At 53.7% G+C, this 57,671-nt stretch carries 51 protein-coding genes, 2 tRNA genes and 1 pseudogene (2 of these 54 only partly in view); 30 read left to right on the forward strand and 24 right to left on the reverse strand.

Annotated features, from left to right (window positions below):
* Both H6G13_RS07070 and H6G13_RS07075 read right to left on the reverse strand, forming a co-directional pair.
* Nucleotides 1-480, reverse strand: partial view of an EAL domain-containing protein gene (locus H6G13_RS07070; RefSeq protein ID WP_190482443.1) — the start only. The gene continues 2,400 nt to the left of window position 1, outside the view; 480 of the gene's 2,880 nt are visible here — the first part of the coding sequence; its start codon is at nt 478-480; its stop codon lies off the left edge, out of view.
* A gap of 157 nt (nt 481-637) precedes the next feature.
* Nucleotides 638-3,286: a HAMP domain-containing sensor histidine kinase gene (locus H6G13_RS07075; RefSeq protein WP_190482444.1), complete on the reverse strand. Its 2,649-nt coding sequence runs from the start codon at nt 3,284-3,286 to the stop codon at nt 638-640.
* A gap of 359 nt (nt 3,287-3,645) precedes the next feature.
* On the opposite strand from H6G13_RS07075, the gene H6G13_RS07080 reads away from it, so the two are divergent.
* The 3 genes from H6G13_RS07080 (at nt 3,646) to kaiC (ending at nt 6,630) form a co-directional block, all read left to right on the forward strand.
* On the forward strand, nt 3,646-4,542 hold the full coding sequence (locus H6G13_RS07080) for a circadian clock protein KaiA (protein ID WP_190482445.1): 897 nt from the start codon (nt 3,646-3,648) through the stop codon (nt 4,540-4,542).
* A 59-nt stretch (nt 4,543-4,601) separates the two neighbouring features.
* Nucleotides 4,602-4,916 carry a circadian clock protein KaiB gene (gene kaiB, locus H6G13_RS07085; RefSeq protein ID WP_190482446.1) on the forward strand — a complete coding sequence of 105 codons (315 nt, stop codon included), beginning with the start codon at nt 4,602-4,604 and terminating at the stop codon, nt 4,914-4,916.
* Nucleotides 4,917-5,073: 157 nt separating this feature from the next.
* Nucleotides 5,074-6,630 carry a circadian clock protein KaiC gene (gene kaiC, locus H6G13_RS07090; RefSeq protein WP_190482447.1) on the forward strand — a complete coding sequence of 519 codons (1,557 nt, stop codon included), beginning with the start codon at nt 5,074-5,076 and terminating at the stop codon, nt 6,628-6,630.
* A 30-nt stretch (nt 6,631-6,660) separates the two neighbouring features.
* On the opposite strand, the gene H6G13_RS07095 is transcribed toward kaiC, so the two are convergent.
* Nucleotides 6,661-6,861, reverse strand: a complete 201-nt coding sequence (locus H6G13_RS07095) for a hypothetical protein (protein ID WP_190482919.1) — start codon at nt 6,859-6,861, stop codon at nt 6,661-6,663.
* A 97-nt stretch (nt 6,862-6,958) separates the two neighbouring features.
* Here H6G13_RS07095 and H6G13_RS07100 point away from each other — a divergent pair, with 97 nt between their 5' ends.
* Entirely contained in the window at nt 6,959-7,348 is a 390-nt protein-coding gene (locus H6G13_RS07100) for an MAPEG family protein (protein WP_190482448.1), read from the forward strand.
* Between the two features lie 84 nt (nt 7,349-7,432).
* Here H6G13_RS07100 and H6G13_RS07105 read toward each other — a convergent pair whose 3' ends face one another.
* From H6G13_RS07105 to H6G13_RS07125, 5 genes are all read right to left on the reverse strand, one after another.
* Entirely contained in the window at nt 7,433-9,355 is a 1,923-nt protein-coding gene (locus tag H6G13_RS07105) for an ABC transporter ATP-binding protein (protein ID WP_190482449.1), read from the reverse strand.
* 206 nt (nt 9,356-9,561) lie between these two features.
* Nucleotides 9,562-10,695, reverse strand: a complete 1,134-nt coding sequence (locus tag H6G13_RS07110; RefSeq protein WP_190482450.1) for a class I SAM-dependent methyltransferase — start codon at nt 10,693-10,695, stop codon at nt 9,562-9,564.
* Nucleotides 10,696-11,105: 410 nt separating this feature from the next.
* A complete protein-coding gene (locus tag H6G13_RS07115; protein ID WP_190482451.1) occupies nt 11,106-11,897 on the reverse strand; it encodes an acyl-CoA desaturase in 792 nt (263 codons plus the stop codon).
* 394 nt (nt 11,898-12,291) lie between these two features.
* Nucleotides 12,292-12,936, reverse strand: a complete 645-nt coding sequence (hisG, locus tag H6G13_RS07120) for an ATP phosphoribosyltransferase (RefSeq protein WP_190482452.1) — start codon at nt 12,934-12,936, stop codon at nt 12,292-12,294.
* A gap of 59 nt (nt 12,937-12,995) precedes the next feature.
* Nucleotides 12,996-14,219 carry an aminotransferase class I/II-fold pyridoxal phosphate-dependent enzyme gene (locus H6G13_RS07125; RefSeq protein ID WP_190482453.1) on the reverse strand — a complete coding sequence of 408 codons (1,224 nt, stop codon included), beginning with the start codon at nt 14,217-14,219 and terminating at the stop codon, nt 12,996-12,998.
* Nucleotides 14,220-14,311: 92 nt separating this feature from the next.
* Between H6G13_RS07125 and H6G13_RS07130 the strand changes: the two genes are divergently transcribed.
* Entirely contained in the window at nt 14,312-15,139 is an 828-nt protein-coding gene (locus tag H6G13_RS07130) for a fatty acid desaturase (protein WP_190482454.1), read from the forward strand.
* A 180-nt stretch (nt 15,140-15,319) separates the two neighbouring features.
* Here H6G13_RS07130 and H6G13_RS07135 read toward each other — a convergent pair whose 3' ends face one another.
* The 3 genes from H6G13_RS07135 to H6G13_RS07145 form a co-directional block, all read right to left on the reverse strand.
* The gene (locus H6G13_RS07135) at nt 15,320-16,573 is read right to left on the reverse strand and encodes a glutamate-5-semialdehyde dehydrogenase (RefSeq protein ID WP_190482455.1); all 1,254 of its coding nucleotides are present in this window, start codon (nt 16,571-16,573) and stop codon (nt 15,320-15,322) included.
* A 4-nt stretch (nt 16,574-16,577) separates the two neighbouring features.
* Complete coding sequence (locus H6G13_RS07140; RefSeq protein WP_190482456.1) at nt 16,578-16,988, reverse strand: hypothetical protein; 411 nt, start codon at nt 16,986-16,988, stop codon at nt 16,578-16,580.
* Nucleotides 16,989-17,207: 219 nt separating this feature from the next.
* A tRNA-Gly gene (locus H6G13_RS07145) sits at nt 17,208-17,279 on the reverse strand.
* Nucleotides 17,280-17,588: 309 nt separating this feature from the next.
* Here H6G13_RS07145 and H6G13_RS07150 point away from each other — a divergent pair.
* Nucleotides 17,589-18,176 carry a hypothetical protein gene (locus tag H6G13_RS07150; RefSeq protein WP_190482457.1) on the forward strand — a complete coding sequence of 196 codons (588 nt, stop codon included), beginning with the start codon at nt 17,589-17,591 and terminating at the stop codon, nt 18,174-18,176.
* Nucleotides 18,177-18,341: 165 nt separating this feature from the next.
* Here the strand turns inward: H6G13_RS07150 and H6G13_RS07155 are convergent.
* From H6G13_RS07155 to psbZ, 3 genes are all read right to left on the reverse strand, one after another.
* Nucleotides 18,342-18,413, reverse strand: a tRNA-Gly gene (locus tag H6G13_RS07155).
* 86 nt (nt 18,414-18,499) lie between these two features.
* Complete coding sequence (gene ribH, locus H6G13_RS07160) at nt 18,500-19,105, reverse strand: 6,7-dimethyl-8-ribityllumazine synthase (RefSeq protein WP_190482458.1); 606 nt, start codon at nt 19,103-19,105, stop codon at nt 18,500-18,502.
* Nucleotides 19,106-19,118: 13 nt separating this feature from the next.
* Nucleotides 19,119-19,307 carry a photosystem II reaction center protein PsbZ gene (gene psbZ / locus H6G13_RS07165; protein WP_190482459.1) on the reverse strand — a complete coding sequence of 63 codons (189 nt, stop codon included), beginning with the start codon at nt 19,305-19,307 and terminating at the stop codon, nt 19,119-19,121.
* 287 nt (nt 19,308-19,594) lie between these two features.
* Here psbZ and H6G13_RS07170 point away from each other — a divergent pair, with 287 nt between their 5' ends.
* From H6G13_RS07170 to H6G13_RS07200, 7 genes are all read left to right on the forward strand, one after another.
* Complete coding sequence (locus H6G13_RS07170; protein ID WP_190482460.1) at nt 19,595-22,369, forward strand: CBS domain-containing protein; 2,775 nt, start codon at nt 19,595-19,597, stop codon at nt 22,367-22,369.
* Between the two features lie 116 nt (nt 22,370-22,485).
* Entirely contained in the window at nt 22,486-24,174 is a 1,689-nt protein-coding gene (locus H6G13_RS07175) for a hypothetical protein (protein WP_190482461.1), read from the forward strand.
* An 83-nt stretch (nt 24,175-24,257) separates the two neighbouring features.
* Complete coding sequence (locus H6G13_RS07180) at nt 24,258-24,584, forward strand: DUF6825 family protein (protein WP_190482462.1); 327 nt, start codon at nt 24,258-24,260, stop codon at nt 24,582-24,584.
* Nucleotides 24,585-24,780: 196 nt separating this feature from the next.
* Nucleotides 24,781-26,502 carry an AarF/ABC1/UbiB kinase family protein gene (locus H6G13_RS07185; RefSeq protein WP_199305804.1) on the forward strand — a complete coding sequence of 574 codons (1,722 nt, stop codon included), beginning with the start codon at nt 24,781-24,783 and terminating at the stop codon, nt 26,500-26,502.
* Between the two features lie 24 nt (nt 26,503-26,526).
* Complete coding sequence (locus H6G13_RS07190) at nt 26,527-27,285, forward strand: protein phosphatase 2C domain-containing protein (protein WP_190482921.1); 759 nt, start codon at nt 26,527-26,529, stop codon at nt 27,283-27,285.
* 530 nt (nt 27,286-27,815) lie between these two features.
* Nucleotides 27,816-28,010 carry an NblA/ycf18 family protein gene (locus H6G13_RS07195; RefSeq protein WP_190482463.1) on the forward strand — a complete coding sequence of 65 codons (195 nt, stop codon included), beginning with the start codon at nt 27,816-27,818 and terminating at the stop codon, nt 28,008-28,010.
* Nucleotides 28,011-28,625: 615 nt separating this feature from the next.
* Nucleotides 28,626-29,504: a universal stress protein gene (locus H6G13_RS07200; RefSeq protein WP_190482464.1), complete on the forward strand. Its 879-nt coding sequence runs from the start codon at nt 28,626-28,628 to the stop codon at nt 29,502-29,504.
* Nucleotides 29,505-29,554: 50 nt separating this feature from the next.
* Here the strand turns inward: H6G13_RS07200 and H6G13_RS07205 are convergent.
* The 4 genes and pseudogenes from H6G13_RS07205 to H6G13_RS07220 all read right to left on the reverse strand — a co-directional run bounded on the left by H6G13_RS07205 (nt 29,555) and on the right by H6G13_RS07220 (nt 33,922).
* Nucleotides 29,555-31,073 (reverse strand): annotated as a pseudogene (locus tag H6G13_RS07205) (serine/threonine-protein kinase).
* 343 nt (nt 31,074-31,416) lie between these two features.
* Nucleotides 31,417-31,869, reverse strand: coding sequence for a hypothetical protein (locus H6G13_RS07210; protein ID WP_190482465.1), 453 nt, complete (start codon nt 31,867-31,869; stop codon nt 31,417-31,419).
* Between the two features lie 154 nt (nt 31,870-32,023).
* Entirely contained in the window at nt 32,024-33,196 is a 1,173-nt protein-coding gene (locus H6G13_RS07215; protein ID WP_190482466.1) for an anhydro-N-acetylmuramic acid kinase, read from the reverse strand.
* Between the two features lie 21 nt (nt 33,197-33,217).
* Nucleotides 33,218-33,922, reverse strand: a complete 705-nt coding sequence (locus H6G13_RS07220; protein ID WP_190482467.1) for an NAD-binding protein — start codon at nt 33,920-33,922, stop codon at nt 33,218-33,220.
* A 139-nt stretch (nt 33,923-34,061) separates the two neighbouring features.
* On the opposite strand from H6G13_RS07220, the gene H6G13_RS07225 reads away from it, so the two are divergent.
* From H6G13_RS07225 to H6G13_RS07235, 3 genes are all read left to right on the forward strand, one after another.
* Complete coding sequence (locus tag H6G13_RS07225) at nt 34,062-35,225, forward strand: GuaB3 family IMP dehydrogenase-related protein (RefSeq protein WP_190482468.1); 1,164 nt, start codon at nt 34,062-34,064, stop codon at nt 35,223-35,225.
* Between the two features lie 511 nt (nt 35,226-35,736).
* The gene (trxA, locus tag H6G13_RS07230) at nt 35,737-36,057 is read left to right on the forward strand and encodes a thioredoxin (protein ID WP_190482469.1); all 321 of its coding nucleotides are present in this window, start codon (nt 35,737-35,739) and stop codon (nt 36,055-36,057) included.
* Between the two features lie 190 nt (nt 36,058-36,247).
* Nucleotides 36,248-37,312, forward strand: coding sequence for an LOG family protein (locus H6G13_RS07235; RefSeq protein ID WP_190482470.1), 1,065 nt, complete (start codon nt 36,248-36,250; stop codon nt 37,310-37,312).
* 128 nt (nt 37,313-37,440) lie between these two features.
* Here H6G13_RS07235 and pheS read toward each other — a convergent pair whose 3' ends face one another.
* Nucleotides 37,441-38,442, reverse strand: coding sequence for a phenylalanine--tRNA ligase subunit alpha (gene pheS, locus H6G13_RS07240; RefSeq protein WP_190482471.1), 1,002 nt, complete (start codon nt 38,440-38,442; stop codon nt 37,441-37,443).
* Between the two features lie 327 nt (nt 38,443-38,769).
* Here pheS and surE point away from each other — a divergent pair, with 327 nt between their 5' ends.
* From surE to H6G13_RS07255, 3 genes are all read left to right on the forward strand, one after another.
* Nucleotides 38,770-39,621 carry a 5'/3'-nucleotidase SurE gene (gene surE / locus H6G13_RS07245; protein WP_190482472.1) on the forward strand — a complete coding sequence of 284 codons (852 nt, stop codon included), beginning with the start codon at nt 38,770-38,772 and terminating at the stop codon, nt 39,619-39,621.
* A gap of 153 nt (nt 39,622-39,774) precedes the next feature.
* Nucleotides 39,775-40,659 (forward strand): MBL fold metallo-hydrolase, encoded by an 885-nt coding sequence (locus H6G13_RS07250; protein WP_190482473.1) that lies wholly within the window; start codon nt 39,775-39,777, stop codon nt 40,657-40,659.
* A gap of 385 nt (nt 40,660-41,044) precedes the next feature.
* Complete coding sequence (locus H6G13_RS07255) at nt 41,045-43,312, forward strand: glycosyltransferase (RefSeq protein ID WP_190482474.1); 2,268 nt, start codon at nt 41,045-41,047, stop codon at nt 43,310-43,312.
* Nucleotides 43,313-43,387: 75 nt separating this feature from the next.
* Here the strand turns inward: H6G13_RS07255 and H6G13_RS07260 are convergent, their stop codons facing one another.
* Nucleotides 43,388-44,368 carry an ABC transporter ATP-binding protein gene (locus H6G13_RS07260; RefSeq protein ID WP_190482475.1) on the reverse strand — a complete coding sequence of 327 codons (981 nt, stop codon included), beginning with the start codon at nt 44,366-44,368 and terminating at the stop codon, nt 43,388-43,390.
* A 67-nt stretch (nt 44,369-44,435) separates the two neighbouring features.
* Between H6G13_RS07260 and H6G13_RS07265 the strand changes: the two genes are divergently transcribed.
* Nucleotides 44,436-44,588: a hypothetical protein gene (locus H6G13_RS07265; protein ID WP_190482476.1), complete on the forward strand. Its 153-nt coding sequence runs from the start codon at nt 44,436-44,438 to the stop codon at nt 44,586-44,588.
* Between the two features lie 83 nt (nt 44,589-44,671).
* Here the strand turns inward: H6G13_RS07265 and purB are convergent, their stop codons facing one another.
* Nucleotides 44,672-45,967 (reverse strand): adenylosuccinate lyase, encoded by a 1,296-nt coding sequence (purB, locus tag H6G13_RS07270; protein WP_190482922.1) that lies wholly within the window; start codon nt 45,965-45,967, stop codon nt 44,672-44,674.
* 245 nt (nt 45,968-46,212) lie between these two features.
* Here purB and H6G13_RS07275 point away from each other — a divergent pair, with 245 nt between their 5' ends.
* Nucleotides 46,213-46,830, forward strand: coding sequence for a DUF1361 domain-containing protein (locus H6G13_RS07275; protein WP_190482477.1), 618 nt, complete (start codon nt 46,213-46,215; stop codon nt 46,828-46,830).
* Nucleotides 46,831-46,873: 43 nt separating this feature from the next.
* On the opposite strand, the gene H6G13_RS07280 is transcribed toward H6G13_RS07275, so the two are convergent.
* The 3 genes from H6G13_RS07280 to H6G13_RS07290 are packed head-to-tail and all read right to left on the reverse strand — an operon-like array spanning nt 46,874 to nt 48,415.
* Nucleotides 46,874-47,227: a zinc ribbon domain-containing protein gene (locus H6G13_RS07280; RefSeq protein WP_190482478.1), complete on the reverse strand. Its 354-nt coding sequence runs from the start codon at nt 47,225-47,227 to the stop codon at nt 46,874-46,876.
* 36 nt (nt 47,228-47,263) lie between these two features.
* Entirely contained in the window at nt 47,264-47,575 is a 312-nt protein-coding gene (locus tag H6G13_RS07285; RefSeq protein ID WP_190482479.1) for a TIGR03792 family protein, read from the reverse strand.
* Between the two features lie 48 nt (nt 47,576-47,623).
* On the reverse strand, nt 47,624-48,415 hold the full coding sequence (locus tag H6G13_RS07290) for a DUF2993 domain-containing protein (RefSeq protein ID WP_190482480.1): 792 nt from the start codon (nt 48,413-48,415) through the stop codon (nt 47,624-47,626).
* A 343-nt stretch (nt 48,416-48,758) separates the two neighbouring features.
* On the opposite strand from H6G13_RS07290, the gene H6G13_RS07295 reads away from it, so the two are divergent.
* From H6G13_RS07295 to H6G13_RS07335, 9 genes are all read left to right on the forward strand, one after another.
* Entirely contained in the window at nt 48,759-50,039 is a 1,281-nt protein-coding gene (locus H6G13_RS07295; RefSeq protein WP_199305754.1) for a DUF4912 domain-containing protein, read from the forward strand.
* A 222-nt stretch (nt 50,040-50,261) separates the two neighbouring features.
* On the forward strand, nt 50,262-51,821 hold the full coding sequence (locus tag H6G13_RS07300; RefSeq protein WP_190482481.1) for a metallophosphoesterase: 1,560 nt from the start codon (nt 50,262-50,264) through the stop codon (nt 51,819-51,821).
* 334 nt (nt 51,822-52,155) lie between these two features.
* On the forward strand, nt 52,156-53,241 hold the full coding sequence (locus H6G13_RS07305; RefSeq protein ID WP_190482482.1) for a Fe(3+) ABC transporter substrate-binding protein: 1,086 nt from the start codon (nt 52,156-52,158) through the stop codon (nt 53,239-53,241).
* A gap of 269 nt (nt 53,242-53,510) precedes the next feature.
* Entirely contained in the window at nt 53,511-54,638 is a 1,128-nt protein-coding gene (locus tag H6G13_RS07310) for an ABC transporter ATP-binding protein (protein WP_190482483.1), read from the forward strand.
* Between the two features lie 101 nt (nt 54,639-54,739).
* On the forward strand, nt 54,740-55,036 hold the full coding sequence (locus H6G13_RS07315; RefSeq protein WP_190482484.1) for a putative quinol monooxygenase: 297 nt from the start codon (nt 54,740-54,742) through the stop codon (nt 55,034-55,036).
* 207 nt (nt 55,037-55,243) lie between these two features.
* Nucleotides 55,244-55,717: a hypothetical protein gene (locus tag H6G13_RS07320; protein ID WP_190482485.1), complete on the forward strand. Its 474-nt coding sequence runs from the start codon at nt 55,244-55,246 to the stop codon at nt 55,715-55,717.
* An 84-nt stretch (nt 55,718-55,801) separates the two neighbouring features.
* Nucleotides 55,802-56,104 carry an isochorismate lyase gene (locus H6G13_RS07325; protein WP_190482486.1) on the forward strand — a complete coding sequence of 101 codons (303 nt, stop codon included), beginning with the start codon at nt 55,802-55,804 and terminating at the stop codon, nt 56,102-56,104.
* Nucleotides 56,105-56,240: 136 nt separating this feature from the next.
* Entirely contained in the window at nt 56,241-56,633 is a 393-nt protein-coding gene (locus H6G13_RS07330; RefSeq protein WP_190482487.1) for a cupin domain-containing protein, read from the forward strand.
* Nucleotides 56,634-56,830: 197 nt separating this feature from the next.
* Nucleotides 56,831-57,671 carry the 5' end (the start) of a Tex family protein gene (locus H6G13_RS07335; RefSeq protein WP_190482488.1) on the forward strand. 1,517 nt of this gene lie beyond the right edge of the window, so 841 of the gene's 2,358 nt are visible here — the first part of the coding sequence; it begins with the start codon at nt 56,831-56,833; the stop codon falls past the right edge of the window.

The following is a 57,671-nucleotide window of genomic DNA, read 5'->3' on the forward strand; positions in this document are numbered from 1 at the left end:
CAGCAGCGACTGGGTATTGATAGGAGGCATGCAGAGTAACTGGCGCTGCTCGCTGGTGAACTGATCCCAAGTCAAATTGACCAGTCCTGTTTGCTCGATTGACTCCAGCCAGTCTGGAAACACCGCATTAACCGGGATGTTTTGAAAGATCGGCTCCTGTAGGGTTGGCGCAATGCCTTTGGCAGTCCACTCGGCCAGTTGTCGGGCCTTAAACTGATCTGATCCTGGCTGCGACGCAACCACCTTCATTTCGTAGTAGTAGACCCGGCTGGCACCCGAAACGCGGCCCAGCAGCTCCAAAATTGGGTCGATCCAGTCCTGAACCCTAGGGCTGCTGATCGAGAGGAGCTGGGCCTGAATATCCACGAGGGTTGTCAAATATTGCTCTCGTTGAGCCGGAGTCGATTCTCCTAGGGGAGTGGGCAACTCAGCCGGAACAATCGTCTGAGGAGAAAGGGCCGAAGACTCAGCATGGGTCATAGTCAATGAGACGATTCAACAACCAACGGTGACGAAGTCAGGCCTATTAAGCCTAGGGTGAACTTCCTTAACGTTTGTATTCCCCTCCAGGCGATTAATCTATGCAGTGGGCTGAGCGACTTACTGAGTCCCCTGACAAACTGCGCCCATCGTTAGCTCATTGGGCGGTAGCAGCAGCAGAGATAGTCTTCATTAGCAAAGCCGCTGCCTTATCAGAGCCTAGGGACAACGCCTCTAGGCAGGGAAAGACTGAGAGCTGAGTCCATTGGCAGGCAGCCTGGGTTAAAGCTGGGGTTAGAGTGACTAGAGGGCGGTTTCTCAAGCTAGGCAGTTGGGCCAAACGGGTCAAATAGAGATCGGCATCTGTGATTGAAGGATCGAGCAGCACCACATGAGGCTTCCAAACCCGACAAAGGACTTCCGCCTGAACTAGATCGTCCACCTCCAGCACCCGGCAGGGGAAGTCATGGAGCCAGCCGCTCAGAGACCAAGGGGGATGGGTTGTGGGTTTGGCAGAGGGCATTTCACTCAGGTGTAGGATCGTGAGCCTAGGCGGTGTCGTCCAGACCGGGGAGGCTGGAGCGGAAGACAACAGGGCCTGCAGGTACGGCAGCAGCTGATCTGGCAGATGCTGCAGGCTGAGGTGGCGGCGGCTGGTCACCCCAGATCCGGCTGAAGCGGCCATCGAGCTTAGAAACACGGGAGGACCGTGGCCCAACGGCGGCACCTTCTCCCAATCTTGCGCCGGGAACGATTCTGAATGAATTAGAACCAGAGCAGGGGTTAGGCGGCGAGCTTTGTCTAGCAGTTCGGGGTAGGAACGTGCGATCGCAAGTCGATAGGGGGTTTCTTGCAGCAGGTCAGCAACCGTTTCAATGATATTGACCTCGGTGCAGACCAGCAGCAGCAGCTCAGTAGTCGGAGTTGTCTGTTGGGATATTGGAGATACTGGCTGCAGTTCCTCTGAGGCCTGGGAGCTGGGCTGCTCCTGCTCACCAGGGGGCAGCAGCAGGGTAAAGCGACTGTCTTGGTTAGGAGAAGATATAAAAGTGATATCGCCCCCGTGGAGGCGCACCAAATGCCAGGTCAAAATCAGGCTCAGCTCGGTACGTCCGGCAGGGGGTGAACTGTCCTCGGCAGGTTCATAGCGATCTCGAAATAGCTGCCCCTGCAGAGCCGGTGGTAGGCCCTCTCCCCTGCCCCAAACGGTCAGAGCTACCCAGTTACCCCAACTTTCTACCTGCAGGCCCCAGTCTGTTTGATCGTCGATATGGCTCAGCGTGTAGTTGGCTAGGTGCTGCAGCATCTGCCGCAGCCGCAATGGGTCTGCCACGATGATCGCCAGGCCAGGTTCAACGCTCCAGCTAAAGTGTTTCTCCCGGTCAATGACAGGGGCTGCCGCTGCGGGTACCGGGGTCTGAATTGAGCGTAGGATTTGGGGACCCAGTTCTTGTAGAGAAATAGCGGTTGGAAACAGCGTTAGCTGACCACAGTCGAGGCGAAACCAGTCCAGCAGCTGATTAACTGTAGAGACGAGCTGCCGCGTTGTTTGATTTAGCAGCCGAGCGTAGCGAGTCTGGCGGGGATTGAGGGTGCCTAGGCGGGGGTCTTGCAGCAGCGTAGACAGGCCCAGAAGAGAGGTTAGGGGAGACTTAAGCTCATGGTTGAGTTCAAGCAGCCAGGTGTCTTTGGGTTTGGGTAAGGGCAGCTCTGGCAAAGGCTGGGGGGAGGGGGAAGGTTGATCAGAGGACTGCGGCTGAAGCGCGGGACCCGCACGGGCGGGTAGGGCCAGCACTAGCCAGAGATCGGGCACACCTGGCTCTGTGAGGAGAGTGGTCTGGGTGACGGTTTGCTCCTCAGTGGCCGCTTTCTGAAGCAGGGTGTCGATCCACTGGGAAACCGGCAGAGTATTGGATGACGGCTCTTTGGAACCGCTACGCAGAGGAACTCGGATCAGCTGCCAGGCCAAGGTTCCTGGACGAGGCTCTAAATTTGAGGGGGCTGCTATGTCAGCTATTTGGGGCACCTGCCCAATCTCTGCTCGATCTCCCATCTGACTGGCGCTAGCCAGGGTCAACAGCGGCTGCAAAGAGTGAATGGAGCTTTCAAAGGCGCTTTTTAGGGGCTGCCAGTGGGCTACGCTCAGATCGGTAAAGACCTGTTCAGTCCAGATTCGGTTACAGAATACAGTCTCACCCTCGGCTGCCTGCAGCATGAGGGGTAAGGGAATTTGTTCGATCAGGGTATACAGAGGCGTTTGAAACTGCAGGCTGTTTCTGAGCGCGTCAGAAATAGGGCTTTTGGGGACGGTCTGAGGCGAGTCTTGGAGACCTGCTGGCAGATTGGGTTGGGTTGCATAGAGCCCAGGAAGAGATCGCTCAGAGGTCAGGAGTGGCAGCAGCCGATTCCAGTCGAGCATGCCTAGGTAAACTCGCTGGCTGCCGATCACGGCCCAAGGCAGGTTTGCAGAGCCTACTATTTCTGATAGTTCTTGCTCCAGAGGCTGCTCGGCCAAAATCAGACGAACCGGCTCTATCCACTCAAGCCGATGGCTCAAGCACAAGATCTGAGCATCGTCTCCAGCAGGGTCACCAGAGCCCACTCCATTAAGAGGCTCTGAGACGGCCATGAGGTACCCCAGCAACTGACTAGCCCTAACGATGCCCAGAGGCTGGTGGTCTGGGGTCAAAACCATAGCGTAACTGTGGCCACCTCTCCCCAAGGCTTCGGCTACGGCCCTTAAAGGGTCGCTAGGGCTGCAGAGCGGCACCTGAAGCAAAAATTGGGACGGGAAGGGCAAAGCCATAGGCTAAGTAAGATCAGGTCGCAGAATTTAGGTAAGCACAGTCTGAATTGTATGCATGAACCTCTATCAAAGGGCCGCCCCACTTGGCCTATAGGGACTCAGTGTGATTTTTTGTGGTGAGGCTGGTGCGATCGCAACCCACCTTCCAAAATAGCTTTCAAAATAGAGACAGCCGTTCGGAGATACCCCTACAGTCAAAAATCTGTTTCAGAACGCTCGCTGCCGCCCGTAGGCTCTTACAATTGGTTAGTTTATTAAAACTTCTTTAAATTATATCTTCAGACCAGTAGACAGCACTTCTTCATATAGAAGCGGCTCTTGTTCTTTCTGTCCACCTGCATTGTGACTCGTTCAACGCTTTGCTCTCAAATCTGCTGATCAACCTCTACATCACCTCAGACAAGGTCCGCCATCTCCTAGAGCCCACCTTGGAGAAGAGTGCATACACCGCCCAATGGCATACCACCGAGCGAGACTTCTTCGCCTGGACCCGCGCTAACCACCAATGCACTGACTGTTTGATCTTGCAGAGCACCGATCAGCTTACCTTGATTTTGAGCCAGCTCAAGCGTCAAGACATTCTGCTGCCGACAATTGTAGTTGCGTCAGAACTCGATCCTCAAATCCTGAGAGAGAATGAAAAAGGTCGACCTGCCGTTCCCTTGCAGGAGCAGTGTAGCCAGGCTGCTGCTGACTACCATTCCGCCATAACCTGCCTTACCTGGAAAGACCTAGGAGAGTTAGAGCGGCATATCCATCAGTCAATTGACCAATTCCTGAAGCTGCCTTCAACCTTGCCAGTCAGTGAGTTGCTGGCCTCAGATGAGAGCGCTCAAACCCTGAGTCTACGGGCTCAACAGCAGCGACTAACCCAGAAACTAAAGGAGCGGCTGGGCTATTTAGGGGTCTATTACAAGCGCAATCCCGATCATTTTCTACGCAGTATGAGTCAGGCCGAACGAGAAGCATTTCTCAACCAACTTCGAACTGGCTACCGGGGTATCATCCTTAACTACTTCTCAAACGACGCAGGCCTTAACCAAGAAATCGACGACTTCGTTAATATTGCTTTTCTAGCCGATGTATCGGTGTCTCAGATTGTCGAAATTCACATGGAACTGATGGATCAATTTTCCAATCAGCTCAAGCTAGAAGGGCGCAGCGAGGAAATTCTGCTGGACTACCGCCTAACTTTAATTGACGTGATTGCTCATCTGTGTGAAATGTATCGTCGTTCTATCCCCAGAGAACCGTAAAGGGCTCAACTCAGACTTACAATCAACCTTGTTCTGCCCAAAAAGATTCCCCTATTGCCATGAGCTCAGTCAAAAAAACTTACATCCTCAAGCTCTATGTGGCGGGTAACACCCCCAACTCCATTCGCGCGCTAAAAACCCTCAACAACATCCTTGAGCAAGAGTTTCAAGGCGTCTACGCCCTCAAAGTGATTGACGTCCTAAAAAATCCTCAGCTTGCTGAAGAAGACAAAATCCTAGCGACGCCAACCCTCTCCAAGATTCTGCCGCCGCCTGTACGCAAGATTATCGGTGATCTGTCAGATCGAGAAAGGGTGCTGATTGGTCTAGATCTTCTCTACGATGAATTGCGAGAAGACGAAGTCTTCAGCTAACGCTCAAAACGAGGTCACAGCCGAAAGATCGGCGCGATTACAGGGTATGCTTAATGCTCGGTGCCGCTTTTCAGGTCAACTCCCGATACTCTTCAGGCTGGCACTCTTCTTCAGGATAAAAAACGGCGCTTTATAAGATAAATCCTGTTTTAGAAATATGGCTCAATCCGCTCTTAGCGAAAATCAAAGTCCCCTAAAGCCTCTAGGGGTACAAAAAATCTGCACCATGATCGAAGGCTTTGACGACATCAGTCATGGCGGTTTGCCGATTGGTCGAGCGACTCTGGTCAGCGGCACGTCTGGAACCGGCAAGACTCTGTTTGCGGTGCAGTTTCTCTACAACGGCATTACCCGCTTTGATGAGGCTGGGGTCTTCGTTACCTTTGAAGAGTCTCCCGAAGACATCGTTAAAAACGCTTTTAGCTTTGGCTGGGATCTGCAGAGCCTGATCGACGAAGGTAAGCTTTTCATTCTAGATGCCTCCCCCGATCCTGAAGGTCAAGACGTAGTCGGCAACTTTGATCTCTCAGCCCTAATCGAGCGAATTCAGTACGCTATTCGCAAGTACAAAGCCCAGCGAGTTTCGATTGACTCGGTAACGGCGGTCTTCCAGCAGTACGATGCCGCGTCTGTGGTGCGCCGAGAAATCTTCCGCCTGGTCGCTCGGCTAAAGCAGATGGGCGTGACCACCGTTATGACCACTGAGCGAGTAGATGAATACGGCCCAGTAGCCCGCTACGGTGTCGAGGAATTTGTCTCTGACAACGTGGTAATTAACCGCAACGTGCTCGACGGGGAACGCCGCCGCCGCACGATGGAAATTCTCAAGCTGCGCGGCACCACCCACATGAAAGGGGAATATCCCTTCACCATCACTAACGAGGGAATCAACATCTTCCCCCTGGGGGCTATGCGCCTCACTCAACGATCTTCCAATGCCCGTGTGTCTTCGGGGGTAACAACGCTGGACGAGATGTGCGGCGGCGGCTTCTTCAAAGACTCCATTATTTTGGCCACTGGCGCGACCGGTACCGGCAAGACGCTGCTGGTCAGCAAATTTCTAGAGGATGGCTGCAGGACTGGTGAGCGGGCGATTCTCTTTGCCTACGAAGAATCTCGCGCTCAGCTCTCGCGCAACGCCTATTCTTGGGGCATCGATTTTGAGGAGATGGAGCGGGAGGGGCTGCTCAAGATTATCTGTGCTTACCCAGAATCTGCTGGCCTAGAAGATCACCTGCAGATTATCAAAAATGAGATCTCCCAGTTCAAGCCCTCGCGCATGGCGATTGACTCGCTGTCGGCCCTAGATCGGGGAGTGAGCAATACCTCTTTCCGTCAGTTTGTGATTGGCGTGACGGGCTTTGCCAAGCAGGAGGAGATCACCGGATTTTTTACCAACACGACTGAGCAGTTTATGGGGCTGCACTCGATCACCGAGTCGCATATCTCCACGATTACCGACACCATTTTGATGCTCCAGTACGTAGAGGTGCGGGGCCAGATGTCGCGGGCCATTAACGTCTTTAAGATGCGGGGTTCTTGGCACGACAAGGGCATCCGTGAGTACACCATCAGCAGCCACGGCCCCGAGATCAAAGATTCCTTCCGCAACCTGGAACGCATTATCAGCGGCTCACCCACCCGGATTGCAGTAGACGAGAAGAGCGAACTGTCCCGGATTGTCAAAGGGGTACAGGGAGACGAGATAACGTAAGAGAGAAGCCTTGTTAGGGGGCCTCGTGGATTAGCCGTCGGGAAACTGCCAGCAGGCAATGTATTCGACCTGGGTACTGCCGCACTCGCAGGGGACGCCTTCGCTTGAGTCGACCCACTCGCGATCGCACTTGCGACAGTGGCAAAAGATGTTGTTGAGGTTAGCCTGGGCTAGCCCAAACTGCCAGCGCTGCAGTTCCTCTGGGGAGAACTGTGAGGGAGAGTCAGACATCATCAGGAGTACGTTTTGGGACTGACTTGTGTTGGGTCAGAAGCTTCTTTATCGTAGAACTGATCCCCAATACTAAATCCCCGATTAGGAGCACTTTATGACGGTTGATCTCGTCTGCCTGCTGATTTTAGCGCTCTGGTCAATTCCGCTGAATCACATTCCGGCCATTGCTCGGGTCACGCAATCTAATGTGGCTTGGGGCATGGGCAACCGAGAAACCTCTCCTAAGGTACCTGCCTGGGTAGAGCGAGCCGATCGGGCCCAGCGCAATCACCATGACAATTTGGCGATGATTGCAGCGGTTATTTTAACGGCTGCGGTGGCGGGGCAGGCAGATAGGGTCACTGCGATCGCATCGATTGTCGTGGTGGTCATGCGCCTGCTGCATAGCCTGACCTATATGCTGGGGGTTATTGGGTTGCGATCGCTAGTTTACTTTGCAGCCTTAGGGGCACTTCTGGTAATCGTTTGGCGGACTTTGACATAGAAGCCGTTCCCGATTCCCGAAGATAGAACCTCTGCTGGGAGCGCAGGGGCTTACGCTCAAACCCACACTGACACAGCAAATCCCCTACTGTCCCAACATTTGCAGCCGATAAAGGCTGGCATAAAGCCCTTGCTGGTCGAGCAGTTCTTCATGGCTGCCCTGCTCGACCAACTCCCCGTGCTTCAGCACCAGAATGCGGTCTACGTTTCGGATGGTCGAGAGTCGGTGGGCAATGATAATGGCAGTGCGGCCTACCAGCAGGCGCTCCAGAGCTTCCTGAATCAGGGCTTCGGTGCCGACATCAAGGTTAGCGGTGGCTTCGTCGAGCACTAAAATGCCGGGATCGCGGATAGCGGCGCGGGCAAAGGCAAGGAGCTGTTTCTGGCCACCCGAAAGGTTAGTGCCGCGCTCACGCAGTTCGGTGTCGTAGCCCTGGGGCAGCTGGTCGATAAACCGAGCAATGTTGGTGCGCTCTGCAGCTTCGACCACCGCCTCAATCGGGTAGTTTTCGCCCAGGGTGATGTTGCTTTTGACGTCGCCCGCAAAGAGAAATCCATCCTGCAAAATTACGGCCATGCGCCGTCTTAGCTCTGACTGGGGCAGGTCGCGAATATCTACACCATCGAGCAAAATGCTGCCCTGATTGATGTCGTAGAGACGGCACAGTAGTCGAATGATGGAGCTTTTGCCAGCCCCCGTGGGGCCAACCAGCGCCACCTTTTCGCCTGGACGAATGGTGAAGTGCAGGTCTTTGAGAACGTACTCGTCAGTTTTGTAGCCAAACCAGACATGGTCAAAACGAATTTCAGAGGCTTTGACTGGCGACGCTTCTAGCGTTTCGACTTGATGGGCTACAGCTGGGTTGACCGCATGACTAGCAGCCATGGCTTCAGCAATGGCGTTCAGCCGCGCTGGATTTTGCACGTCTAGCTCAGAGATGGGAACTGGCCGTTCCGGATCTCGAATCTCAATGGGCACATTGAATAGGTCAGTAATTCGCTCAACAGCGGTAAAACCGGCCTGAATCGCAGTGAACTTATCAGCAAACTGGCGCAGCGGATCGAAAAGACGCTGGGCAAAGAGAATAAAGGTAGCTAGCGTGCCAAAGGTCAGGGCCTCCTGCATCACTAGGTAGCCGCCTAACCAGAGCACACCTGCGATCGCAACTAGAGAAATCCACTCCAGCGTTGACGACACCGCCGAATCGTGAAAAATTGTCTTGTCAACCGCCTCAATGTAATTTTGGTTAGTCGCCCGAAACAGTTCGCCGTTAAAGCGTTCCCGCCGAAATAGCTGCACCACGTTGAGGCCAGAAATGTTTTCCTGCAGCATGGCATTGAGCTCGGAGAGCTGCTCCCGCGCCTTATAGTTGGCCTTACGGTACTGCTGCTGGAAGTAAATAATCAGCCAAGTCACCGGCAGCAGCAGTCCCAGCAGCATCAAAGCGAGCTGCCACTGCATACTAAACATAACGACCAGCAGCACCAAGATCGAAAACAGGTCGCTGAGAATGCCAACAGCTCCGGTAGAAAAAACGTCGCCCAAAGCATCCACATCACTGGTGAGGCGAGTGATTAGCTTGCCTACCGGAGTGCGGTCAAAAAAGCGTACTGCCAGCGAGGCGACGTGACCAAACAGATCATTGCGAATATCTGCCGTAATGTACTGCCCGGCCCTTTGCACCAAAAAACTCTGCCAGCCATCTAGCACCAGCCGCACAGCCACAGTGACTAGCAGCAGCGCAATCAGCAGATTCAGTCCTCCCTGCAGAGTCTGCCCCTGCAAAAACCGATTCACTGGCTCCTGCCGAATCAGCGAGATCGCCTGCCCAATCAGCACCGGCTGCAGTGCGTTAGCCAGAGATAGCGGCAGCAGCAGCAGCAAAGGCAGCAGCAGCATCCGTCGATTCCTGCGGATGTAGGGCCAGAGCTTGAGAAACAGCCGCCAGTCACTGCTAGAACGGCGCTGGCTAGAGGAAGTTTTAGGAGAAAGAGTCGCGGGAGTCATAGGAAAGGAGGGTACTGGGGTAGGTGCAAACTCGTTGATGCATGTTCACGCGTGCGCACCACGCCTGATGCTGTACCAAAATCGGCCAGCGCATACAGGTTTAAGTCAATTAATCCAATCAACTGCTACTGTAACGCGACGACTACCCAATCATGAACCCAGGCCCCAACTAGTTCTAGTTGGGGCCACACCTTCCCTAGCAACTGCTAAGCATGCACCATGAGGAACTGGCCATTACCGTTGATCTCGCCATCACAAGTGGCAAAGCTGGTACATAACCAGATGAGATAAAACCGCCAAATACGGCGAAACTTCTCGAAGTCAATGCCGTAGTCTAAGTCCTTAATTTCCTCATAGCTATCGTCAAAATTCTGTAGCCAGGCAGCCATAGTTTTATGGTAGTTAATGCCGTTGAGATACCACCGTTTTATTGTTTTCAGATCTTTGTTAATACTCGGAGGCGTATCAAAACTCCAGTAGCGCCCGTGCGGAAATATGTACTTGTGGGTATAAGCGCTAGAGACGTTGTTGGGGGTCCGCACCGTAATAATGTGCAGGAAGAATTTTCCGCCCGGCTTGAGAAGAGTAGCCACCTTCTTAAAGGCATGGGTTAAATTTCCTACATGGCAAAAGACGCCCACTGAAAGCACCTTATCAAAAGATTCCTTCAACTCAACCTGGTTAATGTCTCCTTCAACTAACGTAAAGCGCCCCGAACTGAGATAGCTCTTTGGGTCCTGCATCTTGTGGCGCATGTAGTCGCACTGCTCATGGCTAAGATTAACCCCGGTAAATCTAACGTTAGGAAACTTAGACATGACATAGTTAGGGATGCATCCCCAACCACAGCCAAAATCTAAGACATTGTCTCCATCTTGAATATCCAGCTTCTCAATCAAGTCATCAATCATCTGCATTTGAGCCTGCTCGAGATTAGCTGCTCCCTTTTCCCACAGCGCCATGCTGTATTTGGGGTAAATTACGTCCCAGTTTCCTAGCATTTGATTAAGCATTGCCTGAGGGCGGTCGTAATGAACCTTCATCAGGTCGTTTGCCCCTTCCGCTACATTCTCGGTTTCGTGTAGAACCCATTCATAGGGCGCAAGCAGTGCGGGGAAGTTTTTAAACAAAGTAGATAGAGACGTGTGGAAAATAGCTTTCAACGCCGGATCGGGAATCTCCAGACCGTTGATGTAAGACTCTCCCAGGGCCATCTGCAGCCCGTTAACAATACCTACAGCTCCACGAGTCGCCATGTAAGCCAGGGAGCTCTTTGTATTAATGTCGCCAATAATTGGAATATGTCGCTGGATACCTTGATCGACAGAAGTGCTTGTCATAACAAATCTCCAGATCCTTTAGGGGTAAGGATTTAGTAGCAGACTAACACGGTAAAAAAGTCCTTAATATTCCTTAAAAACGGCTAAACTCCCCGTAAATTCACCTTTTGAACCAGTTCTTAAATACCGCCTTTATTCCTTAAAATATGATTAAAAATTTGGGCTATTAGCAGCTGCTTTGGTTTTTCAACCAGGACTCCGGCGCAGGCAGACGCAATAGACAGGGATTTAAGCAAGGTTGCTAGAGACTAATGATGCCTCAATTAATATCTAGCCCCTAAACACAGCAAGAGATGGCCTTTTCAAGCCATCTCTTGCTGTACGAACACTACAGCAGAGCTTAACCTCCGCTCGTTCTAAGGAGATCTTGGTCGCTACCAAAGCAACTCATGAGGCTGCTCAAGGCAGCGCTAAGCTTTCTGAAGTGCGCCAGTCTCACTGGCAGCCTGCAGGAGTTCTACCTCAGAAGGAAGCTTAAGATCAGACGCTAAATTCAGTTTTTCTAGAAGAAGAATAAACCAGTAGGTAGGGTCTGGTAAATACACTACTTTGCCGTCTCTCACGGAAAATCCATGACGAGCTGACCACTGAAAAGCGTGATGCAGATTGTGCCAGCCCTCACCCAATGTAGCAACTGCAACAAACCAGTTGTTTCGGCTCTGGTCAGTTGTTACAAAGGGTTGTTCGCCAACAATATGAGCCAGGGAATTAACTAGAGCAACACCATGAAAAAGGATTGTAGTGCTTAGGAAAAAAGCTCCTAAGAACTCAAGTCCACCTATCCAAAATGAAACGGCTCCTAGAAGAAGTAGCGGAACAAAGTGAAAGCGATCTATCAGCTTTAAACCCCAATCTGCTTCGACATCAGCAGGTAAGCTATGGGGCATAGAATCACCTGTCAAAAGCCAGCCAAACTGAGCCCAAAGAAAGCCTCTAAGTCCTGTATAGGGTGTATAGGGGGAGTGGCGATCGCCCGCCATATCAGAATGATTATGATGCCCCTGAATATGATGCCCTTTCCACCAATTAGGCCCCATTTGACCGGCAGAAGATGCAATGAAGCTGCCCACCCACTTCACAACTGCCGGTGCTTGGTAGGACTTGTGAATAATTAGTCGATGGTAGATACCTGTAATGCCAAGCATTCTGACTACGTAGAGCATGAACCCCCAGAGGAGGGCCTGCCAAGATAGACCTGTCATGAGAGGAAGCAGAGCTCCCAAATGAAATATCACGACTTGAAGAGGCCCTAGATTGTAACTTAAAACTAATAGCCGAGGATACTTGTTTGCCACCATTAGAAGCAGAGATTAAGCTCGTGAATTACTCTTGGTTATTCTAAGGGCGTCTTAATATAATTGCCCTGCTACAGATTTCGAGCAGCTCAAATTATATTGGGCTACGCCAAGCACAAAAGCCACGCAAAATTACGGCCTAGTTTTCTGGCCCATCTGATATTGAAATAGCCTCTATCTAATGGGAGAGATTTGCAAATTTTGGCAAAAGGATTTGGCTATCAAGTTCTTGCAAAAAACTCCTCAGTTTCGCTGGTGAGGCTGAGCTCGGTGATTTCAACAAAAGTAGTTAAGCCACTTTTTAAGCAGGCACGTTAACCTGCTGACGCAGCTTTTCAATAATGTCGTTTAGCCCATCGGCGTTAATGCGGTAGCTGAGGGGGTGGGCAATCAGCCGGGCAGTGCTTTGGTAGAGAATCTCTAGCTCCATCAAGTTATTTTCCCGGAGAGTCTTGCCGGTGGAAACCAAATCAACGATCGCTTCAGACATGCCCGTAATCGGCCCCAATTCTACCGAACCGTAGAGGGGCACAATTTCTACCGGCAGATCCAAACTTTGAAAGTACTCACGGGCACAGTGGACAAACTTGGAGGCTACCCGACTATGGGGAGCTAAGTCTAACGCCGAACGGTAGGAGCTGCTAGCCTTGACAGCTACAGACATGCGGCAGCCGCCAAAGCCTAAATCAGCTAGGTTCGCCACATTAGGCTGCTTTTCCCGCAGCACGTCGTAGCCCACAATGCCGAGCTGGGCTTGGCCATATTCCACATAAACAGGCACATCCTGAGCCCTGACTAGCAGCGCATTAGCCTGGCCTGTGGGGTCAGCGATCTGAAGCTGGCGGTTGGCTTTGTCCTTAAACAAACTAAAGTCTAGGCCCACGGATTGAAACAAACGAATACTGTCGTCTAATAGTGCCCCTTTGGGCAGTGCAATGGTTAGCATGGGGTCCTCTCAACCGGCCTTCGTCATCTTATCAAGCGATGTCCTGTTTACTGGGCCAGTTACTGGGCGGGGCCAATGGCGGCAACGGCAGCTTCTAATGCGATCGCAACATGGCTCCAATGAGTACCGCCCTGGCAGTAGACGATGTAAGGCTCTCGCAGGGGGCCATCGGCAGACAACTCAGAGGTGCTACCATCAATGAAAGTACCGCCTGCCATCACCAGCTCACTCTCGTACCCCGGCATTCCCGCTGGTACTGGTTCTACATAGGAGTCTATGGGAGAGTGTCGCTGCACCGCCTTACAAAAGGCAACTAGCTTTTTTGGTGTGCCCAGCCGTACGGCTTGAATTACGTCCCGCTGAGGTGCGTCCATCGGAGGATTGACGGCATAGCCCAAATCATGGAAGGTAGAGGCAATCAAATAGTTGCCCTTCATGGCCTCTCCGACCATCTGAGGCGCTAGGAAGAAACCTTGGAAAAACAGTCGGTTCTGATTTAGCGTAGCGCCGCCGCTGCTGCCAATGCCAGGGGCAGTTAAACGGCAAGTAGCGGCCTCTACCAGATCGGCCCGTCCGGCCACATAGCCACCCGTTGTCGCAATTGTGCCGCCAGGGTTTTTAATCAGCGATCCGGCTATAAGATCGGCTCCTACCGCTGTTGGTTCGCGATCTTCTACAAATTCTCCGTAGCAGTTGTCTACAAAGCAGACGGTATCAGGATTTTGCTGCTTCACCAAAGCCACAATTTTTTCAATCTCGGCAATTGTCAGGCTAGGCCGCCAACTATAGCCACAGGATCGCTGGATCAGCACCAGCCGGGTGTCAGGACGTACAGCAGTTGCCAGCGCGGCCCAGTCTATCGTACCGGTGGCGGTCAGCTCCAACTGGCGATAGCGAATGCCAAACTCCTTGAGCGATCCTTGCCCTGTCTCCCGCAGGCCGATGACTTCTTCCATAGTGTCGTAAGGAGCCCCGGCTACGGCCAGCATCTCATCGCCGGGTCGCAGCACGCCAAAGAGAGCACATGCGATCGCATGCGTACCCGAGACAAACTGCACCCTTACCGCTGCAGCCTCGGCCTCCATAACCGCCGCAAACACCTGATCGAGCGTCTGCCGCCCCAAGTCACCATGCCCGTAGCCCGAAACCCCCGAGAAATGGTGGCTACCGACCCGAAACTGGCGAAAAGCCGCCAGCACCCGCTCCAAATTTTTCTTGACCTGGAGGTCAATTCCATAAAAAATCTGAGATAGTGTCTGTTCTGATAAATTAAGTGTTTTCAATTTTTACAATGGATTAAGTTTCGCCGCCTTAAAGCGCGGACTTTATTGTCGCGCGAAACTTGCTTTCCCTGTCCACAAACTGAGATTTTTACATGACTGTTGCTACTGCTGCTCGCCCCGCGATTAACTGGCCGACCTCCATCTTTATGGTGGCAGTTCACGCTGGGGCACTATTTGCTTTGCTCCCCAGCAACTTCAGGTGGTCGGCCGTTGGCGTTGCGCTGTTTCTCCACTGGTTCACCGGCTGCCTCGGTATTACCCTAGGATGGCATCGCCTGATTGCCCACCGTAGTTTTCAGGTGCCCAAATGGCTAGAATACTTTTTCGTCTTCTGCGGTAGCCTAGCCTGCCAGCATGGGCCAATTGAGTGGATCGGGCTCCACCGACATCACCACACCCACTCTGATCAGCCCAGCGACCACCATGATTCCAACAAAGGGTTCTGGTGGAGTCACATGGGTTGGCTGTTGAGAGAGGTTCCGGCCCAAGAAGAAATTGACCGTTATGTCCGAGACATTGCCACCGATCCGGTCTACCTTTTCTTTAATAAATACTTTTTTCCTCTACAGGTGGTTTTGGGGGTTCTGCTCTATGCTCTGGGAGGTTGGCCCTTCGTCGTTTGGGGCATTTTTGTTCGCCTAGTTGTGGTCTATCACTGCACTTGGCTGGTCAACAGCGCTACCCATAAGTTTGGCTACCGCAGCTACCAAACCGAGGACAAGTCCACTAACTGCTGGTGGGTAGCTGTCGTCACCTATGGTGAAGGTTGGCACAACAACCACCACGCCTTCCAGTACTCAGCCCGACACGGCCTTAAATGGTGGGAAATCGACATGACCTGGATGGTCATTAATTTTCTGCAAATGGTTGGCCTAGCCCGCAAAGTGAAGCTGGTGGATAGCGCCGAGGCTTCAGCTTAAGAAAAGGCAAAGGGTAGGAAGAGGGGCATAAGGGGGAGCCGTAAGGGGTTCTCAGCCTCTGACTGCCTCCCTTACCTACCCAAAGACTTGCTCAATCAGACAAACTAAGTGGGTCTAGAGACTGCCAAGGCTGGTTTCTAGACCCACTTAGTTTTTGCAGTAGTCAACTGAAAAGCCCGGTTAAATGCCTTGAATGACGTGCTTAACGGTCATCAGCGCTTCTAGGCCAATAAAGCCGCTGCCCCGCCAGCGTTGGGAGGTCATGCCGAGGGAAATAGCCGATGCCTGAGTTGGGTTGCGGGAAAAGCGGGGAGAAGCATTGATATAAACCGCTGCGCTCTGCACCGCCTGGGTAAACCTATAAGCCTCCCGGTAAGATTCTGTAGCTAGGCAGTCAGCATGGCCGCTGCTGTGGCGGTTGATCAGGGCAGCAGCGGTTTCCAAGCTGTCTACTCGGCGCAGCGCCACCATCTTTTCTAAGTAGGACTGGTCCCACTCGGCACTGTCTAGAGGCAATAGATCGGGCAGGGTATCCAGCAGAGCGTTATCGCCCCGCAACTCAAAGCCCTGCTCCCAAAGCTGGCGGCAAAGCTGAGCAACTGATGCAGGACTGTGGCTTTCGTGAATCAGAACTTTTTCAATCGCGTTAACGGCGTCGGGCTCGCCTCGATGGCTGTCTAAAATAAGCTTAAAGACCGTCTCCAATTCCCCCGAAGCGGCCCAGTACAGATAGCAGTTGCCCATCGCCGTGGGCAAAACAGAAATAGTCGCCTGCCGCAACACTTGCTGAATCAGGGAGGGGCGGCCGTAAGGAATAATCAGGTCAACCCCTTCAGATTGAACCAGCTGAGTACGGGCCGCATCGCCCTGATCAGACGACAGCGAGAGAATGCAGTCTTCGGGTAGGTTGACCCGATCCAATGCTCGGTGCAGAATCTGGGTGATAGCCTGATTGCTCTGGCTAGCCTCATTGCCGCCTTTCAAGATTAGGCCATTGCCGGTTCGTACACAAAGCCCAGCTGCGATCGCAGTTAGCTCTGGAAATGCTTCGTAAACCAGGCCAATCACTCCCAGCGGCACAACCTGCCCATAGCCCGTAGCTGACTGGTTCATGCGCCTCAAGGGCTGCTGAGCCAACACTCGCGGATCGCCCAGCGAGCTTAGCCGCCGCAGGATTTTAGCGGTGGTTTGAATGCGCTCTGGGGTGAGCTTTAGCCAGTCCAGAACCCGCTCCGGCACAGCCATCTCCAGACTGGCTTCCAGATCAAGCGTGTTGGCCTCTAGCACCTCATCTTGGTTTTTCTCCAGCTCACTGGCCATCACCTCTAACAGGTGGCTTTGGCTGACAGCACCCGACTCGAAAAGTTTCCGAGAAGCTTGCCGGACCTGGTAGATTGCGTAAGTTAAGTCAGAAGAAGATCCAGTCAGGGTCATGATGTTAGCGCCGGGAAGCTAACCAAAACATAAATACTAGCAGCAGAGACACGATCAACGCTGCCAGCAGGCGCACTGCCATCTGTGCGCCTGCTGGCGTTTGAAGCGTCGCCAGCAGCAGCAACAGCACCATCAGTCCAAAGAGAACCACCATCATCAGGGGCACATAACTGGTGCTCAAGACAGAGCGGTCAAGCCGCCACTGTTGACCTGTCCAGCGCCAAGCCCGTTTGTAGGGATAGTGGCTAGAAAGCTGTTCCAAAACGTAACCGTCGTCACGAACAACAAAAATCTGCTGGCAGCGATCGCAACCAAAAGCCTCCGTTAAAGCAATCGGCACAATCCGCCCCCGCCGCCGACAAGGGCAGGGATAATCAGCATTCAGGTCAATCTTTTGACTCTTGTGAGAGCGCACGGCAGCCCAAACGAAATAGGAACGGAGGCTATTCAGCCATGTTCACACATTAGCTAATGCCAACGGGGAAAACAAGGCAACCTTGTGAAGGAAAACCAAGATGCACAAAGGCTTTTGATGAAGCTTGTAGAACAATATATACCGCAAGAGGGGTGACCCTCGAAGGGTTCGAGCGGGTTAGCTCCTTTAACGAGTCACCTTTAAATCAGCCTTTTAAAAAGCGGGTAACGCGATTCGAACGCGCGACATTCACCTTGGCAAGGTGACGCTCTACCACTGAGCTATACCCGCATGGCGTTTAGCTGAGAAACCTCACTAAACACGCTTTGAAGCCGTTTGCTTCATCTGCATTACGTATCATAGCACCTCACAGCGCAATTTTTTAAGCAGCAATACAACCCTTTAACGCCTAATTTTTTCTAGAGGGATTCTTAAATGTATAAGTGACGCCTTGAAATGCTCGAAAGACCTGTGATAGTACTTGTCTCACGTCTTCAGCCCAACCAAGTCTGAAAAACGCCCCTGAATTACCAGTGGGCCCTTGCCGGACAAGCAGACCGTTTCTGGAAAACGCATCCCTCTGGTGGAACTGCAATTGCTATGACAACCGAAAGACTGCATATGGCAATCAAAAATTTCGACAACATGAATCAGATGGTTGAGCGGTACACCCGTCTCTGTCGGGCCTATGTGAAACTCTCCGAACAGTTCCATCAACTCGACATAGAGCACATGAAGCTAAAGGGGAACATGGTGCCCCTGCTTAAAGCTGTCAAGGTGTACAAAAATCAAAATACCCAGCTAGAGCAGCAAAACCAAGAGCTGCAGCAGACGCTGGTCGCCGCCGACAGCCTTCACCGCTCGGAGGTGCAAAATCTAGTTGCTACTTATGAGGAACAGTTACAAAGCCTAAAAAACCAAATCGATGAGCTTAAAGCTCTCGAATGGTTCACTACAGAAGACGCCCATAGAGATCTAGCCGAGGCAGAGCAGCAGATCGCCTTAGACGAGGAAACCTTTCAAGAAATCGCGCAAGACGCTCTCCCTGACCTAACTGAGGATGAAAAGGCTTTGCTGGTAGAGTATCACGCAAACCCCGCTAACTTCGTCGTGCAAGGTCTTGAGCCTATCCTCTTAGAGCAAAGCACCGCCAACGGCCGCCCTTCCCTCGAGACTTCCCGCTGGTAGATCGAGCAGCGGTAGAAAATTTGGGGTCAGGCAGATGAACGTTCCTCTGCAGCTTTGACCCCTGCGACTTTACCCCTGCGGCTTTGGGGTCGGTGGCCCTAGGGCGGTCACTGCCCACCACTCGAAGCCGATTTAAGACTTGGCTCAGCTTTAGGTCAATTCAAAAGCGGGTAACGCGATTCGAACGCGCGACATTCACCTTGGCAAGGTGACGCTCTACCACTGAGCTATACCCGCAGGGCTGACTGACTTAATTGCCAGTTTCCACTGTTTTTAGTGTTACAAAAAGTGCTCCTAATGTCAACACCCCCACATGTAGGGGATTAGCCAGGAGACTGGGATGACGGAGCGACAGCCGCAGTTTGATCCCCAGGCGCAAGTGCCCCCGAGACGTTAGCCGACAGCGCCTGGGCAGCGTTGGGCAGGCTGTTAGACGAAGCAGATCCAGGCATACTGCGAATCTGCCGCATCAGGCTACCCATTTCAAGGGCACTCATGGCATAGTCCCAGCCATGGTTACCCTTGATCCCAGCTCGTTCTAGAGCCTGCTGCATGTTGTCTGTAGTCAGCACCCCAAAGATAATCGGGACGCCTGTCTGAAAGCCTGCTGCCGCAATCCCTTTAGAGACTTCTGCCGAGACATAGTCGAAGTGGGGCGTGCTGCCCCGGATCACGGCTCCCAGGCAAACAATAGCGTCGTAGCGACCAGTCAGGGCCAGCTGACGGGCCACTAGGGGTATCTCAAAACTGCCGGGAACCCAGGCATAGTCTACCTGGGAGCCGTAGGGGTCGATATCGACGCCATGGCGCTTCAGGCAGTCCTGGCACGCTTCCACAAGCTTCCCGGTTACGAGATCGTTGAATCGACCAATCACCAGAGCAAACCGCAGCGGTTCTCCAGCAGTGAAGGTGCCTTCAAAAACAGCCATAGAGTTTTAAGACCTAGACCACAAAATAATTTAAGCCGCCTACTAAAACTACCAGCACACCCCAAAGGATAGAGCCCAGCAGGATCAGCCGCTTAGACTGGTCCCAGTTTTGGGGAGAAGCATAGGCGACCGGCACATACACAACCAGAGCGAAAGACAGCAAAACCAGGGCAAACATGGCAATCTGAAACAGGATCAGCATTGTTTTCTCTCTCCAACACAGCAGGGATCGGGGGAAAATAATGGCCCTCTAATGACTACTCTCTAAAGAGCCATTCATCACTTTCCTGCCTAGTACGCTATCAGAAATCTGTCCCCTTGCGAAAGTCCAAATCCGGCCGACAGAGCTAACTGCACGCTGGTCTGAGCCTATGATGAAGGAGACTGAGGCGGGTTTGAGAAAGCTTTAGCCAAGCTAGCGCCTGCTGGCTAGCTGGCGAAACTCAATTTGCTAAAACCTGAATTCGGCGGAATTCGACGGGAATCTAGATGGATTTGGTTCTTTGCCACACCACAGCTGACTTCGATACCCTAGGTGCCGCAGTGGGAGTAACCCGCCTGCTGCCGGGCAGCCGAATTGTGCTGGCAGGGGGCGCTCACCCGACGGTTCAGACGTTTTTAGCTCTGCATCGCGATGAATACTCCCTGATTGAGCGACGGGCAGTGGATCTAGGCCAGGTGCGCTCCCTAACCGTCGTTGATGCCCAAGACCGCGATCGGCTGGGACCGGTGGCAGACTGGATTGATTGGGCTGAGCAGCAGGAGATTCCGATTACCCTGTACGACCATCACACCCAAGCAACGGGGGACATTCGAGCTGATCACCGCTTGGTAGAGCCAGTAGGGGCAGCGACAACTCTGGTGGTGGAACAGCTCCAGTCTAAAAACCTGGGCCTGAGTGTGACTGAAGCAACGGTCATGGCTCTGGGCATTCATGTTGATACGGGTTCTCTTAGCTTTGAGCAGGCTACGGCTCGCGATGCGCTGGCGCTGGCTTGGTTAATGGCGCAGGGTGCTAGCCAAAGTGCGATCGCAGAATTTGTTGAACCTGGGCTCTCTCCTACCCTGCAGGCCCTACTGACCGAGGCCATGGAATCGCTCACGATCGAAACCCCTCGGGGGTTTAGGCTAGCTTCGGTGCTGCTGTCTTTGGAGAACCACGTACCTGGGCTATCGGGCCTGACCGAGCGGCTGATGTCGCTCTGCGACAGTGACTGTTTTTTGTTGGGAGCATACTATCCACTCAAAGCTGAGGAAGACAAAGCCAGAGCCAAGCTGGTGCTGATTGGACGAGTGCGGGGCCGAGCAGCGGCTTCAGCCAAGGGCCACGGCATCAACTTCAACCAGATTTTCCAGCCGTTGGGTGGGGGTGGCCATCCTACTGCTGCCGCTGTTACCCTGACCACACCAGACCCTCGGGAGGTGATGGGGCAGGCGATGGCGCAGGTGCGATCGCAAGTCCCCCAGCCCCCTAGCGCCCGAGAGCTGATGTCTTCCCCAGTGCGAACGATCCGGCCTAGCACGACGATTCAAGAGGCCCAACGCATCCTGCTGCGCTATGGCCACTCCGGGCTTTCAGTCGTCAACGCCGAAGCTGAACTGGTGGGCATTATTTCCCGCCGTGATATTGACCTAGCTTTGCACCACGGCTTTAGCCATGCTCCGGTTAAGGGATACATGACCACCAGCCCTAAAACCATTCAGCCCACCACCTCTTTGCCCCAAATCGAGCAGCTGATGGTGACCTATGACATTGGCCGTCTGCCGGTGCTGGAGGGGGAGAACCTGGTCGGCATTGTGACCCGCACCGACGTGCTGCGGCAGCTACACCAGGAGCAGCAAGAAGCCTACACCGACGAAGACGAAGCCGCCAACTGCCCCCCCTCACCCACCCGGCTGCTGTCGCCAGAGATCTTAGCCGAGCGGCTACGGCAGGCGCTCAAGCCTGATCTTTGGGATATTTTGCAAGAGATGGCCGAGGCGGCTCAGACCAAGGGTTGGCACCTGTACCTCGTGGGGGGAGCCGTGCGGGATCTGCTGCTGACACCAGCCCCACAGAGTGTTGAGCTAAAAGATCTCGATCTAGTGGTAGATGGCTACTACCAGACCGCTCAAGTCGGAGCTGGGGTAGCGCTGGCAGAGTCAATCAAGGCATCCCACCCAGAGGTAGAGCTACAAATCTACGGGCGCTTTCAAACAGCAGCCTTAGTCTGGCACAAGGATAGCCCTGGTGACCTGGCAGCTCTGATGATTGATGTGGCGACGGCCCGCACTGAGTTCTACCCCTATCCAGCGGCTAACCCTGAAGTCGAAGCCAGCTCCATCCGGCAAGACCTGTACCGCCGAGACTTTACTATCAACGCCATGGCCATTCGCCTGACTACGCCGGGAACGGGCACGCTTTTAGACTTTTTTGGCGGACTGCTTGACCTGCGTCAGGAGCGGGTGCGAGTGCTTCATGCAAACAGCTTTATCGAAGATCCAACTCGGATCTATCGGGCAGTGAGGTTTGCGGTGCGCCTCGGCTTTGCCCTCGACCCTCAAACCGAGAGCCGCATTCAGCACGCCTTAGAGAGCGGTATCTACACCCAAATGCAGCGCCAGGTAGCGCGGGTACCGGCCCTACAGGCCCGTCTGCGAAATGAGTTGGAATACATCTTAGAAGCTGATTACTGGCAGCCAGCGCTGCACTGGCTGGAGCGGCTGGGCGCACTTCAGTGCCTGCACCCAGATCTAGTGATGGACTCCCGCCTCTGGCACCAGCTGCGCCGCCTAACGCGGTGGATTGAGCACTTTGATCTAGAGCTGCAGATGCGGCCCTGGGAGCTACGGCTGCAGCTGCTGCTAGCGGCGGTGCCGCCGTCGGATCGGCGGGCCGTAGCCGAGCACCTGCAGTTGCCCCTAGCCAGCCAGCAGCGGCTCGACACGTTAGAAAATCAAGAACAAGCGTGGCTACAGTCCCTGTCTACCCGGCTCCCCCCCAGCCAGATAGTGCGACAGCTGCAAGCGGCAGACCTAGAAATGCTGCTGCTGGTCAGTGCCCGTCATTCCCGGCCCCTGGGACAGCTGATCTGGCGCTACCTGACCCAGTGGTCGAAGGTCAAACCGCTGCTCAACGGCAATCACCTCAAGGCGCTGGGCTACCGACCTGGGCCTCAGTTCCGAGAAATCCTAGAGACGCTGCTTGATGCTACTCTCGACCAGCAGATCCAAACCCGAGCGGAGGCGGAGGCTTTTCTCGCCAGCCGTTATCCCCTAGGCTGAAGGGGCTTTAGCTTCAGGGTTTGTCTAAAGACACAGACATTCCAGTCAGAATTGTCTCGGACAGGATAAAGTGGGCAGGAATAAATAGTCGTGTGCGATCGCAACGAGCCTACCCTATGACCCTTCCGGTTGGTACCGCTTTACAGAAAGGCAGCTACATAATCGACGCCTTCTGTTTTGAGGATTCTCTAGGCCCGACTTACCTAGCCACTCAGGTAAGAACTGGCCAGACCCAGCAGATCAAAATTTTAGGTGCGCGGCGACCCGATCAGATCCCAGATCAGGAGGTGCGATCGCAATTTCAGAGCTATCTTGAGCAGGTCAATGCGCTCAACCACCCCCACATTGTTCAGCCCATCACAGGTTTTGAAGAAGAGGGCGTTTTTTATCTGGTAATGGAAGCCGCCATCGGCCAACCCCTGACCGCCCGCATCACCCCCCAAACACCTTTGTCTGCCCAGACAGCGCTCCAGGTTCTACAGCAGCTCAAGCAAACCCTTGAGACCTTGAGGCCGCTGGGCTGGGCTGGGCTCACCCTGGCTCCCGATCAGCTCTGGCTGCGGCAGCGCCGGCTGCTGCTGACCGGCTTTGGCTTTCCGCCGTCTGGTTTCGAAGCAGCTGTTCCAGAAGAGGAAGTAGTTGCCCAACTAGCCCAGCTCCTATTTTTCCTGCTGACGGGTGAACTGGCAGCATCAGTTCAGGCCCCGGCAGTCCACTTGCGCCATCGGCGTCCGGGGCTGCCTGTTGGGTTTGAGGCAGCCGTGGAGCAGGGGCTGGCCCCTGCCCGAACTCCCCAAGCCACCCTTTCTCTCTCTGCCTGGATGGATCTACTGCCCCAGCTACCGGCCTCTGGAGCAAACGGGCAAACAGCCCCATTAAAGCTGCCAGAACCGGCTCAGAACCAGACAGCTGCCGGCTCCTCCCCTATCCCTGCCCTGGCTGCTGCCCCTGTGGAGGACGCAGCCTTAACAGACCCCACTCCAACGGTTCCAGCAGATGCAGCCGAGCCAATTCTAGCCGCAGCAGTAGCAGCCCCTAAACCGGTTCCAGCCGCCACTGAGTCCCCAGCTTTTGATAGAGCTCAATTTGGTAAGGCTCAAGACAACTTCGCCCCCGCTTTTTCCGGTTCACTAGCTGCCGACCCTCAGACCGTTGCAGCCAAGCTACCCAAGCGACGGCCCTTCTGGTTGACTCCCCAGGTCGGGCTCGTGCTCACTGGGCTAGTTGCTAGCGTTGCCGGGTTAAGCTTTGGCCTGTCGCTCCGACTGCGCGCTCCGGCCGCCCCCAATAGCTCCAGGCTAAACCCAGAGCAGGCTTTCCCACCCCTGCCCGACTGGGGCGGAGACGATCCGGTCGCAGAATTTGACACGCCCTATTTGCCCGACGACTCGGTTCGCCGAGAGCGGCCCAACGATACCCCCCGCAGAGAATTACCCGCCACAGAACCCATTGAAAGACCGATTGAGCGAGCTCCAGCTCGCAGGGTAGCCCCACCCCCCGTACAGGAAGACTATGCTGAGCCTCCTGACCAGTGGGAGAGTAGCCCCGGCAGCGAAGATGCGATCGCAGACCCGTTCACCCCAGCAGCCGAACCCCCCAGCATGGCTGACCCCCTACCGCCAGTTATTCAGCCATCCGAGCTGCCTCCGACCAGAGATGTGCCAATTCCAGCTGCACCGCCAGCCCCACTATTAGCACCGAATTCTCCAGCGATCGAAAAAAGCCCTCCCAGCGATCCGGCTCCCAGCTTCTCTCGTAGTGCTGGCTCTGCCGTAGCAGCCCCTGCCCCCATCAGCAGTCCCTAAATTCTCAGCTTGACTGCCTCTGCCGAAAGGCACTGGACAGGAGCGCTATAATTCTCTCAAGATAGGTCTATTAAGCTTTTTTTATGAGCAACCCGATGTTACATGCTTTTTTCATCGGTCGAGCCCTGGCAGAAGCGACTGGCGACCAGGTAGAACGACTGATGACCAATGCCCTGAGTTCTCTGGGTAAGTTTGATGCAGAACAGCGGGAGAATCTGCGCCAGTTTACCGAAGAGGTTATGGCCCGGGCCCAGCAAGCAGAGGCGACAGCAGCGCAAGAAACTGTAGGTGCGCCGACGACCGTTGTTGGAGATGGGCAAGCCCAAGATTTGCAGCAGACAATCGACCTGTTAAGGGCCGAGATTGCCCAAGTTAGGGTGGCCCTGCAGCAGTATCGGGCATCCTTGTAAAGGGATTAGCTTTGTGTCTTGTTTTTTTATGCCGCAGTTTGCTGATTGAGGAGTTTGAGTGTCTGCCGTTTCCAAGGAACCCGTATCAGAATCTTCAGTTACCCCACCTGCTCTGCCGGTAGGGGAATTGAATGGTTCCGCTGCAGGAGTGACAATCCACCCGTCTGAGATTTCGGAACCGGCTCACGCCTCTTCCCTGGCCCCTCAACTCCCTGAGGAAACGGTCGACAAAGGGGCCCCTTTTAGCCAAAACGCTTACCGCTGGAACCGGGGTCGCTACTCTCGCAGCCGTCGGTTTGTTGATATCTGGAGCTTTGTCCTGAAGCTATTGGGCTCTCGCTGGCTTTACAACAAGCCCTGGAGCTACAACGGAGCTATGACTCCCGAAAAGCAGACGGCCCGTCGCCGCCGTCAGGCTGCGTGGATTCGGGAAACCCTGCTGGATCTAGGGCCCACCTTCATTAAGGTAGGACAGCTGTTTTCGACCCGAGCCGACATTTTTCCCATTGAATATGTAGAAGAATTGTCTAAGCTTCAAGATCGGGTGCCTGCGTTTAGTTATGAGCAGGCCCGAGAGATAATTGAGGCTGACTTGGGTAAGCCGATTCACGAGCTGTACCGCACCTTTGACCCCATTCCGCTAGCCGCTGCCAGCCTTGGGCAGGTGCATCGGGCTCAGATGCACTCTGGGGAAGAGGTTGTAGTCAAGGTGCAGCGGCCTGCCTTAAAGTCTTTGTTTGAAATTGACCTGTCTATTCTCAAGGGGATTGCTCGCTATTTCCAAAGTCACCCTGAGTGGGGCCGAGGCCGAGACTGGCTAGGCATCTATGATGAGTGTTGCCGAATTTTGTGGCTAGAGATTGACTACCTTAATGAAGGCCGTAACGCCGACACTTTCCGTCGCAACTTTCGTTTAGAAGATTGGGTGAAGGTGCCTCGCGTATTTTGGCGTTTGGCCTCGCCCCGCGTGCTTACCCTGGAGTATATGCCCGGCATCAAGATCAGTCACTACGAGGCGCTAGAAGCGGCTGGACTAGACCGTAAGCGGCTGGCGCGGCTGGGAGCCCAGGCATACCTACAGCAGCTCCTGAACGATGGGTTTTTCCATGCCGATCCCCATCCTGGCAATATTGCTGTTAGCCCCGGTGGAGCCCTTATTTTTTACGACTTTGGCATGATGGGCCAGGTGCAGCCCATGACTCGACAGCGGCTGATGGGCACATTCATGGGAGTAGCCCAGCGCAACGCTGACCAGGTGATGAACTCTCTGGTTGATCTCGGGGCACTAGTAGAAATGGAGGATATGGGGCCAATCCGGCGGTCTATCCAGTATATTCTGGATAACCTCATGGATAAGCCCTTTGAAGAGCAGTCTGTGAACGCTATTAGTGACGATCTCTATGCGATCGCATACGATCAGCCCTTTCGCTTCCCGGCTACTTTTACCTTCGTGATGCGGGCTTTCTCTACCCTAGAAGGGGTTGGGAAAGGATTAGACCCCGAATTTAACTTCATGGAAGCCGCTAGACCCTTCGCCACACAGCTTATTATGGCCCCTGGAAATTCAAGCGAGACCAACAGCATTTTGGGAGAGCTGAGCCGCCAGGCAGCTCAAGTCAGCACTAGTGCTCTGGGCCTGCCCCGACGGATCGAGGACACCTTAGACAAGCTGGAGCGGGGCGATATTCGGGTGCGGGTGCGCTCTATTGAAACCGACCGGATGCTGCGGCGGGTGAGCAGCGTTAATATGGCGAATACCTACGCTACCCTGGTGGGAGCATTTACCCTGTCGGCAACCCTGCTGCTGGTATTTGAGTTTCTCTGGGTAGCTGCGATCGCAGGGGCATTGGCAGCCGTCACTGGCATTGCCTTTATCCGAACAGTCCTGCGAGTCAATCGGGCTGATCGCCTTCCCTAGCTCTTTTCCCCCGCCAATACCATGATCAAGCGCTACTACTCTGGTCTGACCGACCCGGGGCTGATTCGATCCAGCAACCAGGATGCCTACTGGATAGACTCTGTTGGTCGCTTTTTCATTGTGGCAGACGGCATGGGTGGTCATGCGGGTGGACAGGAAGCCAGCCGACTTGCTACAGAGGCCATCCAGACCTATCTAGAAAAGCACTGGAGCGACGACACCGGCACCGACATCCTGCTGAAAGAAGCGCTGCTAAGTGCCAACCAGGCCATCCTAGATGACCAGATGCGGCATCCGGAGCGAGCCGACATGGGTACGACCGTAGTTGTGCTGACCTTTCGTGATAGCGATGACTCACCCTGGTGCGCCCACGTCGGCGATTCCCGCCTGTACCGGCTGCGAGGGCACCACCTAGACCAAATTACCGAAGACCACACCTGGATAGCCAGAGCCATTCGAGAGGGAGAGCTCAGCCAGAACCAATCGCGCAGTCACCCCTGGCGGCATGTGTTGTCGCAGTGCCTAGGACGCGAAGACTTAACTCAGCTAGAGGTTCAGCCCCTAGAGGTTCATGCAGGGGACCGGCTGCTGCTGTGTAGCGACGGCCTGACAGAAGAACTTTCCGACCATCTGATTGCCTCGCATCTAAAATCAATCCGCTCCTGCGAAGCTGCCGCCACAGCGCTTATCAACTCAGCCAAGCAGCGAGGCGGTCGGGACAACATCACGGTTGTAATCGTTTCACTTCAAACCACCGTGCCCGGCACCGTAATAGAAGCCTGAAGGGCTTAGAAGCTCAGTCCTAAGGTAGTGGCTATAAATCACCTTATTTAAGCCGTCAGAGGGAGATCTGGGGGAAGGTTCGGTCCTGTTTGCCTAGGGCTACGGATCGATGCCCAAGCCTCCCTCCGACTGCTATTTTTCAAGTATCGGCAACTAAATTGCTGATTGAGCCAGTTTTAGAGCCCACAGCGTTTACCTGAGTTGGCTACGCCAAGTGGATTCTAAAATCGGGTTTCATTCCGTCCTGGGATATGAACTAAAGATAGATTTTTGTTTTTCTGTTACCTTTGGCACTTTTGTCAACTGGGTATTAGTTAAAAAATGTAAACCTATCTGGAATAGATAACAGATTCTAGGATGAGTTGGTATACTGCGCCCATAAAATCAGTCAAAGCGCAGTTGTCAAACGATTGTTATAATTGTTAAAACATTGGATAACTGCAGCGAGGCGACCTCTCATCGCTTCCAAGCAGCAGACCCAGATCTGTTTTCCAACGCTACACGTTGTCTCTCATTACTGGAGAAGAACCATGAACGAACCGATGCAACTCTCCTTAGAACAGCAGTTCAGCCTGCGTTCTTTCGAAAGCCAGGTGGAAAAGATGAGCCGAGAGCAGGCACAACAGTTTCTCGTTAAACTCTATGAGCAAATGATGATGCGGGAAACCATGTACAAGCATTTCCTCCGGCATGAGTGGGGTATTGGCCCCAGCCCTCAAACCTAATGGCTGGCTCTCCTAGGTCAGCCTGAACCTGGTCAAAGGAGACGACCTCCCTCTCTTGCTTCGTTCCATCCGAAAAAAGCTGGGGATGCTGGGGCGTCAACTTTTTGGCCTGACACTCGAAGTTCTGCCGATACGTTACCTTTTGACTGTTTACTTTGTAACTGCTGCTCACACCGCTCATGCTTCATACAGGTAATGCAGCCAGTCTCATAGCCTGCGTTAAAGTCGTTAGCCGTTTTTCTCAAAAGCAGCACTTAAGCTTTGCCTTTTCTCTCGCGTCAGTACTAGCTACTAGCGCAGCTAAGCTTCTCTGCGTAACTTGACCCCTTCTAGATCTCTGCTCCTCGCTACATCGGAGCTTCTAAGTTTCTGCCGTAGACTCACCTTTAGCCTTACTTAGGCTGCAGCTTTCATTTCTATTTCTTAGCAGCCTGCCCATTTCGTGTAGAATTTTGCCAGAAACCGAGACAGGCTGACAGAAACTACCCCTTAGGAGCATTTCATCTCACCTAAGACCTCGTATCTTGGTTCAGGGTAGGGGCCTGGCTGCCTGAGGACAGAGTTTGAATGCTACTGTTAGGTCAGGCACTGTCAGTTGTAACTCAACCAGAAACCATGTTTCAAAGGGCGTTGATCTGCACCGATTTTTCGGACGGAGTGTACCGGCTGGCTCAATTCGTGCCGAGCTTAGCTGCGGGAGGCTTTCGCCAACTCGTCTTTTTTCACAATTTGTCTGTCGAAAGAGGACGTGAAATTCCTAGGAGTAACCCCGAGCAGGTTGAAACTACGCGAAAGCAGCTGACAGACTTACTGCGAGACGTGCCTGCAGAGGTAAACGTTAAGGTTGAGGTGCAGGTCGGACGCGCCAGCGACAACATTCTCCGACTAGCCAAAACAACCAAGTCTGATGTCATCATTCTGGGAACGCCAACGCGCACTCTGCTAGAGGAAAAGCTTTTTGGCAGCACCACTATGCAGATGGCCGAGCGAACTGAGGTTCCCTTGCTAATTTTGCGGCCTCAGCTTATTTCTACCTACACCACTGAAGAGCTAGATCTTCGCTGTCGCCACCTCTTTCGCTATCTGCTGATTCCCTACGAGGGCAGCGCGGGGGGTGACTATCTGCTTCAGCAGATTAAGCAACAGGTGCAGTCTAACCCCCATTCGGTATTGGAACGGATACGCTTGCTCTGGGTGGTCGACGACAGCGTGCGCCGGGAGTTGCGTGGCGACCAGCCCAAGCAAGCTGCCCAGGCCAAACTTGAGCAGGTTCAGAAGGATTTAGCAGCTCTAGATTTGGTGGTCAATACCTCAGTTGTGGAGGGAGATCCTCTGCAGGAGATTTTGGCGGCGGCTGAGACCCACGATATTGGCGCGATCGCAACCTGTTCGCGCAATCTGGGCGGCGTGATGAAATGGACTGTGCCCAGCGTAACGCGGGAACTGGTGCGAAATTCCTGGCATCCACTGCTGTTTTATCCCTCAGCGCGGTAGGAATACGGCTGTTGAGACCGTTTCTTAGCTTTGCTAGCCCCAGCTCAGCCCTACTCAGACAAATCCGAGCCCGTGTCTACATAAATAGACTCTAGCTGCCGCAGTACCTTAGGCTTGAGCTTTTCATTGAGCTCGTTGCGGAGGAGGTCTTTGCTGATATTAGCGCCGCCCAAAGACGGTTGCGATCGCGCTGTCAAAATCCAATCCTTCAACAGCGTTTTTTGAGGAGTGGCCACTCTACAAGTCAGCACGTGGGCACACCGTTGAGGCCCTTCTAAGGCAAACAGCAGCAGCTTGTAGTAGCATTTCCTGACCAGCAGGCGTTTTTAAGTCCAGGTAGCAGGGCAGCCAGCGGGGACCGTGGCTGCTGCTGTAGAGTACGGTTAGCCACAGCACCATTGGGTGAGGTGACAGCGTACAGATGAAGGTGTTGTAGCGGGTACTGATTAGCCTGCGCTCGATTTCAAGCTGAGGCATCATAGCCCACAGGGTTGGCAGAGATCCCTTGCTCATGGGCAGAGCACAGGGGAAGACAATTTCTGCTGTGGGCTTGCCTTTGGGCCAAACTGACAACCGGCAAACCTGATCCTCCTGCAGCTCCGTTTTGGGTTCAACGCTGGTGGTAACTGGCAGGCGCGACAGCGTGGCGCTAATGCGTTGGCCAATGCGAAAGCCTGCGACGAATCGATCTTCTAGGGGCTCTAGCGATCGCAAAATCTCTTCCACGGTCTGAGGTCGGTTATCGGGCTGCTTCTCCAGGCAGCTCATTACCAGATCCTCCAGCAGTTTGGGGACCTTTAACGACGGGTCTAATTCACTAATAGGCTTAGGTAGTTGAGATTGATGAACTCTATACCAGCCGCCAAAGGTATTGTTGCTGGCCCGCAGAGGCAGCTTACCGGTAAGCATTTGAAACATCAGAATGCCCAGGCTGTAGATATCGCTGCGGCTATCCAGTTCTAGGCCCTCCATCTGCTCCGGCGAAGCATAGGCCAACGTACCCATAAAACAGTTGGTCTGATCCCCACCACTCTGCATGAGTTTGGCGATGCCAAAGTCCAGCACTTTAGCCAGCTCTCCCAAAGAAGGGTCTTGAACAATCAAGATATTGCTGGGCTTAATATCGCGGTGAATAATCGAGACCGGATCGGCCTTGCCCTTTAAGATGATGCCCTCATGGGCCGACATCAACCCCAGACAGATCTGTCGGGTCAGACCCAAAAACCGGGGAATAGGCAGCGGCTGAGAATTGATTAGCTGGCTCAAGCCTTGCCCTCGCAAATACTCCATCACATAGAAAGGGACATTCTCATCATTCACACCGTAATCAGTTACGCGCACCACGTGAATACTTTTCTGACCCAGCTGGGCACAGGTCATAGCCTCCTGCAGAAAACGATCTCGCATCTTCTCCGTCAGCAGCGTCTGGGAAAGAAACTTAATGGCGACTTTGACATTTCCCAACAGCGCGTCTTCTGCCAGATATACCTTTCCCATCGATCCCTGACCCAAGGGTTCGATCAGTTCGTATCTATTGCCAAGCTTGTGATGAAAGTTAGGATCTGGCATGGGGGGTTCTTAGCAGGTCAGGCAAGGAAACTACAGGTCGTTGACGTAGACGCTATCTCTCTGCAATTGAAACACAGGCCTAAGACAGATGCCCTAGGTCGCCATTTGAATACGGCATGAAGCGGAGGTTGAAGCCGATCCAAATGACGCCTGAGCAAGCTAGTCGCTTCTCAAACAAAGTGCACCACGTTTGGGGGGTTCTTGCACCCTAGGTTGTAGAACAGCTTTAAAGACAGCCTAGCACCGTCCTACAAGGCTGCTCAGAGAGAATTCCCCATTTGTAGAATTCCCACTGGGAAGAAAACCCTCTCACCTGCTAGCCCAGTCACCTAGAAGTGAGCGTTTAAAGAGAAATGGCTTGCCGCTGCAGCGTCGCCTCCATAGCACTGGTCAGGTAATGCCCGGTCATAATTCCACTAGAAAGATGATAGCGTTCCTCGTCCAGCCGGTAGAGGGTTTCAAACCCAGTCCGCCGCTGCCGATCGCCCAGAGCCCAGTAGCGCTGAATAATTGAGTCGGGGGCTACCCATCCTTCTCCCTCAACTCGGCCCAACAAACTGTGCTGCAGTACAAATGTATATTGCCGATCTCCGCTGGTCAAGCGACCCCGGTACTGTAAGGCAATCTCTTCCAGTGTGCTATCTGGAAAAATCAGCTTCATGACCATGGTGAACCAGTCATCACGACTCCAAGCAACCAGAATTTTCCCTTTGACCGGAATCGGTAAGGTGTCGCGCTCTAACCAACTTCCATGCAGCGTCCAACGCCCTGGTTCAACTAAAAAACTATGAACCACGAGGTGCTCCCTGAGCAATCAATCGCGATAAGACCAGTATTCCCATAGATGGAGCTGTATGACTCTTTTAAGAATACGCGCTCTTGCTGGCAATTGGCTGGATCTACAGTCTCAGGCAGAAAGCTTGGCAGCTTCAGTCCACCAATCTCTAGAGCTAATAAAGGCTGTTGAGGGAAGGTTGAGGCACATTTCCCAAGTGGATATCTCCCAAAAGCTGAGATCGTCTGGCTCCTGTCACTGCTGGCAGATTGCCGGAGACACCCTGCCAGCGCCAAAATCCCAGCACGGCTAAGGCAATTGCTTCTTTAAAGTCCGCAGGCACCCCAGCAGCATCTGTAGTGATAACGGGAATAGGGTCTAGATGGGCCTCCAGACGCCGCCGTAGCAGTAGGTTGCGGCTGCCACCGCCACATAGCAGCACCTCATCCGGCAAAGCGGGCAAAAAGCGCCGGTAGTTGTCTGCAATAGAAGCTGCCGTGAACTCTGTCAAAGTAGCTAAAAAGTCAGCATCCGATAGGCCGTGGTCTTGGGCATCGTGGCGGCAGTCTTCTAGGTAGGCCCAGCCAAAGAGCTCTCGTCCAGTCGATTTAGGGGGCAAAATCTGAAAGAACGGGTGGGCTAGCCACTGCCGCACCAAGAGTTCGCAGGGAGTTCCCTGGGCAGCCCAGGCTCCGTCTTGGTCATAGGTAAGCTGCCCGCCTGAGAGAATCTGAACGGCAATATCAAGGAGGCTGTTGCCCGGCCCGGTATCCCACCCCAGTACAGGGGGCAGGCTGACTTCATCGGCGCTGCCCCCTGGCAGGTAGGCAACATTGCCAATGCCGCCGATATTCTGCACGCAGCGGCTACGGTCGGGGTGGCTCAGCAGGCAGGCGTCAACCGGGGGCACCAAGGGCGCACCGTGACCCCCCACAGCCAAATCGGCCTGACGAAAATTGCTCACGGTCGGAAGTTGGCTCAGTGCGGCAATTACCTCTCCCCGGCCCAGCTGCAGGCTATAGCCCAGCTGACTATCTTGGGGCGGGCGGTGGAAAACGGTCTGGCCGTGGGAGGCAATTAGATCGGCAAATCCATACTGAGACTGAAGTTGCTGGGCGGCATTGGCGAAGGCGTGTGCGATCGCATCATCCAATTCGGCCAGTTCGGCGATTGAGAGCGGTTGCCCTGAGGCAACAGAGAGGATATGCGATCGCACATCGGGCGAGTAAGGCAGCATCAGCCCCCCCAAAAACTCCCAGGACAGCCGATAGCCCTGGCCAGAAATCTCGACTAGCGCCGCATCGATACCGTCGGCAGACGTACCGCTGATTAGTCCAATAACTCGCATCAGGTCTCCTTAGCCAAGCAACTATACCGGCAGACGATCGATTCCCTTATTGCTGCCAATCACAACCATCACCGATCCGGCCCGCAACCGCGCTACGGGGCTGGGGTTAATCTCAAACTTGCCAGGGTTGCTTTCCTGACTCACAGCCAGCAGCGTTAGACCATATTTATTGCGCAGGTCTAATTCCACAATGGTCTTTTGGTGAAACGCCTGAGGCACGATCACTTCCACAATGCTATTTTCTGGGTCGATTTCAAAGCGCTCTAGAATATTAGGCCGAGTCAGGGAACGAGCGAGCTCACAGCCCATCTCATGTTCTGGGAAGACAACGTGGTCAGCCCCTACCCGCCTCAACAGCTTGACGTGAATCTCTGAGGAAGCCTTAGCGACCACATGAGGAACGCCAGCCTCCTTAGCGTTGAGCGTCGTAATAACGCTCTCTTCAACATAGTTGCCAATAGCCACAATCACTGTGTCAAAATCTGGAATTCCCGCTTCTTTTAGGGCGCTGGGCTGAGTCGAATCAAGCTGCACCGCGTGGGCCGCGATCTGGTCAGTCAACGCCTGCGCAACCCGTCGCTCATCAGAGTCAATGCCCAGCACTTCGTACCCCATACCGTGTAGCGTGCCGCATACTGCCCGACCAAAACGTCCTAGGCCGATAACAGCAAATTGTCGGCTGGGGCTGCGGAGAGTTTGAAAAAAAGACAGAGAGGCCAGATTCACGTCTACACGTTCCTTAAAGGACAGTATTTAACCATTATCAATGAAGTAGGTCCAGCGATTTTCCTAGCCTCAACCGTGCGTCAACAAAGTCTGCCAGGAATGCTAGTCTAGCTAAATGGTCTTGGGTTTAGAGATGGACGTGAATATTCAACTTGGTCGCGGCAAGACAGTCCGCAGAGCCTACGGCATTGATGAAATTGCGCTAGTTCCAGGTCCACGCACCCTAGATCCTCAACTTGCGGATACCCGCTGGCAAATTGGTGGCATTGAGCGAGAAATTCCTATCATCGCCAGCGCCATGGATGGGGTCGTGGACGTGCAGATGGCGGTGCGGCTGACCGAATTAGGAGCCTTAGGGGTATTAAACCTGGAGGGAGTTCAGACTCGGTACGAAGACCCCAACCCCATCCTCGACAAAATTGCTTCTGTCGGCAAAGAAGAGTTTGTCTCCCTTATGCAGGGCCTCTATGCAGAGCCGATTAAGCCTGAGCTGATCCAAAAGCGAATCCAAGAAATCAAGGCTCAGGGGGGCATTGCCGCCGTTAGTGCCACCCCAGCAGGAGCCGCTCGGTTTGGTCAAGTAGTAGCCGAGGCTGGAGCTGATCTTTTCTTTGTCCAGGCGACAGTTGTTTCAACGGCTCACCTCTCCCCCGAATCAATCACCCCTCTAGACTTACCCCAGTTCTGCTCTGAAATGCCCATTCCTGTCATTCTGGGCAACTGTGTTACCTACGAAGTAACCCTAAATCTGATGAAAGCGGGTGCTGCTGGCGTTTTAGTTGGCATTGGCCCTGGGGCTGCCTGCACCTCTCGGGGAGTTCTGGGTATTGGCATCCCTCAGGCAACCGCAGTCGCAGACTGTGCCGCTGCCCGCGACGACTTTTACCGCGAGACCGGCCGCTACGTACCGGTTATTGCCGATGGTGGTTTGGTGACTGGCGGCGATATCTGTAAATGTATTGCCTGTGGGGCTGATGGTGTCATGATTGGTTCGCCCTTTGCCCGTGCTGCTGAAGCGCCAGGTCGTGGCTACCACTGGGGCATGGCCACGCCTAGCCCTGTCTTGCCCCGAGGAACTCGAATCAAAGTGGGCACCACCGGCACCCTAGAGCAAATCCTGCGAGGACCGGCCCAACTCGACGACGGCACCCACAATTTCTTGGGCGCACTGCAGACCAGCATGGGTACCCTAGGAGCCAAAGACCTAAAGGAAATGCAGCAGGTTGAGGTGGTCATTGCTCCCTCTCTACTCACTGAGGGTAAGGTCTATCAAAAAGCTCAACAGCTGGGCATGGGTAAGTAGATTAAATTAGTTACCCACCGCAGCAGAGCTCGCTCAGCTATTTCTGAGAACTTTGGTAGTTGTTAAGACAATTTCTTGACGACCGCACATTAATTTGCTTATAAGACCGTCTTCAATGGCAGATTCTGAAGTGCCCACTGTAGAATAGAGAAAAGCGGAGACGAAAGTTTCCGTTCACTCCTCACACCACACTCCGCCCAAATCATTGATTTGGGCGGTTCCTTTTTGGGCAGTTTTTCTTGGGGTCAGGTGAGCGCGACGGAGCTTGGGCTGGCCATGAGCAATTGATGGCTTTAGTTTGACTTTCGACTCCCAGCGATTCGATTTTCCGGGTTGGAGCCTAAGCTTTTAGCCAAATTTTTAGCTGTAGGTTCTAACTATGGGAATATTCTGCAGCAGTTCCCAGTTATTGTGGGCAGTTCTGGTCTAATGTAGAAGTCAGCGGCCAAAAGTACGGAAATCTGGCTGTGTTAATATTTTTTGTACGTTATCGAGGCAAGGACGTCGAGGCATGGCAGCCGCACAAGTCACAGATTCTACGTTTAAACAAGAGGTACTGGAAAGCGACGTTCCCGTCCTGGTGGATTTCTGGGCACCCTGGTGTGGTCCCTGCCGGATGGTCGCTCCAGTGGTAGACGAAATTTCTGAACAATACGAGGGTCAGGTTAAGGTCGTTAAGGTCAACACCGACGAAAACCCCAGTGTTGCTAGCCAGTATGGTATCCGCAGCATTCCTACCCTGATGATATTTAAAGGGGGGCAACGGGTTGATATGGTGGTGGGTGCTGTGCCCAAAACCACGCTAGCAAACACTTTAGAGAAATATCTTTAGGGTCTTCAGGCTAAATTGCTTGAGTTAACCCTGACAATTTGCATCACCCGTTTAATTCTTTCTTTTACTTGTGCGTCTGACTAACTAGTCGGGCGCACTTTTGTTAGCGATTTGCCAGCCGCCCAAATCTCCTAGATCCTGATAAAACTCGGTAGAATGGGGTGCTACCCATTTCAAACTTCTGTGATAAATGGTTTCGCTTCCCTCCTCCATTCCCGCTGATATTCAGGCCGAATTCCAAAGCTTGTTTGAGCAGCTGCCCAGCATGGAACACGGCAAGTTGATTAGACAGGTGTTGGAAACCATCCTACGCATGATAGGACGGGAAGCAGATCGGCTGGACTGGAAAATCTTGAATTATGCGCTCCTAGATATGGAGCAAGGCTTTCAAATTTTCTATCCCTACCGTCACGTTCGTAAGATCACCATTTTTGGCTCGGCCCGGCTCCCTGCTCACAGCCCTGAATATCAGTTGACCCGAGAATTCGCCCAGCGCATCAGCCAACAGGGTTTTATGGTCATGACGGGGGCAGGGGGTGGCATTATGCAGGCGGGTAACGAAGGGGCAGGCCCAGAGCATTCCTTTGGTCTTAATATCCAGTTGCCCTTTGAGCAGGGAGCAAACCCGATTATGGCGGGCGATCCCAAACTCATTAACTTCAAATATTTTTTCACCCGTAAACTGTTTTTTCTGCGAGAGAGTGATGCCTTAGTGCTGTTTCCTGGCGGCTTTGGTACGCAGGATGAAGCTTTTGAGTCTATTACCCTGATTCAGACAGGCAAATCCAACCCCCTGCCGCTGGTGTTGGTAGACATCCCCGGCGGCGACTACTGGCACAGCTGGGATACCTATGTTCGCGATCACCTGGTGAAGCGAGGTCTAGTTAGCCCCGATGACCCCTGTCTCTACACAATTACCGATAACGTAGAGGATGCCTGCGAGGCGATCAGCAGCTTTTACCGGGTGTTTCACTCGTGCCGCTTCTTTGGCGATCGCCTAATTATTCGCCTTAAGGCTGACCTATCAGATGCCGTAATCGATCAGCTCAACAGTGAATTTAGCGGCATTTTAGCAAAAGGCAAAATCGAGAAAGGTCAGGCGCTGCCCGTAGAAAAGGGAGACGAAACCGAGACCTTGCCCCGGCTCATTCTCCACTTTAACCACCGAGACTTTGGACGGCTGCACCTGCTAATCCGCCGGATCAATGAGCTAGGCATCCATCACCCCGAAACCGACCATCCTGAGCAAAAGTAGATAGCCTCCTGGAGGGAGGGCTAGGGCTGTTAGAGAGCTTTCTACAGCGCTGCATAAACAAACCCTCAGCGCAAAGGCTGAGGGTTTTCAGGAGCTAGAGCAAACCTTTAGAGCAACTTAAGACAGCGCTAGAACTGCCGCAGGAACTTCAGGTCGCTGGAGTAGAGGCGGCGGATATCGTCGATCTGATACTGCACCATCGCAAACCGCTCAATGCCGATGCCTCCGGCAAAGCCAGAGTAGACTTCGGGGTCGTAGCCAACGGCCTTGAGCACATTGGGGTCGATCATGCCGCAGCCCAACACCTCTAACCAGCGCCCCTGCCACTGCACGTCTACCTCCGCAGAGGGCTCAGTGAAGGGAAAGAAGCTGGGCCGCATGCGAATCGCCACATCGCCATAGAGCGCCTGAATGAAGGCTTTGACGGTGCCCTTGAGATCAGCAAAGGTGATGCCTTTGTCAATCGCGAAAAACTCAAGCTGGTGGAAGACGGCAGCATGGGTAGCATCGACGGTGTCGCGGCGGTAGCAGCGGCCTGTGGCCACTACCCGCAGTGGGGGTTCATGCTCCTGCATGTAGCGGATCTGTACGTTGGAGGTGTGGGTCCGCATCAGGTCGCCGTTGGGCAGGTAGAGGGTGTCCTGCATGTCTCGGGCCGGGTGGTCGGGCAGAAAGTTAAGCGCCTCAAAGTTGTAGTAGTCGGTTTCGATTTCTGGGCCAGTAGCCACGGTGTAGCCCAGCCCGACAAAGATATCGACGACCTGGTCAATGATGCTGTTGATAGGGTGAATTCGTCCCTGGGGTGTGTACACCCCAGGCATGGTCACATCCAGGGTTTCGGCGGCAAGCTGGGCCTGAATCTTTTCCGATTCTAGGGCTGCCTTGCGGGCCTCTAGTCCGCCTTGGAGGGCGTCTTTAACGGTATTAGCCAGCGCTCCGATGTGAGGACGTTCTTCGGCAGAGAGTTTGCCCATTCCCCCCAGAACTTTGGAGAGCTCGCCTTTTTTGCCCAGGTAGCTGACTCGCAGGGCTTCTAATGCCTCTAGGGTGGGGGCAGTTGCGATCGCATCAACCCCCGTTGCCTGAAGGGTCTGCAGTTGAGTCTGTAGATCTGTAGGTACTGTAGTCATCCCGGTCGTGATTCAGTAAACATGGACAGCAATGCCTGGGCCAGTCGTCTCGGTAGAAACGAGGCTTCTTCCTAGTGTATGAGGTTTAGGGTTTAAGGTTTAAGGTTCAGGGCAAGGGTAGAAGGCAAAGGATAAAAGGTTTAGGGTTTAAGGTTCAGGGCAAAGGGCGGAAGGCAAGGAGCAAAGGGTTTAAGGTTTGAGGTTCACGATTCACAGCCCTAGCACTCTCTTCCTTCTCGATCTCCCCATCTCTCCCATTTTCTCTACCCCCCTTACACCCTGTACCCTAAACCTTATACCCTCACCCCACCTGCTACCCGCGCTCCCATGAATCTTCTGATTAGTAACGACGACGGTGTTTTCGCTCAGGGAATCCGAACGCTAGCCAATACCCTGGCCGCCGCCGGGCACTCAATTACGGTAGTCTGCCCCGACCGAGAGCGCTCAGCCACAGGGCACGGCCTCACTATTCATCAGCCGATTCGGGCAGAAATTGTCGAGTCCGGGTTTCACCCCTCCATCAAAGCCTGGGCCTGCTCAGGTACGCCAGCCGACTGCGTTAAACTAGCGCTAGGAGCACTTGTGGAGGAACCGCCCAATTTCGTTTTGTCAGGCATCAATCACGGGCCTAACCTGGGCACCGATGTCCTCTACTCAGGCACTGTCTCAGCAGCGATGGAAGGGGTGATCGAAGGCATTCCTGCGATCGCACTTAGCTTAGGCAGCTATGTACATCAGGACTTTCTGCCAGCCGCCCATGTTGCTCAAGCTCTTCTGGCCCACTTTAGCCAAACGCCCTTAACTGTGCCGCTGCTGCTCAACGTCAACGTACCAGCAGCCAAAGCCAGCCATCTTAGAGGAATTCAAATCACGCGCCAAGGCATCCGCCGCTACCATGACCTGTTTGAAAAGCGGCTCGACCCCCGAGGCAAGACCTACTATTGGCTAGCTGGGGAAGTCTTAGAAGACGTGGAAGACCCCATCGGTAATCAAGGTTGGTCGGAAGAAACCGCACAAGCACTGAGACCTGTCTCTACGGATGTGCAGGCAGTCAAAGAAAACTATATTTCAATTACCCCCCTCCAGTACAACCTCACCTCCCTGGCCGGTCTACCCCAGCTACAGACAGCCATCGCCGATCCTGCCAAATTGTTCTCATCGTTCGTCCACAATGTGTAAAGAGTTTGCAGGAGTCTGATGAGAAAAGCTATCTTTGGCAAAATGCACTGATATCCCCATTGCTGGGTAATCTTATTTAAGATTGGAATGTGGTGTAACGTCTGGGTGATCCGCATCTAAGCTAAGTGATTCATCCGCCGCCCAAACAAATTCATGGCTGAAGCACAAAACCAGTTTATTGTTCGCTTTTGGGGAGTACGGGGGAGCATTGCCTGTCCCGGGCCGGAGACCGTGAGTTACGGCGGCAATACCTCCTGCATCGAAATGTTAATCGGAGGCCACCGTCTGATTTTTGACGGGGGAACTGGCCTGCGGGAATTGGGGCTCTCGCTGCTGCGGGAGATGCCTCTAGAGGCCAACCTCTTCTTTACCCACTCCCACTGGGATCATATCCAGGGCTTTCCCTTCTTTGTGCCGGCCTTTGTACCGGGCAATCGGTTTTATATCTATGGTGCGATCGCGCCCAATGGCTCCACCATTGAGCAGCGCCTCAACGACCAAATGCTTCACCCCAACTTTCCGGTGCCGCTGCAAATCATGGGGGCTGACCTCAAGTTTTGCGACATCGAGATTGGCGAAACCGTCCGAGTCGAAGACATTAAGGTCGAAAATGCCCTGCTCAACCACCCTGGTGAAGCGGTTGGCTACCGCGTTTCGTGGAACGGCCGAGTAGCTGCTTATGTCACCGACACCGAGCATTTCCCAGACCGGCTAGATGAAAATGTGCTGTGGCTGGCGCGTGATGCAGACATCATGATCTACGACGCCACCTACACCGACGAGGAATATCACAACGAAAAGTCCAGCAAAGTAGGCTGGGGCCACTCCACCTGGCAAGAAGCTGTAAAAGTCGCCAAAGCAGCCAACGTCAAAAAGCTGATTATTTTCCATCACGACCCGATTCACAGCGACGACTTTATGGATCGGGTGCAGCTAGACACTCAAGCAGTGTTCCCCAACAGCATTGTTGCCCGGGAAGGCATGGAAATTGATTTGATGACGATGGATCAGCCAGCTTACCTTGAGACAGCTTCGTAGAGGCGGAGAGGGCAGCAGGTAAGGGGCAAAGGGCAGCAGGTAGGAAGGCGAGGTTTTGCTTTTCAACCCGTGGCTCAGCTTCAATTGAGCCTTCAAGACAGGGGACTCCTCCTGATCGTCAGTTCTTGTAGCTTCCTGAGAGGCAAGACTACTCCTTGACAAGCAATTCTCAGGGACTTCTCACTCTGTAGGTTGTCAGGCAGGCTAGAAACAGTTCTTAATGACTTAGGGTCTTTTTTAGGGAAGTAGGAAGTAAGGTTAGTGAATCAAGTTGGCCTGGGCAGCTGTTCTCTAGGCTCTACGCTTGCTTCCATCCCCTATTTAAGCAATTAGAGAGATTGCGGCTGCTTTGGGGAAATGACCGATCAGTGTTGCAAGAACTGTTATGACGACTTCCAAAGTCAGGTCTAGATTATTTAGGCGGGCCTACCGGAGCGTAAATCTTCGGGTGCAGCGGGCCACATTGATGATGCTGGGCGTGGTTTTTCTGGCTGGGGCAGTTGTGGCAGCCTGGTTTGCAGGAGAAGCTCGGACTACCGCCATTTTTGCCCAACTCCAGGTAATTCAGCAGAACCCTCCCATGTGGGTAGAGGTGCCGATGGTGGCCGGGGAGTACCTGCTGGCCCCAACGGTGATTTTGCTGCTGCTGACCCTGACCATTACCCGGCTCCACCCCCAGCCTCGGCCTTGGTCCCGGTTTGTGGTGGTCTCTATTCTGCTGGTTCTGGTCACTCGCTATGTGTTCTGGCGCAGCCTGACCACTCTGAACCTGAGCGATCCGCTGACAGGCAGCTTCAGTTTGGGCCTGTTTTTGATGGAAATGGTGGGGCTGCTGAGCAGCATCATTCAGCTAGGGCTAATGCTACGGGTACGCGATCGCAGACCTCAGGCCGATCAATTACAGGTCGCTGTGGCAACAGGAGAGTACTTGCCTACGGTAGACGTGTTTATCCCTAGCTACGACGAGCCCGCCTTTATTTTGCGACGCACCGTGATTGGCTGCCAGGCGATAGACTACCCCCACAAAACGATCTATCTGCTGGACGACACGCGGCGGCCCGAGATCGCGGCGATGGCGGCGGAACTGGAATGCGAATACATCAGTCGGCCTCAGAACCAGCATGCCAAAGCCGGTAATTTAAACCATGCGATCGCACAGACCCACGGTGAGCTAATCGCCTCCTTCGATGCCGATTTTGTGCCGACCCGCAATTTCTTGCGCCGCACCGTCGGCTTTTTCCAAACTCCGGAGGTAGGCCTAGTTCAGACCCCCCAGAGCTTCTATAACCCCGACCCAATCTCTCGAAATCTGGGGCTAGAGGGCATACTAACACCGGATGAAGAGGTGTTCTACCGCCAGATTCAGCCCATGCGGGATGGAACCGGCAGTGTGGTCTGTTCAGGGACATCTTTTGTCATGCGGCGCAGCGCCCTAGAAGCCTCGGGTGGCTTTGTCACGGAATCGCTCAGCGAAGACTACTTTACCTCCGTGCAGTTGGCAGCCCACGGCAATGAAGTGATCTACCTGGACGAAAAGCTCAGTGCTGGGCTAGCAGCAGAGACGATTTCTGCCCATGCCACCCAGCGGCTGCGCTGGGCCAGGGGGACGCTGCAGGCCTTTTTTATCGACTCCAACCCCCTAACTATCCGAGGGCTAACTCTAATCCAGCGGCTCGGGCATCTAGAGGGGCTGCTGAGCTGGTTTAGCACCATTCCTCGCGTTTACTTTCTGCTAATGCCCTTGGCCTACTCATTTCTGGGGGTGATTCCGATTCGTGCCAGCCTGCGGGAAGTGCTGTATTACTTTCTGCCCTATTACCTGGTGCAGCTAACGGTGTTTGGCTGGCTCAATAACCGTTCGCGCTCGGCGCTACTGTCGGATATCTATAGCCTGGTGCTGGTATTTCCCCTGGCAGCTACAGTGATTCAGGTCATGCTGCGGCCTTTTGGTAAAGGGTTTAAGGTGACACCTAAGGGCACCTCTAGCGATCGCTTCCACTTCAACTGGGGGCTGGCTTGGCCGCTGGTGCTGATGTTTATCGTCACTGCCGTCAGCCTGTGGCGAAATTTGGGCTGGTGCTTGGCGGCTGGCTGGAGCGGCGATCACCTGCGGGGGCTAGGGCTAGGCTGGATTTGGAGCAGCTACAACTTGGTCATGATCGGCATTGCGCTACTGGTTTTAATGGATGTACCTCGGCCTGACTCTACCGTTTGGTTTGATCTGCGTCGGGTAGTCAGGCTGACGCTGGAGTTGCCCGATTCCGGCCCGCAGACCTGGTGGGGCACTACAACTCAGTTTTCGGAGAATGGCGCAGTGGTTGAGCTGACGCAGTGGGGCATTCCCCCGCTGCAAGAGGGTCTGGTACTGGCGGGGGAAATTGCGATCGCAGAAGAAAACCTGCAGCTCAAAGGCACCCTGGTCAACGTGGATCTGAGCGGCAACAGCCCCCTTGTTCGCATTCAGTTTGAGCCACTGACGTTGGAGCAGCACCGAGTCTTGATAGAAACGCTGTTTTGCCGTCCAGGGCAGTGGAAACGGTGGGATAGCCCAGGGGAGTTGCGATCGCTTTGGCTCTTGCTGAAGATTTTGTTTCAGCCCCGGGTGCTGACCCGCAATGTCAATGTGAAGGCGTTGTCAGTGGCGCAGAGTTAGGAAAAGGGGAAATGCGGGGTGGACGGGTAGATGGGGGAAATTGTAGAGGCGGTGTCTGTAGCCCTGGGGGAAGAACTAAGAGGGGGGGCTGCGCCGTTGGCGGATTTGGCTCATGAAGAAGTCTTCCAGGGAGGGGCGGGCTAACTGGAGCGAGACCAGTTCGCCGCCGGTTTGGCGAATAGCGCTGAGCAGGCCATCAGGATCGCCTTTGACGGTGCCGTGCCAGAAACCGCCTTGGAAATCAAGATTGCTGAGCCACTGTTTCAAAGCTTCAGGCTGGCCGCCGTGGCCTTTGGCAACGTATTGGTTCTCGGTGCCCAGCAAATTGTTGAGGTCGCCGACACACACCAGTTCTCCCTGGTCGAGGATGGCGATGCGATCGCAAATCACCTCTACATCCGACAGCACGTGGCTGTTGAAAAAAATGGTTTTTCCCTGGGCCTTGAGCGACAAGATAATTTCTCGTACCTGAAAGCGCCCGGTTGGGTCTAGCCCGGACATCGGCTCATCGAGAAACACCATGTCGGGGTCGTTGATTAGGGCCTGGGCCATGCCGACTCGCTGCATCATGCCCTTGGAGTACTGCCGCAGCTGTTTTTTGCGCGCTGCTGCTTGGGGCAGGCCAACTAGATCCAGCAGTTCGGGAATGCGCTTGCGCTGAACCGAGGTTGGAATTTGGAACAGCCCTGCTGTGTACTCTAAAAATTCCCAGCCGGTCAAAAAGTCGTAGAAATAAGCGTTTTCAGGTAGATAGCCAATGCGCTGCTTTACCGACTGATGGCCAACGCTCTCATCCATTACCCGGACGCGGCCTGAAGTCGGGCGGATAATGCCTAGCAGGATTTTCAGCAGCGTTGTTTTACCGGCTCCGTTTGGCCCTAGCAGACCAAAGGTTTCGCCCTGATACACGGTCAGGGAGCAGCTTTTCAGCGATGCAATTTTTTGATTTAGCCAAAACCCGGCACGGTAAACCTTACTCAGCTCGTAGGTCTGAACTACGATGGGTTGGGTAGACAAACTTGCCTCCTGCACCGAAAGAGAAGACAGAGAACTCATGGGCGGCAACGTTTTGTGTCACGCTAGAAGTGGTGCAACTTCAAGAATACCCAGAAATTAAGCCTTTATGGACCGTTCTAAATTCGTTGCCATTTTGACTGGGGTAATTTCCCTACTGCTAGCGGTAGGCTACCTAGTGCTGGTGCAAATTTTGGATTTTCGCGGCGAAATGTTGCCCGCGCCCGTTTCCCTACTGCCCATGCTGTTTGGCCTACCGTAGAGACGCGCTAGCAAAGCCTTAGCTGAGTCATGCCCGGAGAGCTATTGCCCAGGGAGCTACTTAATCGCGTCTCTACGAGATGGTTAAATGCAAAGGCGTTGGTAAACGGCGTCGAGGTTCCGCAGGTGCAGATTGGGGTCGAAGCACTCACCGATCTCTTCGGGAGAGAGGTATTTCTGTACTCGCTCATCTTCTGAGATCAGCTGGCGGAAGTTGCCGCCTTCGGTATTCCAGGCCGTGTGGGCGCAGGACTGGACAATGGCATAGGCTTCTTCCCGAGCTAGGCCCTTGCCCACCAGCGTCAGCAGTACTCGCTGGCTGAAGACGACACCGCCGTAGACGTTTAGGTTGCGCTTCATGTTTTCGGGGTAGACCAGCAGGTGTTTGACCAAGTCGGTGGTCTCTACCAGCATGAAGTGAATCAAAATGCAGCTATCAGGCAGAATCACCCGCTCTACAGAGCTGTGGGAGATGTCTCGCTCGTGCCAGAGGGCCACGTTTTCCAGAGCGGCCATGGCGTTACCCCGGACAATGCGGGCGCAGCCGGTCAGCCGCTCGGAGCGGATAGGGTTGCGCTTGTGGGGCATGGCAGAGGAGCCTTTCTGGCCTTTGGAGAAAAACTCTTCGACCTCTAGCACGTCCGTCCGCTGTAGGTTGCGAATTTCTACCGCAAAGCGCTCAATGGAAGCCGCTAGCAAAGCTAGGGCGTTCATGAATTCGGAATGGATGTCGCGGGAGATTACTTGGGTTGAAGCGGTGTCGGGCTTGAGACCCAGCTTTTGGCAGGCCAATTCTTCAATTTTTGGATCGATGTTGGCATAGGTGCCGACAGCCCCAGAAATCTGACCAACGGCAATGTGATCTTGCAGGGCGCTGAGCCGTTCGCGGTGGCGCAACATTTCAGCCAGCCAGCCAGCCAGCTTAAAGCCAAAGGTGATGGGCTCGGCGTGGATGCCGTGGGAACGACCAATCATGATCGTGTCCCGGTGCTCTTGAGCTTTGTAACGGATAGCTTGGATCAGGTTTTCGACGTGGGCCATGATTACCTGCAGACTGTCTACCAACTGCAGCGACAGGGCGGTGTCGATCATGTCTGAACTGGTCATGCCTAGGTGGATGTAGCGCCCGGCATCGCCCACGTACTCGTTGACGTTAGTGAGAAACGCGATGACGTCGTGGCGAACTTCAGCCTCGATTTCGAGAATTCGTTTGGGGTCGAAGTTGGCCTTTGCCTTGATCTCGTCTACTGCCTCTGAGGGGATGTACCCCAACTCTGCCTGGGCTTCGCAGACGGCGATTTCGACCTTAAGCCAGGTCTTGTACTTGTAGAGTTCGGTCCAGAGTTCGCCCATCTCGGGCAAGGTATAGCGTTCGATCAAGGGTGGTGACGCAGAATACAACCGATCCATTGTGAAGGAAAGTTCACACCACAGGCAACAATTTTTTGAGAAGGGATGGGGTCAAATATTGAGCTTGCTCGTTAGAGGGGCCATGTACTGCCTGACTTCCGCTGTTGTAAGCTCGGAAGACTAGCTTTACCTTTCTTAATAACTTTGTCTTCAATCGTTAAACTTGGCTGGCCTGTGCTGCCAGGGCTATAAATAAGTCTGGGTAGAAAAAGCTTATGGATGATCTGACGGCCAAAATTTTTCCCTATCTAGAAGTTATTCGAGCTAACTGGCGCTGGATGGGGTGGAATACAGTGCTGGCCCTGATTCCTCTAGGGTTAGCTGTTGGCTTGTTTCGCCGCAATGTCCGTCAGTCAATTTTGTGGTGGTTAGGCTTTGCTCTGTTTTTTGCTTTTTTGCCAAATGCGCCCTATGTGCTGACGGATGTGGTTCACCTGTTTGAGAGCGCTCAAACTGGCTATTCTCCTTGGGTGGTAGGGCTGGTAATGGGGCCGATGTACGGAGTGTTTCTGCTGATTGGCTTTGCTGCTTACGTCGGGTCAGTCGTGTCAATGGGGCGATATGTAGATCAGCAGGGCGGCGGGCGTTGGGTAACGGGGATTGAACTGGGAACGCACGGACTGTGTGCGATCGCAATCTACTGGGGCCGCTTCTGGCGCTTTAACAGCTGGGATTTGGTGACTCGACCCCAAGTGCTGCTAGCCCAGATCTGGCGGCATCTGTTTGACCCGCAGCAGGCAGCCACAATTAGCCTAATCTTTGCTGGGTTAGCCCTTGCCTACTGGGCAGGCAAGCGAGGAGCCTTGGTCTTAGTAAATAAGCAGGAAAGCTAGCTCCGTGCAAAATTCTTTGCCTGCCCGAAGAGGTTGGGGAATGCTACCGCACCAGCACGATTAAAAAGCTAATGCCAATCAGGGCCACTAGGGCGATCAGCCCAGCCCGTCGATTCACCCAGAGCCGCATCTGCTGTCCGGGCGGAATCACAGGGCGGTCGGCCTTGGGATCTTGGTAGGCGTTGTGGTAGAGAGTACAGGTTTCGGCGTGGGGCCGCTGGGGAAAGGTGCAGGTGTCATCCAGGTGATAGGTACAGCTTTCACACAAGGCGGCTTCGCCCTCGGCCCGGTAGAGGGGGATGCCGGGATGCCCATGAGCCTTTAGCGCCAGACCACATTGGGGGCAGCGGATAGCGTTTGCTTCGACCTTAGCCTGACAACGGGGGCAGGGGCGCATTTGTCCTTCTCCAAACGCTGACCGTATCCTAGCGCACTAGCCTGGCACCGGAAATCGCCGCACCTGAAACTCCGTTGACTCAACCATTTCGTAAGACAGCCCAAAGGCGGCATCAAATCTTTCGGTTATCTGAATCAAATCTGCCTCTGGGATCGCTTTCCACTGTTCGCGGGTGGCCCAGCGAATCACAAAAATGAGCGATCCCGCATCGTCAGGATCAATCCAGACCTCTTTTGAGACAAATCCGGGATATTGGCTCAGTGCCGCTGTCCAGATCTCGGTATCTAGCTCGATATACCGTTCCCGGCTTTCGGGGGACATGCAAAATTTGAGCCACTCAATCACCATAATTTGCCAAACCTGTTTCTCTTTGCAGTTTGAACATATTTTTTGAAGCTAATCTGCCGGGATCACCTGAACAGTGCCTCGGATGTCGATCTGTCCAGCAGTCAGGGTGAGTGAGTCAATCTGTACTTCTGGCCCCAGATCCAGCTCAAACCCGTCCAGGCTAATCGGCTCTGATCCCGCTGTAGTTCTCAGGCTAGGCTCATGCAGGATCAGGATATGACCTTCGCGAACAGCTAGCCCTGTTTGTAGCGTCACGGCAGCGGCAGCCCCCTGAGTGGGTAGCAGGGTGAGGGTGAGCTGATTGGGCGCGATCGCAACCTCACCCACCCGAAACTGCGCATGATCCCCCTGCAGCAGCCCACCTAGATAGGGCCGTAGGTCTTGTCCAGGACGCTGCACCACCATTAACTGCTGGAGAAAGTCTCGAATACCGTCGCGCAGCAGGGGCGCGGCTAAAGAAGCCACCAGGTCACGCTCCTGAATCACAACCTTGCCCACTATAGGAAAGCGCTGTAGCAGCCGCAGCGGTTTGCCCCGCATCACCTGACCTAAATTAATGCGAATTTCCAAGGCCTCTACCTGCACATGGCTCAAGTGCAGGCCCTGGTACACGGCCCGGTCGGCTGCGATCGCAGCTTTGGGCACGTAGCCCGATAAAATCTGGCGATCCCGCCCCTCTATCTGAAACACCAGATTTTCCACCTGATCTACCTGAGTTTGGATCAGCAGGCGCACCGCTGGGGGCAAAATTCGGCTAATTACCCGGCTCCCCCCTCGCTGCGAGGCTTCACCTAGCTGATTAACGGCCACAGTGTCCTCTACTGGCTCTTCATTTACCACTCAAAGCTCTCCTGTTTAACTTGCTACGACGGCTTATAGGGGCAATCAGGCTGTATTTGACTGTATCAGAGGAACCCTCTGCGGGCTGGGGATCACTCTGTCATGAATTTTTGACATTTTAGAGTTAGCGGCTCAATTTATTTGTCACGGCTTCCTGACATTGCGATCCCCGAATCCTGCATTATTTGGTAAATCGCTCAACATATAAGGATTTCAGGGACTTGATCCCCAAAGCCTTTTTTGCAATAGTATCCCCATACGATTGATCCCCGACGGTCATACATGATCCCAACCAGGGTCCAATGGCCCTTAGCAGTCCTGAAGCAGGAGGTAACATCCGACCATGTCTCAACGTCCCCCCCTCGAAGAAATGACTCTACGGCAGCTTCGCCGGGTTGCCAGTGAATATGAAGTGTCGCGCTACAGCCGCATGCGCAAGACTGAGCTAATTGACTCAATTCGCGCGATTGAAGTTAAGCGGGGTCTGGCCCCGGTAGCTAGCGCTACGATGCCTGTTCTAGAGAGCCAACCTCCGGTTGAAGCTCAGACCGAAGTTGAAGCCTCAAAGTATTACGCTGCGCCCACCCCAGCAGTCGCTATCTTGGCTACGGTCGATGAAGAATTGCCCGACCTACCCAGTGGTTATGGTGAAAGCCGCATTGTACTCATGCCCCGCGATCCCCAATGGGCCTACGCCTACTGGGACATCCCCAACGACCACAAAGAAGAGCTGCGGCGTCAAGGCGGAGTGCGGCTGTCGCTACGCTTCTACGACGTCACCGAAATCGATCTGGGCTACCAGAGCCCCCATAGCCTGCAGCAGTATGAGTGCGATGAGCTAGCCCGCGAATGGTACATGCCCGTGCCAGTTAGCGATCGCGACTATGTTGTAGAAATCGGCTACGTCTGCAATGATGGCCGCTGGCTAGTGCTAGCCCGCTCTGCACCGGTTCACGTTCCACCGGTCTACCCCTCCGACTGGATTGAAGATCACTTCATCACCGTGGATTGGGAGTCTGAGTTGAAGGGCAAGACGCTGATGATGCTGACTCACCCCAGTCGTCAGGCTGCCTCTGCTCCCGCCGAAGCAGGCAATGTGATTTACGACAACATCTTTGGCATGGCTCAGTCGGCAGAAGCCCAGCGGGTAGCCGGTTCACTGTTCGGCTCTATGCAGCACACGGCCGGATCAGCATCGATGCAGATGGTGCCTGAGCAGGCTGTCAGCTCCTATGTTTTCCCCTCCGGCGTGGGAATGTGGGCAGGGGCCGTTTCCAACATGTCGGGTCTATCGGGTCTGACAATGTCTGGAGCTGGCTTCTCTGCCTCCGCACCACCAATTCGGCCTCGCCAGTTTTGGCTGATTGCCGATGCTGAGCTGATTGTCTATGGCGCAACCGAGCCCGACGCTACTGTGACCATCGGCGGCAAGCCCATCAAGCTCAATCCCGACGGCACCTTCCGCTTCCAGATGTCTTTCCAGGATGGTCTGATCGACTATCCCATCATGGCAGTGGCTGCCGATGGCGAGCAGACTCGCTCCGTCCACATGCAGTTCACCCGCGAAACCCCCTCCCGCAACACCAACACCAAAGAGGAACAGGTGCTGGAGTGGCTTAACTAGGTCGGGATTAGTCCGTTTTAACTGCGAAACACTACTTTAGGCACAGCTGACGCTGTGCCTTTTTTTTGCGCAGGTTTACTGCAAAGGCAATCCGCAAAAGCAAAAATTAGGGCAAAGCTACTCAATTTACGGCCAATTTTACTGTTTTCTCTAACCCAGGTCGGTATTGTGCAGCGGCTGACCTAGCTATAGTTTGGGTGGCATCTGGCTAAAGAAGCGCCTATGAAATTCACGACCGAACCCAACGTTGAGACCAAAATCAACCGGATGAAAACGCGGGTGCGGTGGTCCCATCCCCAAGTCTTGCAGCGGAGAATTGATCAAACCACACTAAAGATTGCCGATGGTCATAGCGAGGAAGCAGATTTTTCTTTTCTGGTCATGGGCGACAGCGGCACCGGCAACCACCGGGGAGACAACCCCCAACGGCGGGTTGCAGAGGCGATGCTCGACCATCAGGAAGACTGCCGGTTTGCCCTCCACACAGGGGATGTGGTTTACCTTGTAGGCTCTAAGGAGCAGTACCCAGACAATTTCATTCGACCCTATCGGGAATGGCTGCTGGGTGGAGACGACCCAAAGGCGGTTTGCTACGACCAGATGGTGTTTAAAAAACCGATTCTGCCGGTGCTGGGTAACCATGATTACTATGATTTGCCCTGGTGGGTCAGCGTAGCTTCTGGCGTCACTTCACCCCTGCGAAAGCTACTGGTTGCGCGCCTTGATCTTGATGTGGGCTGGCATGGCTCTTTTCAAGGTGATGCTTTTGCCAGAGCCTTTATGGATTACCTGCAGGGAGTGCCCGAAGGCCAGCTAGGCGAACACTTAGACCGCTATTACCAGGCAGAAACCGAACAGGGGCGCTGTCTCTGCTATACGCCGGGCGAGTTTACCCGATTGCCCAACCGCTACTACAGCTTTCGCTACGGCGGCATTGATTTCTTTGCGCTAGACTCCAACACCTTCAATGAACCCCTGCCGATTCCTGATACGGCCGAAGGACGGCAGTACCGCGAATCTCTTAGAGAGCGCAGAGACAGTTTGGAAGAGGAACGCAGCCAGCTTCTGATGCAGGCGACTGGCATGGGGGGCGAGACAAACGACGATCCCGACGCCCTGCCGGAAATCTACACCGAGCTAGAGCAGTTGGAGGAGCAAATTTCAGATATCGATAAGCAGCTCTCCAGTTCTCGCAAGGTTAGGATGGATTTTGATCAGCTCAAGTGGCTGCAGCAGCGGCTGGTTCAGTCGTGGCAAAACCCTGAAGTGCGCGGTCGAGTGCTGCTGTTTCACCACCCGCCCTATGTTACCGAGTCGACCAAGTGGTATCAGGGGCAAACCTTGGCCGTGCGATATAACCTGCGGCAAGTCCTGCAGAAGGTGGCGGCTCAGGTGGGGGACTTGGCCCGGGACCGACCGTTGGTAGACTTAGCGCTCATGGGCCATGCCCACTGCCTGGAATATCTTAAAACTGAAGATACTGGCCATGCAGATAGCCATATTAACTGGCTGATCTGTGGCGGCAGCGGCTTTAGTCTGCGGCGGCAGCGGCCTGAGGGCCCTGAACTGGAGGAGGGTTCGGGCCAAACAGTGGCGCGATCGCATCTCTACCTGGGTCGCAGTGGACATGGCTCTTCCCGCAGGCGACCCTACTCATTTCTTCGGGTTGACGTTGGAGCAGGCCATCCTCCCCAGATCACCCTCAGGCCCTACGTAGTAGAGAAGCACCAGGGAAGCTGGAGCGCTTATCCCAAAGAACCGATCGAGGTGAGTTGTAAATAAGAATCTAGGGCGGCTCTTGGTCTTCTGACGTGCAAGTCCATGATTCACCCCTGCCCACGCTGAGCCAGCGCAAGGCTTTAAAGTGGCTGGCAACCACGCTTGTAAACTAGCGACACGCTGCAGACTTAATTCCTTCAGGGTGAGGCTTTCTGCTGCTGGCTCATGCCGTTTGCTTCTGGCTATCGCCAATTCATAGCAACAAAGGCTTGACAGTGCATCGGGAAATCGTATTACACTCGGAAGAGCTAATTGAAAACTATTTTCATTAAACGAAACTAGTTGAAAACAGGTGTGTTCGTCTGTTTTTGCTTGAACAGGAGTCGGATTTAGAGATATGTGGAATCGACGCAACTTTTTAGCCTTGGCTGCCAGCACCGCTGTTGTCATTACTGCTGCCTGTGGCTCCTCCCAACAGGGAGATGTGGGGTCTGGAGCTTCTGAGGAAGCCAATACGGCAGGGGGTAATCAGGGCGAGGTCAATGTTTACTCTTCGCGCCACTACGACAGCGACGATGCTATTTACCAGCGCTTCACTGAGGAGACGGGCATCGAAGTGAACCTGATCGAGGGCGATGCTGATGAGTTGACCGAACGGATTAAAAATGAAGGGGCAAACAGCCCTGCCGATGTATTAGTCACGGTAGATGCCGGTCGGCTATGGCGGGCAGAGCAGGACGGTCTGTTTCAACCGGTTGAATCGACAGCGCTCACCCAAGCTATTCCCGAAAACCTGCGCCACCCTGAGGGCCTTTGGTTTGGGTTGACTCAACGGGCGCGGGTGCTAGTTTACAACAAAGAAGCGGTTGAGCCCTCCGAACTGTCTACTTACGAAGCCCTAGCAGAGCCTCAGTGGCAGGATCGGGTCTGCGTGCGTAGCTCAGGCAACATTTACAACCAGTCCCTTTTGGGCTCCATGATCGAGTCGGATGGAGCCGCCGAGACAGAAGATTGGGTAGAAGGGCTGGTTGCAAACCTGGCGCGGGAGCCAGAAGGCGGCGATATCGACCAGATCAAGGCTGTGGCGGCAGGCCAGTGCGATGTTGCAATTGTCAACCACTACTACTGGGCGCGATTGGCCAAATCCAGCGACCCTGATGAGCAGGCGGTGACCGAGGCAACCGGCGTGTTTTTCCCCAACCAGGAAGACCGGGGCACCCACGTCAATATCAGCGGGGCTGGTGTTGTGGCGAATGCGCCGAATCGGGAAAATGCGATCGCATTTCTAGAATTTCTAGTCACGCCAGAGGCTCAAGAGATTTTTGCCAACAGTAACAATGAGTATCCTGTGCTGCAGGGGGTCGAGATTGATCCGGTGGTCTCTGAGCTAGGGAACTTTAAGGTAGACGAAACTAACGTCTCTGCCTACGGCCGCAACAACTCAGAGGTGGTCAAAATCGTTGACCGCACTGGTTGGAAGTAGGCGATTTCAGCAGTAGAGACGCCTTAGCCCTAGGGGCTGGCGTCTCTACCTGGGAAAGATTTGCACGTACGCATAGGCAAGTCTTTCCTACGTTAGCCAAGGAGTGTTTCAGGTAATAGCTGCTCTTCAGATAGCATTGTTGAGTAAAATTTTCAATAAAAGCCAGTTTCCGGGGTTAGGCTTTATAGAGAAGCCCTAGAGGTCTTTTTTTCCCAATTTGCCCCAATCCGGGTTTTAGCTAGAGTCCCTCAATTCGTTTAAGAAAACCTATGTCAGCTCCCGTTGTTCTCCGCATCGAAAACCTCACTCGGCAGTTTGCACCCAATGCTTCGCCTGCGGTAGATGGGGTTAGCCTGTCCCTCCGTCAGGGAGAGCTGCTGGGCTTGCTAGGGCCTTCTGGATGCGGTAAGACAACGCTGTTGCGGCTCATCGCCGGATTTGAGCAGCCCAATGCAGGCACCATTGAACTGGCGGGTCGCCCGGTCTGTGGCTCTTGCTGGGTCACCCCAGAGCAGCGGGATGTGGGCATTGTTTTTCAGGACTACGCGCTATTTCCCCATTTGACTGTTGAGAAAAACATTGCCTTTGGGCTGCAGCACCTGGCCCGCAAAAAGGCCCTACCAGCAAAGGCCGTCGAGTCGAGAACGGCAGAAGCGATCGCACTGGTTGGCCTACAAGGCCTAGAGAAGCGCTACCCCCACGAACTGTCGGGAGGGCAACAGCAGCGAGTAGCCCTAGCTCGTGCCCTGGCTCCTCGCCCTTCTTTGATCCTGCTAGATGAGCCCTTTAGCAACCTAGATGTGCAGGTGCGCCTCTATCTGCGCCAAGAGGTGCGAGACATCCTAAAGCAGGTGGGCGCTTCTGGCGTATTTGTTACCCACGATCAGGAAGAGGCACTCGCTATTGCCGATCAGGTTGCTGTCATGCGCCAAGGCCAGGTTGAGCAGATGGGCACCCCTGAAGAAGTCTATAGCCAGCCAGTCTCACGCTTTATTGCTGAATTTGTTACCCAGGCCAATTTTATTCCGGCCCGCCGCTCTGGAGCTGGATGGGAAACCGAAGTGGGCTGTTTCGACGTGGCCATAGAGCCCTGCGAGGCCCTTAAGGAAAGCCCCGAACTCACCGCCGGAGACCTGATGATCCGCCAGGAAGACCTGCATCTAGAGGCCGATGAGTCAGCCCCGCTACTGGTGCGCGATCGCCAGTTTTTAGGCCGCGAGTACAAATATTGCCTGCTCACGCCTTCCGGTCGCACCCTTCATGCCCGCACCACCATCGGCCAGCGAATCGACATTGGCGATCATGTCCGAGCCTCGATCAAGCAGCCTCACCTGCGTTTCTTTCCAGCCCCGGTAAGAGCCGTTAATTCACCTGCGCGCTCCCTCTCGGTTGCCTGACAGAAGCAACACAACGCTGCCGTTGCAGGAAAAGCAAAGTTAATGGCAAGACCCTGGGTTTGGGTTAGGCTGTCCCTTGTGGTGCAGTAAATAAAAGCTCTATGCCTAGCTCTATACGAACCATTACGCGAGTCATTGCTAAGCCTGACTGCGGGGCTGTCGTCAAATCCTTGCTGCAGTCTTTGGTGTTCCCCAGCCGCGAAGAACCTGGCTGTTTGGGCTACGAGCTTTGGCAGGGGCTGCACGGCAGCGAATTTGTCACGATTGGCGATTGGCAAGACGAAGTGGCGCTAGTGGCTCACCTCAGATCGGCCCATGTCTATGAGTTCTCAACTGAAGTTGTGGAATACTTGGCTTATCCGCCTGATGTGCAATGGTATGGGCAAGTAGAAGCTTAGACCCCGTTATTTCTAAATTGAATAGTGAAAGCAGCGAGCGGATCAAATGCGAGTCATGTTGAATTGCTCAACACGACGCTATGCATTCCGAAATTCGCAAGAAACGCCTATCTGCAATCTCATCACTAAAGTATTCTTCAGTGAGTTTTACAGTTTAGGCTTCACTGCATTCCCCTAAATCTGATCATCGAATCAGAATATACCAGTATGCATCAGGAAAACCTTGCTAAATGGCTGCTTGCCGCTGCTGCAATTTCAACCCTGACGATTCCGATTGGGGTTGATGCCGTTTTATTTGCAAACGGTCATATGAACAATCCTGCCTGGTTGCCTCACGCTAAGCTCCACTGTGCTATGTCATTCTTTGCAGCGACATCGCTGGGAAGTGCGGCCTTAGCGATTGTAAAGGTGCGCCCGACAAGCGATCGCTTTTCAATGGGACTAGCTGCATTTCTCGGCTCTGCGTTTTGGATTGGGCTAATTGCCGCTGGATTTTGGCCTGGAACGTCCTATGGCTTTCTCAATGACCCGGCGCTGGGCAATGTTCGCGAGCCTGAATTTGCTGGAGTCTCGATTTACCCAAACGTTGTGGCGGCTGTCATCACGATTGCGATCGCAATCACAGGCTATTGGTTAACCGGCCAAGCAAAGCCAATTAGCGATCGCAGCAAGATATTGTGATTAGAGGGGCGATAGTTTTTGTTATAAGTTGCACGCTTTGATGGACACGCTTTGCTTTGCCTATCAGTTATGTTTTAAAAGCCTATGAAGACACCTGAGCAATGTGAAAATATGGCAGATCTCCGAGCTGAAATAGATCGGCTAGATCGTCAAGTTATTTCGCTCCTCAGTCAGCGTTTTGAATATGTTAGAGCTGCTTCAAAATTCAAAACGAGCGAAGTCACTGTTAAAGCGCCTGAGCGCTTTCAAGCGATGTTAAAGCAACGCCGTAGTTGGGCAGAGGAGGAAGGATTAAATGCTGATGTAATAGAGAAAATGTACCAAGATTTAGTAAATTATTTTATTGAGGAAGAGATGAAGCACTGGCAACAATCCAAAAACAAGTAGAAGCGCTGCAAAACTTTAGCAGAGAGAATGAGCTGCTGTAAGGTTATCAGTGAGACACTTCTTTAGCATGGTTATGAGAGAATGCTGTCTTGAAAAGCCGCAAAAAGCAGCCTTCCAAGAGTAGTAGGCAATACAGATGAGTATGACCAGGGTTTTCAGCAGTTCCAAATTTTTTCAGCCGGCAGATGGAGAACCTATTCGTTCAGTCATTACAGAGTCTAAAGATGCTGTCGTTGTAGCTTGGCACATCAAGCCAGGACAAGAAATCTCCGCACATATTCATCCCAACGGACAAGATACTTGGACTATTTTGGCTGGAAAAGGCGAATACTTTTTAGATGAAGCGGGCACTACAAAGTCAATTGTTGCAGGGGATATAGTCGTCGCCTATCCTGACTGTGTGCATGGGGTATTCAATAATGGCGACGAACCATTAGTTTTTATTTCAGTCGTATCACCAGCCGATGCAGGGTATCAACTCGTCTCATTGGGAAATTCTTTAGTTGGTGTGAGTGGTGAAGTGGTTTAAGAGGGACTGGGCAAGGTCGCTCAGCATTAGCCTCGGGTTTTGGCTGTAAACAGCAGCCCAGCGTAATCCTTGAGGCAAATGGTTGAATATCACTGCTGAGGATTTTGAGGTTTTCTCCTGTGGTTGGCCTGAACTGCTAGGGAGTAAAAATCCGTATTAAGATCAGAAGCTCTCAGTGAAATCGTTTCGTAACGTTCATGCTCAACATTGTTCAGGCCATTGCTGACGAACTCAGTCTCAAAACCACTCAGGTTCAAGCCACGCTAGACCTGTTTGATGAGGGAGCGACGGTGCCCTTTGTTGCCCGCTACCGCAAAGAGCGCACCGGGGAGCTAGATGAGACTCAGCTGCGGCAGATTGCCGATCGCTTTGCCTACCTGACAGAACTAGAAGCCAGAAAGCAGACGGTACTGAATGAAATTGCATCCCAAGGCAAGCTCACGGACGAACTCAGGGCCAAAATCGAAACTTGCGAGCTTAAGACCGAGCTAGAAGATCTCTACTTGCCCTACCGCCCCAAGCGCCGCACCCGCGCCACAATGGCTAAGGAAAAGGGCTTAGAGGCGTTAGCAGACTGGATCGAGCAGCTCAACCGTGATGGGACGAGGGTAGAGTCCCTATCATCTGAAGCGGCCAAGTATGTCTCTGAGGACAAGGGTGTTGCCAGCACTGACGAGGCGCTACAGGGGGCTGCTGACATTTTGGCTGAGCGTGTGGCCGAATCTGCAGATCTAAGGGCCTACGTGCGCGAAACCTTCTTGAAGCGGGGAATATTCACCTCCAAGATTAAGCCCGACCACCCCGAAGGCTCAACCAAGTTTGAGATGTATCGCCAGTACCAGTCTGCGGTTAAAGACATTGCACCCCACAACCTACTGGCGCTGCTGCGGGGCGAAAAAGAGGGCATTCTCAAGCTGGAGCTGACCTTTGACGAGGAGCAGATTTTGGCAGAGCTAGAGAGCGAGGTGATTCGCACTAAGGCTTCTGCTGTCCGTAGCTTTTATCGGGCCATGATCGAAGATGCCTTTGATCGCCTGA

The organism is Pseudanabaena sp. FACHB-2040, assembly GCF_014696715.1.
GTDB lineage: Bacteria > Cyanobacteriota > Cyanobacteriia > Phormidesmidales > Phormidesmidaceae > JACVSF01.

Excerpts from the sequence above, each read along its gene's own strand:
- H6G13_RS07265 (WP_190482476.1), top strand. The coding sequence starts at position 44,436 with ATGGACCGTTCTAAATTCGTTGCCATTTTGACTGGGGTAATTTCCCTA.
- H6G13_RS07260 (WP_190482475.1), bottom strand. The coding sequence starts at position 44,368 with ATGAGTTCTCTGTCTTCTCTTTCGGTGCAGGAGGCAAGTTTGTCTACC.
- H6G13_RS07180 (WP_190482462.1), top strand. The coding sequence starts at position 24,258 with ATGAGCAACCCGATGTTACATGCTTTTTTCATCGGTCGAGCCCTGGCA.
- H6G13_RS07310 (WP_190482483.1), top strand. The coding sequence starts at position 53,511 with ATGTCAGCTCCCGTTGTTCTCCGCATCGAAAACCTCACTCGGCAGTTT.
- H6G13_RS07170 (WP_190482460.1), top strand. The coding sequence starts at position 19,595 with ATGGATTTGGTTCTTTGCCACACCACAGCTGACTTCGATACCCTAGGT.
- H6G13_RS07195 (WP_190482463.1), top strand. The coding sequence starts at position 27,816 with ATGAACGAACCGATGCAACTCTCCTTAGAACAGCAGTTCAGCCTGCGT.
- H6G13_RS07250 (WP_190482473.1), top strand. The coding sequence starts at position 39,775 with ATGGCTGAAGCACAAAACCAGTTTATTGTTCGCTTTTGGGGAGTACGG.
- H6G13_RS07295 (WP_199305754.1), top strand. The coding sequence starts at position 48,759 with ATGTCTCAACGTCCCCCCCTCGAAGAAATGACTCTACGGCAGCTTCGC.
- H6G13_RS07255 (WP_190482474.1), top strand. The coding sequence starts at position 41,045 with ATGACGACTTCCAAAGTCAGGTCTAGATTATTTAGGCGGGCCTACCGG.
- H6G13_RS07075 (WP_190482444.1), bottom strand. The coding sequence starts at position 3,286 with ATGGCTTTGCCCTTCCCGTCCCAATTTTTGCTTCAGGTGCCGCTCTGC.
- H6G13_RS07315 (WP_190482484.1), top strand. The coding sequence starts at position 54,740 with ATGCCTAGCTCTATACGAACCATTACGCGAGTCATTGCTAAGCCTGAC.
- H6G13_RS07275 (WP_190482477.1), top strand. The coding sequence starts at position 46,213 with ATGGATGATCTGACGGCCAAAATTTTTCCCTATCTAGAAGTTATTCGA.
- H6G13_RS07115 (WP_190482451.1), bottom strand. The coding sequence starts at position 11,897 with ATGACAGGTCTATCTTGGCAGGCCCTCCTCTGGGGGTTCATGCTCTAC.
- H6G13_RS07235 (WP_190482470.1), top strand. The coding sequence starts at position 36,248 with ATGGTTTCGCTTCCCTCCTCCATTCCCGCTGATATTCAGGCCGAATTC.
- H6G13_RS07200 (WP_190482464.1), top strand. The coding sequence starts at position 28,626 with ATGTTTCAAAGGGCGTTGATCTGCACCGATTTTTCGGACGGAGTGTAC.
- ribH (WP_190482458.1), bottom strand. The coding sequence starts at position 19,105 with ATGGCTGTTTTTGAAGGCACCTTCACTGCTGGAGAACCGCTGCGGTTT.
- kaiC (WP_190482447.1), top strand. The coding sequence starts at position 5,074 with ATGGCTCAATCCGCTCTTAGCGAAAATCAAAGTCCCCTAAAGCCTCTA.
- H6G13_RS07320 (WP_190482485.1), top strand. The coding sequence starts at position 55,244 with ATGCATCAGGAAAACCTTGCTAAATGGCTGCTTGCCGCTGCTGCAATT.
- H6G13_RS07105 (WP_190482449.1), bottom strand. The coding sequence starts at position 9,355 with ATGACTCCCGCGACTCTTTCTCCTAAAACTTCCTCTAGCCAGCGCCGT.
- H6G13_RS07175 (WP_190482461.1), top strand. The coding sequence starts at position 22,486 with ATGACCCTTCCGGTTGGTACCGCTTTACAGAAAGGCAGCTACATAATC.
- psbZ (WP_190482459.1), bottom strand. The coding sequence starts at position 19,307 with ATGCTGATCCTGTTTCAGATTGCCATGTTTGCCCTGGTTTTGCTGTCT.
- H6G13_RS07135 (WP_190482455.1), bottom strand. The coding sequence starts at position 16,573 with ATGACCCTGACTGGATCTTCTTCTGACTTAACTTACGCAATCTACCAG.
- H6G13_RS07215 (WP_190482466.1), bottom strand. The coding sequence starts at position 33,196 with ATGCGAGTTATTGGACTAATCAGCGGTACGTCTGCCGACGGTATCGAT.
- surE (WP_190482472.1), top strand. The coding sequence starts at position 38,770 with ATGAATCTTCTGATTAGTAACGACGACGGTGTTTTCGCTCAGGGAATC.
- trxA (WP_190482469.1), top strand. The coding sequence starts at position 35,737 with ATGGCAGCCGCACAAGTCACAGATTCTACGTTTAAACAAGAGGTACTG.
- H6G13_RS07325 (WP_190482486.1), top strand. The coding sequence starts at position 55,802 with ATGAAGACACCTGAGCAATGTGAAAATATGGCAGATCTCCGAGCTGAA.
- H6G13_RS07300 (WP_190482481.1), top strand. The coding sequence starts at position 50,262 with ATGAAATTCACGACCGAACCCAACGTTGAGACCAAAATCAACCGGATG.
- H6G13_RS07285 (WP_190482479.1), bottom strand. The coding sequence starts at position 47,575 with ATGGTGATTGAGTGGCTCAAATTTTGCATGTCCCCCGAAAGCCGGGAA.
- H6G13_RS07110 (WP_190482450.1), bottom strand. The coding sequence starts at position 10,695 with ATGACAAGCACTTCTGTCGATCAAGGTATCCAGCGACATATTCCAATT.
- pheS (WP_190482471.1), bottom strand. The coding sequence starts at position 38,442 with ATGACTACAGTACCTACAGATCTACAGACTCAACTGCAGACCCTTCAG.
- H6G13_RS07330 (WP_190482487.1), top strand. The coding sequence starts at position 56,241 with ATGAGTATGACCAGGGTTTTCAGCAGTTCCAAATTTTTTCAGCCGGCA.
- H6G13_RS07305 (WP_190482482.1), top strand. The coding sequence starts at position 52,156 with ATGTGGAATCGACGCAACTTTTTAGCCTTGGCTGCCAGCACCGCTGTT.
- hisG (WP_190482452.1), bottom strand. The coding sequence starts at position 12,936 with ATGCTAACCATTGCACTGCCCAAAGGGGCACTATTAGACGACAGTATT.
- H6G13_RS07130 (WP_190482454.1), top strand. The coding sequence starts at position 14,312 with ATGACTGTTGCTACTGCTGCTCGCCCCGCGATTAACTGGCCGACCTCC.
- H6G13_RS07150 (WP_190482457.1), top strand. The coding sequence starts at position 17,589 with ATGACAACCGAAAGACTGCATATGGCAATCAAAAATTTCGACAACATG.
- H6G13_RS07095 (WP_190482919.1), bottom strand. The coding sequence starts at position 6,861 with ATGTCTGACTCTCCCTCACAGTTCTCCCCAGAGGAACTGCAGCGCTGG.
- H6G13_RS07100 (WP_190482448.1), top strand. The coding sequence starts at position 6,959 with ATGACGGTTGATCTCGTCTGCCTGCTGATTTTAGCGCTCTGGTCAATT.
- kaiB (WP_190482446.1), top strand. The coding sequence starts at position 4,602 with ATGAGCTCAGTCAAAAAAACTTACATCCTCAAGCTCTATGTGGCGGGT.
- H6G13_RS07280 (WP_190482478.1), bottom strand. The coding sequence starts at position 47,227 with ATGCGCCCCTGCCCCCGTTGTCAGGCTAAGGTCGAAGCAAACGCTATC.